This window comes from Peribacillus sp. B65, from assembly GCF_058513295.1.
This window is the reverse complement of sequence record NZ_CP195840.1, coordinates 2,292,789-2,350,459: the sequence shown is the minus strand read 5'-3', so window position 1 is coordinate 2,350,459 and position 57,671 is coordinate 2,292,789. Positions and strand designations below refer to the sequence as shown.

61 protein-coding genes, 1 tRNA gene, 2 pseudogenes and 1 riboswitch (2 of these 65 cut by a window edge) are annotated in these 57,671 nt (G+C 42.7%); of the genes and pseudogenes, 15 read left to right on the top strand and 49 right to left on the bottom strand.

Annotation, left to right across the window (positions count from 1 at the left end; genetic code table 11):
* From argS to speE, 4 genes are all read right to left on the bottom strand, one after another.
* On the bottom strand, positions 1-835 hold the 5' end (the start) of the coding sequence (gene argS, locus ACSR9O_RS11545) for an arginine--tRNA ligase (RefSeq protein ID WP_260358799.1). It extends 836 nt beyond the left edge of the window; 835 of the gene's 1,671 nt are visible here — the first part of the coding sequence; the start codon lies at positions 833-835; its stop codon lies off the left edge, out of view.
* Between the two features lie 3 nt (positions 836-838).
* A complete protein-coding gene (locus ACSR9O_RS11540; protein ID WP_101223864.1) occupies positions 839-1,279 on the bottom strand; it encodes a YwiB family protein in 441 nt (146 codons plus the stop codon).
* A 280-nt stretch (positions 1,280-1,559) separates the two neighbouring features.
* Positions 1,560-2,438, bottom strand: coding sequence for an agmatinase (gene speB / locus ACSR9O_RS11535; RefSeq protein WP_101223865.1), 879 nt, complete (start codon positions 2,436-2,438; stop codon positions 1,560-1,562).
* 14 nt (positions 2,439-2,452) lie between these two features.
* Positions 2,453-3,280, bottom strand: coding sequence for a spermidine synthase (gene speE, locus ACSR9O_RS11530; RefSeq protein WP_101223866.1), 828 nt, complete (start codon positions 3,278-3,280; stop codon positions 2,453-2,455).
* 207 nt (positions 3,281-3,487) lie between these two features.
* On the opposite strand from speE, the gene ACSR9O_RS11525 reads away from it, so the two are divergent.
* Positions 3,488-5,557 (top strand): transglycosylase domain-containing protein, encoded by a 2,070-nt coding sequence (locus ACSR9O_RS11525; RefSeq protein WP_491724425.1) that lies wholly within the window; start codon positions 3,488-3,490, stop codon positions 5,555-5,557.
* A 150-nt stretch (positions 5,558-5,707) separates the two neighbouring features.
* Here ACSR9O_RS11525 and ACSR9O_RS11520 read toward each other — a convergent pair whose 3' ends face one another.
* The gene (locus ACSR9O_RS11520) at positions 5,708-6,217 is read right to left on the bottom strand and encodes a YwhD family protein (protein WP_230176101.1); all 510 of its coding nucleotides are present in this window, start codon (positions 6,215-6,217) and stop codon (positions 5,708-5,710) included.
* 38 nt (positions 6,218-6,255) lie between these two features.
* Positions 6,256-6,930: a site-2 protease family protein gene (locus ACSR9O_RS11515; protein WP_491724424.1), complete on the bottom strand. Its 675-nt coding sequence runs from the start codon at positions 6,928-6,930 to the stop codon at positions 6,256-6,258.
* Between the two features lie 140 nt (positions 6,931-7,070).
* Here ACSR9O_RS11515 and thmT point away from each other — a divergent pair, with 140 nt between their 5' ends.
* Positions 7,071-7,256: a 2-hydroxymuconate tautomerase gene (gene thmT, locus ACSR9O_RS11510; protein ID WP_061465772.1), complete on the top strand. Its 186-nt coding sequence runs from the start codon at positions 7,071-7,073 to the stop codon at positions 7,254-7,256.
* A gap of 29 nt (positions 7,257-7,285) precedes the next feature.
* Here thmT and ACSR9O_RS11505 read toward each other — a convergent pair whose 3' ends face one another.
* From ACSR9O_RS11505 to ACSR9O_RS11495, 3 genes are all read right to left on the bottom strand, one after another.
* A complete protein-coding gene (locus ACSR9O_RS11505) occupies positions 7,286-7,795 on the bottom strand; it encodes a YwgA family protein (RefSeq protein WP_098185024.1) in 510 nt (169 codons plus the stop codon).
* Between the two features lie 32 nt (positions 7,796-7,827).
* Positions 7,828-9,135, bottom strand: coding sequence for an HD domain-containing protein (locus tag ACSR9O_RS11500; RefSeq protein ID WP_101223869.1), 1,308 nt, complete (start codon positions 9,133-9,135; stop codon positions 7,828-7,830).
* A 236-nt stretch (positions 9,136-9,371) separates the two neighbouring features.
* Complete coding sequence (locus ACSR9O_RS11495; protein WP_491724423.1) at positions 9,372-9,593, bottom strand: YuzB family protein; 222 nt, start codon at positions 9,591-9,593, stop codon at positions 9,372-9,374.
* 269 nt (positions 9,594-9,862) lie between these two features.
* Here ACSR9O_RS11495 and ACSR9O_RS11490 point away from each other — a divergent pair.
* Positions 9,863-10,142 (top strand): annotated as a pseudogene (locus ACSR9O_RS11490) (RsfA family transcriptional regulator); the annotation flags it as partial.
* Positions 10,143-10,309: 167 nt separating this feature from the next.
* Positions 10,310-10,609: pseudogene (locus ACSR9O_RS11485) on the top strand (hypothetical protein); the annotation flags it as partial.
* A gap of 62 nt (positions 10,610-10,671) precedes the next feature.
* Here ACSR9O_RS11485 and ACSR9O_RS11480 read toward each other — a convergent pair.
* Genes ACSR9O_RS11480 through pta form a run of 3 tightly spaced genes read right to left on the bottom strand, consistent with a single transcriptional unit; the run spans position 10,672 to position 12,717 of the window.
* On the bottom strand, positions 10,672-10,845 hold the full coding sequence (locus tag ACSR9O_RS11480; protein WP_157831070.1) for a hypothetical protein: 174 nt from the start codon (positions 10,843-10,845) through the stop codon (positions 10,672-10,674).
* A 1-nt stretch (position 10,846) separates the two neighbouring features.
* On the bottom strand, positions 10,847-11,695 hold the full coding sequence (gene lipL / locus ACSR9O_RS11475) for an octanoyl-[GcvH]:protein N-octanoyltransferase (RefSeq protein WP_491724422.1): 849 nt from the start codon (positions 11,693-11,695) through the stop codon (positions 10,847-10,849).
* A gap of 35 nt (positions 11,696-11,730) precedes the next feature.
* The gene (pta, locus tag ACSR9O_RS11470; RefSeq protein ID WP_491724421.1) at positions 11,731-12,717 is read right to left on the bottom strand and encodes a phosphate acetyltransferase; all 987 of its coding nucleotides are present in this window, start codon (positions 12,715-12,717) and stop codon (positions 11,731-11,733) included.
* A 255-nt stretch (positions 12,718-12,972) separates the two neighbouring features.
* Between pta and hemQ the strand changes: the two genes are divergently transcribed.
* Both hemQ and gerQ read left to right on the top strand, forming a co-directional pair.
* Positions 12,973-13,722: a hydrogen peroxide-dependent heme synthase gene (hemQ, locus tag ACSR9O_RS11465; protein WP_491724420.1), complete on the top strand. Its 750-nt coding sequence runs from the start codon at positions 12,973-12,975 to the stop codon at positions 13,720-13,722.
* 411 nt (positions 13,723-14,133) lie between these two features.
* Positions 14,134-14,664 carry a spore coat protein GerQ gene (gene gerQ / locus ACSR9O_RS11460; protein ID WP_230176097.1) on the top strand — a complete coding sequence of 177 codons (531 nt, stop codon included), beginning with the start codon at positions 14,134-14,136 and terminating at the stop codon, positions 14,662-14,664.
* 108 nt (positions 14,665-14,772) lie between these two features.
* Here the strand turns inward: gerQ and ACSR9O_RS11455 are convergent, their stop codons facing one another.
* From ACSR9O_RS11455 to ACSR9O_RS11445, 3 genes are all read right to left on the bottom strand, one after another.
* Complete coding sequence (locus ACSR9O_RS11455) at positions 14,773-15,141, bottom strand: DUF423 domain-containing protein (RefSeq protein WP_054398573.1); 369 nt, start codon at positions 15,139-15,141, stop codon at positions 14,773-14,775.
* Between the two features lie 23 nt (positions 15,142-15,164).
* Complete coding sequence (locus tag ACSR9O_RS11450) at positions 15,165-15,542, bottom strand: YwdI family protein (protein ID WP_260358802.1); 378 nt, start codon at positions 15,540-15,542, stop codon at positions 15,165-15,167.
* 150 nt (positions 15,543-15,692) lie between these two features.
* Positions 15,693-16,373 carry a uracil-DNA glycosylase gene (locus ACSR9O_RS11445; protein WP_101223874.1) on the bottom strand — a complete coding sequence of 227 codons (681 nt, stop codon included), beginning with the start codon at positions 16,371-16,373 and terminating at the stop codon, positions 15,693-15,695.
* Positions 16,374-16,524: 151 nt separating this feature from the next.
* On the opposite strand from ACSR9O_RS11445, the gene ACSR9O_RS11440 reads away from it, so the two are divergent.
* Together ACSR9O_RS11440 and ACSR9O_RS11435 are read left to right on the top strand one after the other, a co-directional pair.
* Positions 16,525-17,958, top strand: coding sequence for a phospholipase D family protein (locus tag ACSR9O_RS11440; protein WP_491724419.1), 1,434 nt, complete (start codon positions 16,525-16,527; stop codon positions 17,956-17,958).
* Positions 17,959-18,093: 135 nt separating this feature from the next.
* Positions 18,094-18,441, top strand: coding sequence for a YflT domain-containing protein (locus ACSR9O_RS11435; protein ID WP_053536921.1), 348 nt, complete (start codon positions 18,094-18,096; stop codon positions 18,439-18,441).
* A gap of 62 nt (positions 18,442-18,503) precedes the next feature.
* Here the strand turns inward: ACSR9O_RS11435 and ACSR9O_RS11430 are convergent, their stop codons facing one another.
* The 4 genes from ACSR9O_RS11430 to mobA are packed head-to-tail and all read right to left on the bottom strand — an operon-like array spanning position 18,504 to position 20,863.
* Positions 18,504-19,523: a MoeB/ThiF family adenylyltransferase gene (locus ACSR9O_RS11430; RefSeq protein ID WP_101223876.1), complete on the bottom strand. Its 1,020-nt coding sequence runs from the start codon at positions 19,521-19,523 to the stop codon at positions 18,504-18,506.
* A gap of 24 nt (positions 19,524-19,547) precedes the next feature.
* Positions 19,548-19,781 (bottom strand): molybdopterin converting factor subunit 1, encoded by a 234-nt coding sequence (gene moaD / locus ACSR9O_RS11425; protein ID WP_101223877.1) that lies wholly within the window; start codon positions 19,779-19,781, stop codon positions 19,548-19,550.
* Complete coding sequence (locus tag ACSR9O_RS11420; RefSeq protein WP_101223878.1) at positions 19,774-20,238, bottom strand: molybdenum cofactor biosynthesis protein MoaE; 465 nt, start codon at positions 20,236-20,238, stop codon at positions 19,774-19,776. The genes moaD and ACSR9O_RS11420 overlap by 8 nt, the downstream gene beginning before the upstream one ends.
* Positions 20,228-20,863, bottom strand: a complete 636-nt coding sequence (gene mobA / locus ACSR9O_RS11415) for a molybdenum cofactor guanylyltransferase (RefSeq protein ID WP_101223879.1) — start codon at positions 20,861-20,863, stop codon at positions 20,228-20,230. Before mobA ends, ACSR9O_RS11420 begins: the two co-directional genes overlap by 11 nt.
* Positions 20,864-21,233: 370 nt before the next feature.
* On the opposite strand from mobA, the gene pdxK reads away from it, so the two are divergent.
* The 3 genes from pdxK to bshB2 all read left to right on the top strand — a co-directional run bounded on the left by pdxK (position 21,234) and on the right by bshB2 (position 23,296).
* On the top strand, positions 21,234-22,061 hold the full coding sequence (gene pdxK / locus ACSR9O_RS11410; RefSeq protein ID WP_230176092.1) for a pyridoxine/pyridoxal/pyridoxamine kinase: 828 nt from the start codon (positions 21,234-21,236) through the stop codon (positions 22,059-22,061).
* A gap of 124 nt (positions 22,062-22,185) precedes the next feature.
* Positions 22,186-22,533: a YojF family protein gene (locus ACSR9O_RS11405; protein ID WP_096339115.1), complete on the top strand. Its 348-nt coding sequence runs from the start codon at positions 22,186-22,188 to the stop codon at positions 22,531-22,533.
* Positions 22,534-22,630: 97 nt separating this feature from the next.
* The gene (gene bshB2 / locus ACSR9O_RS11400) at positions 22,631-23,296 is read left to right on the top strand and encodes a bacillithiol biosynthesis deacetylase BshB2 (protein ID WP_101223880.1); all 666 of its coding nucleotides are present in this window, start codon (positions 22,631-22,633) and stop codon (positions 23,294-23,296) included.
* 148 nt (positions 23,297-23,444) lie between these two features.
* On the opposite strand, the gene ACSR9O_RS11395 is transcribed toward bshB2, so the two are convergent.
* The 22 genes from ACSR9O_RS11395 to ACSR9O_RS11290 all read right to left on the bottom strand — a co-directional run bounded on the left by ACSR9O_RS11395 (position 23,445) and on the right by ACSR9O_RS11290 (position 42,475).
* Positions 23,445-24,650, bottom strand: a complete 1,206-nt coding sequence (locus tag ACSR9O_RS11395; protein WP_101223881.1) for an MFS transporter — start codon at positions 24,648-24,650, stop codon at positions 23,445-23,447.
* An 18-nt stretch (positions 24,651-24,668) separates the two neighbouring features.
* Positions 24,669-25,088 (bottom strand): MarR family winged helix-turn-helix transcriptional regulator, encoded by a 420-nt coding sequence (locus tag ACSR9O_RS11390; RefSeq protein ID WP_053536927.1) that lies wholly within the window; start codon positions 25,086-25,088, stop codon positions 24,669-24,671.
* Between the two features lie 362 nt (positions 25,089-25,450).
* Entirely contained in the window at positions 25,451-26,539 is a 1,089-nt protein-coding gene (locus ACSR9O_RS11385) for a PQQ-dependent sugar dehydrogenase (protein ID WP_491724418.1), read from the bottom strand.
* 27 nt (positions 26,540-26,566) lie between these two features.
* Complete coding sequence (locus tag ACSR9O_RS11380; protein ID WP_101223882.1) at positions 26,567-27,433, bottom strand: Cof-type HAD-IIB family hydrolase; 867 nt, start codon at positions 27,431-27,433, stop codon at positions 26,567-26,569.
* Between the two features lie 166 nt (positions 27,434-27,599).
* The gene (locus ACSR9O_RS11375) at positions 27,600-28,718 is read right to left on the bottom strand and encodes a PRK06851 family protein (protein WP_101223883.1); all 1,119 of its coding nucleotides are present in this window, start codon (positions 28,716-28,718) and stop codon (positions 27,600-27,602) included.
* A gap of 89 nt (positions 28,719-28,807) precedes the next feature.
* The gene (gene ybaK, locus ACSR9O_RS11370) at positions 28,808-29,284 is read right to left on the bottom strand and encodes a Cys-tRNA(Pro) deacylase (protein WP_101223884.1); all 477 of its coding nucleotides are present in this window, start codon (positions 29,282-29,284) and stop codon (positions 28,808-28,810) included.
* A gap of 97 nt (positions 29,285-29,381) precedes the next feature.
* On the bottom strand, positions 29,382-30,926 hold the full coding sequence (gntK, locus tag ACSR9O_RS11365) for a gluconokinase (RefSeq protein WP_230176087.1): 1,545 nt from the start codon (positions 30,924-30,926) through the stop codon (positions 29,382-29,384).
* A gap of 190 nt (positions 30,927-31,116) precedes the next feature.
* Entirely contained in the window at positions 31,117-31,242 is a 126-nt protein-coding gene (locus ACSR9O_RS11360; RefSeq protein WP_397315614.1) for a hypothetical protein, read from the bottom strand.
* On the bottom strand, positions 31,239-31,367 hold the full coding sequence (locus ACSR9O_RS11355) for a hypothetical protein (RefSeq protein WP_260358807.1): 129 nt from the start codon (positions 31,365-31,367) through the stop codon (positions 31,239-31,241). Before ACSR9O_RS11355 ends, ACSR9O_RS11360 begins: the two co-directional genes overlap by 4 nt.
* A gap of 279 nt (positions 31,368-31,646) precedes the next feature.
* On the bottom strand, positions 31,647-32,345 hold the full coding sequence (locus ACSR9O_RS11350) for an ATP-binding protein (protein ID WP_491724417.1): 699 nt from the start codon (positions 32,343-32,345) through the stop codon (positions 31,647-31,649).
* Positions 32,342-32,836: an ECF transporter S component gene (locus tag ACSR9O_RS11345; RefSeq protein WP_101223889.1), complete on the bottom strand. Its 495-nt coding sequence runs from the start codon at positions 32,834-32,836 to the stop codon at positions 32,342-32,344. Before ACSR9O_RS11345 ends, ACSR9O_RS11350 begins: the two co-directional genes overlap by 4 nt.
* A gap of 2 nt (positions 32,837-32,838) precedes the next feature.
* Positions 32,839-33,423, bottom strand: a complete 585-nt coding sequence (locus ACSR9O_RS11340; RefSeq protein WP_101223890.1) for a cob(I)yrinic acid a,c-diamide adenosyltransferase — start codon at positions 33,421-33,423, stop codon at positions 32,839-32,841.
* A 14-nt stretch (positions 33,424-33,437) separates the two neighbouring features.
* A complete protein-coding gene (locus ACSR9O_RS11335; protein ID WP_230176086.1) occupies positions 33,438-33,812 on the bottom strand; it encodes a bifunctional adenosylcobinamide kinase/adenosylcobinamide-phosphate guanylyltransferase in 375 nt (124 codons plus the stop codon).
* Between the two features lie 5 nt (positions 33,813-33,817).
* Positions 33,818-34,423: a histidine phosphatase family protein gene (locus ACSR9O_RS11330; protein ID WP_491724416.1), complete on the bottom strand. Its 606-nt coding sequence runs from the start codon at positions 34,421-34,423 to the stop codon at positions 33,818-33,820.
* Positions 34,393-35,184 (bottom strand): adenosylcobinamide-GDP ribazoletransferase, encoded by a 792-nt coding sequence (cobS, locus tag ACSR9O_RS11325; RefSeq protein WP_491724415.1) that lies wholly within the window; start codon positions 35,182-35,184, stop codon positions 34,393-34,395. The genes ACSR9O_RS11330 and cobS overlap by 31 nt, the downstream gene beginning before the upstream one ends.
* Positions 35,181-35,756, bottom strand: coding sequence for a bifunctional adenosylcobinamide kinase/adenosylcobinamide-phosphate guanylyltransferase (locus tag ACSR9O_RS11320; protein WP_491724414.1), 576 nt, complete (start codon positions 35,754-35,756; stop codon positions 35,181-35,183). The genes cobS and ACSR9O_RS11320 overlap by 4 nt, the downstream gene beginning before the upstream one ends.
* Complete coding sequence (gene cobD / locus ACSR9O_RS11315) at positions 35,729-36,802, bottom strand: threonine-phosphate decarboxylase CobD (RefSeq protein WP_101223894.1); 1,074 nt, start codon at positions 36,800-36,802, stop codon at positions 35,729-35,731. Before cobD ends, ACSR9O_RS11320 begins: the two co-directional genes overlap by 28 nt.
* The gene (gene cbiB, locus ACSR9O_RS11310; protein ID WP_260358809.1) at positions 36,777-37,742 is read right to left on the bottom strand and encodes an adenosylcobinamide-phosphate synthase CbiB; all 966 of its coding nucleotides are present in this window, start codon (positions 37,740-37,742) and stop codon (positions 36,777-36,779) included. The genes cobD and cbiB overlap by 26 nt, the downstream gene beginning before the upstream one ends.
* Complete coding sequence (locus ACSR9O_RS11305; RefSeq protein WP_491724413.1) at positions 37,739-39,211, bottom strand: heme ABC transporter ATP-binding protein; 1,473 nt, start codon at positions 39,209-39,211, stop codon at positions 37,739-37,741. The genes cbiB and ACSR9O_RS11305 overlap by 4 nt, the downstream gene beginning before the upstream one ends.
* A gap of 6 nt (positions 39,212-39,217) precedes the next feature.
* Entirely contained in the window at positions 39,218-40,273 is a 1,056-nt protein-coding gene (locus ACSR9O_RS11300; RefSeq protein ID WP_402943207.1) for a FecCD family ABC transporter permease, read from the bottom strand.
* Positions 40,236-41,201, bottom strand: a complete 966-nt coding sequence (locus tag ACSR9O_RS11295) for an ABC transporter substrate-binding protein (RefSeq protein ID WP_491724412.1) — start codon at positions 41,199-41,201, stop codon at positions 40,236-40,238. Before ACSR9O_RS11295 ends, ACSR9O_RS11300 begins: the two co-directional genes overlap by 38 nt.
* Positions 41,202-41,365: 164 nt before the next feature.
* Positions 41,366-41,540: riboswitch (cobalamin riboswitch) on the bottom strand.
* A gap of 86 nt (positions 41,541-41,626) precedes the next feature.
* On the bottom strand, positions 41,627-42,475 hold the full coding sequence (locus ACSR9O_RS11290) for a polysaccharide deacetylase family protein (protein ID WP_452444719.1): 849 nt from the start codon (positions 42,473-42,475) through the stop codon (positions 41,627-41,629).
* A 229-nt stretch (positions 42,476-42,704) separates the two neighbouring features.
* On the opposite strand from ACSR9O_RS11290, the gene ACSR9O_RS11285 reads away from it, so the two are divergent.
* A tRNA-Arg gene (locus ACSR9O_RS11285) sits at positions 42,705-42,778 on the top strand.
* 178 nt (positions 42,779-42,956) lie between these two features.
* Here ACSR9O_RS11285 and ACSR9O_RS11280 read toward each other — a convergent pair.
* Positions 42,957-44,945 carry an acyltransferase family protein gene (locus tag ACSR9O_RS11280; RefSeq protein WP_101223907.1) on the bottom strand — a complete coding sequence of 663 codons (1,989 nt, stop codon included), beginning with the start codon at positions 44,943-44,945 and terminating at the stop codon, positions 42,957-42,959.
* Between the two features lie 521 nt (positions 44,946-45,466).
* Here ACSR9O_RS11280 and ACSR9O_RS11275 point away from each other — a divergent pair.
* Positions 45,467-45,631 carry a hypothetical protein gene (locus ACSR9O_RS11275; protein WP_156404392.1) on the top strand — a complete coding sequence of 55 codons (165 nt, stop codon included), beginning with the start codon at positions 45,467-45,469 and terminating at the stop codon, positions 45,629-45,631.
* Between the two features lie 214 nt (positions 45,632-45,845).
* On the opposite strand, the gene ACSR9O_RS11270 is transcribed toward ACSR9O_RS11275, so the two are convergent.
* A complete protein-coding gene (locus ACSR9O_RS11270) occupies positions 45,846-48,038 on the bottom strand; it encodes a DNA topoisomerase III (protein ID WP_491724411.1) in 2,193 nt (730 codons plus the stop codon).
* Between the two features lie 233 nt (positions 48,039-48,271).
* Between ACSR9O_RS11270 and ACSR9O_RS11265 the strand changes: the two genes are divergently transcribed.
* The gene (locus ACSR9O_RS11265) at positions 48,272-49,822 is read left to right on the top strand and encodes an ABC-F family ATP-binding cassette domain-containing protein (RefSeq protein ID WP_034316019.1); all 1,551 of its coding nucleotides are present in this window, start codon (positions 48,272-48,274) and stop codon (positions 49,820-49,822) included.
* 106 nt (positions 49,823-49,928) lie between these two features.
* Here ACSR9O_RS11265 and ACSR9O_RS11260 read toward each other — a convergent pair whose 3' ends face one another.
* The 3 genes from ACSR9O_RS11260 to ACSR9O_RS11250 are packed head-to-tail and all read right to left on the bottom strand — an operon-like array spanning position 49,929 to position 53,675.
* The gene (locus tag ACSR9O_RS11260; protein WP_260358814.1) at positions 49,929-51,116 is read right to left on the bottom strand and encodes a class I SAM-dependent methyltransferase; all 1,188 of its coding nucleotides are present in this window, start codon (positions 51,114-51,116) and stop codon (positions 49,929-49,931) included.
* Positions 51,117-51,149: 33 nt separating this feature from the next.
* A complete protein-coding gene (locus ACSR9O_RS11255; RefSeq protein WP_260358815.1) occupies positions 51,150-52,058 on the bottom strand; it encodes a phosphotransferase in 909 nt (302 codons plus the stop codon).
* A 15-nt stretch (positions 52,059-52,073) separates the two neighbouring features.
* Positions 52,074-53,675: a DEAD/DEAH box helicase gene (locus ACSR9O_RS11250; RefSeq protein WP_491724410.1), complete on the bottom strand. Its 1,602-nt coding sequence runs from the start codon at positions 53,673-53,675 to the stop codon at positions 52,074-52,076.
* Positions 53,676-53,970: 295 nt separating this feature from the next.
* Here ACSR9O_RS11250 and ACSR9O_RS11245 point away from each other — a divergent pair, with 295 nt between their 5' ends.
* Positions 53,971-55,263 (top strand): NCS2 family permease, encoded by a 1,293-nt coding sequence (locus tag ACSR9O_RS11245; protein ID WP_101223911.1) that lies wholly within the window; start codon positions 53,971-53,973, stop codon positions 55,261-55,263.
* Positions 55,264-55,347: 84 nt separating this feature from the next.
* Here ACSR9O_RS11245 and ACSR9O_RS11240 read toward each other — a convergent pair whose 3' ends face one another.
* The 3 genes in view from ACSR9O_RS11240 to ACSR9O_RS11230 are tightly spaced (at most 10 nt apart) and all read right to left on the bottom strand, a layout consistent with a single transcriptional unit that may run on beyond the window.
* Positions 55,348-55,884, bottom strand: coding sequence for a serine O-acetyltransferase (locus tag ACSR9O_RS11240; protein WP_402943184.1), 537 nt, complete (start codon positions 55,882-55,884; stop codon positions 55,348-55,350).
* Between the two features lie 10 nt (positions 55,885-55,894).
* On the bottom strand, positions 55,895-57,016 hold the full coding sequence (locus tag ACSR9O_RS11235) for a glycosyltransferase family protein (RefSeq protein ID WP_491724409.1): 1,122 nt from the start codon (positions 57,014-57,016) through the stop codon (positions 55,895-55,897).
* On the bottom strand, positions 57,013-57,671 hold the 3' portion of the coding sequence (locus ACSR9O_RS11230) for a hypothetical protein (RefSeq protein WP_491724408.1). The gene runs 625 nt beyond the window's last position; only the last 659 of its 1,284 coding nucleotides appear in the window; its start codon lies beyond the right edge, outside the window — the gene reads right to left on this strand; the stop codon is at positions 57,013-57,015. Before ACSR9O_RS11230 ends, ACSR9O_RS11235 begins: the two co-directional genes overlap by 4 nt.

Genomic DNA, 57,671 nt, shown 5'->3' with positions numbered 1-57,671 from the left:
ACACTTTAAGTGCTTCATCAATTTTACCGTCTTGATAGAGGGATGTTTCGGAGTACCATACATCAAAACCGACACGGAAATTACCCAAGTCCGTTTTCAGTTTTTCCATTTCATATTTCAAGCCGTACTCACGGAAAAATTCAAAACGTTCCTTCTCATCGGCATTTACATATTTATCGCCATATTCACTTGCAAGCGTCTTACCGATGCCAATGATATCTTCGCCATGATAACCGCCCTCAGGCATATCCTTTTCGAGGCCAAGTGCCTGGAAATAGCGGGCTTCTATGGAAATGGCCAAATTATTGATTTGGTTTCCTGCATCATTGATATAGTATTCACGTGAAACATCGTAACCTGCTTTAGAGAGGATATTACATAGCGTATCACCTACTGCTGCACCACGTGCATGACCAAGATGGAGATCACCGGTTGGATTCGCGGAAACGAACTCCACTTGGATTTTTTCCCCTTTTCCAAAGTCACTTTCCCCATATGCTTCATCCACTTTCAAAATGACCGGAACCAATTCTGTCAAATAGGCATTATTCATGTAGAAGTTGATGAAACCTGGTCCTGCAATTTCAATTTTTTCGATGGATGCTTTTGAGTTGTCAAAGTTTTCGATGATTGCCTCTGCTATCATCTTTGGTGCTTTCCTTGCAATCTTCGTTAATTGCATGGCCATATTCGTGGAATAATCTCCATGTGTCTTATCTCTTGGCAGCTCCAATACAACATTTGGAATCTGCTCTTCCGTTGCTAAACCAGCTTTAATGACTGCCGCTTTAATCTCTTCTTTCAGTTTTTCCTGTACCTCTTTTACTATATTCATTCGCTATGCTTCCTCCTTGTAGGAAATCGTCATCTCATATTGACCGGGTTCGCTTCCCTGCATATGTAACGTATATTTAAGGACGAGTTTCCCTTGTTTGGTCTGCTCATCCCATTGATGATGTATCTTCTTCGCTGTCGTCCGTAACCCTAACCTGCCATATATACTTTCGTAATGTCCATTTGTCGCTTCCTTCAGGCGGAAAAGCTGCCTCATTTTAATGGCACCATTTCTAAGCAGGATCGTTTCATCCAGTTTGTGCTTGATGGTCGTTTGTGTTTGACCGGCTTCATTTTCCTCTTTATATTGCAAATATAAATCTGCACCTTTATACATTTTTGTACCAAATGTGACCAGCTCATACGTTTCCGTTTCTGAGCCGTGCTTGATTTTTGTCTGTAAAGTCACTTTAATCGCTTGCTTATCTATATCATGAAGAGTCAAAGCTACACTTCCTTCATCATGTCGTTCTTAACTTTATAAGTATAAATATTCTTCAAGGAAGTTTCAACTTGGAGCGGAAAATAAAGTGTAAATCAAAAAAAGTGAGGATAAACTGTCGAAATCATGTTGTTGCAATTCATTTGAATTTAACACAATAATGACTCATCGGGGCGGAATTATTCAAATAGAGTCCATCAGATGTAAAATTCTTTCCCTGAATGGATAAAAAAAGACCATTCCCGCCAAAAAACAGGAACAGTCAAGTCAAGTCTTACATCCATTAACCTTTTTGAACCCAACCTAAAATCATTTCGCGAATCAGCTTGCTCGCAGTGTTCGCAGTTTGCTCGGATGGATCATAAATCGGTGCCACTTCTACTAAATCGCAGCCGACTACATTAATTTCAGACCGTGCTATCTCATGAATCGAAGCTAAAAGCTCTTTGGAGGTGATGCCTCCACAATCTACGGTGCCTGTTCCCGGCGCGTGCGCAGGATCAAGAACATCGATGTCGATCGTCACATATACAGGACGGCCAGCTAACTGCGGCAGTACTTCTTTCAGAGGTTCAAGAACTTCAAATTTAGAGATGTGCATGCCATTTTCTTTCGCCCATTGGAATTCTTCCTTCAAACCGGAACGAATGCCGAAAGAGTATACATTTTTCGGGCCGATAAGTTCTGCGGATTTACGGATGATGGACGCATGGGAAAGCGGCTCTCCTTCATAATCCTCACGTAAATCTGTATGGGCATCCATATGGATGATGGCCATATCGGGATACTTTTTGAACATGGCTTTGATGACAGGCCATGTTACAAGATGTTCCCCTCCCATACCTATTGGGAACTTACCTGCATCCAACAAGCTGTCGACATATTTTTCAATCATATCGATACTGCGCTGCGGATTGCCGAATGGTAATGGTATATCCCCGGCATCAAAGAATTTAACTTCTTCTAATTCACGATCTAAATACGGGCTGTACTCTTCCAAACCAATCGAAACTTCACGAATTCGGGTAGGGCCGAAGCGGGAACCCGGACGGAAGCTTACCGTCCAGTCCATCGGCATGCCGTATAGCACAGCTTCCGATTCCTCAAAAACAGGATGGCTTTTAATGAATACATTGCCTGAATAGGCTTCATCGAATTTCATGGTCCATGCCTCCCTTATTTCACTAAATCTTGAACGAATTTAGGCAGAACGAAAGCTGCTTTATGAAGTTCTTTTGTATAATATTTCGTTTCTAATTCATGGAAACGATCTTCAGTCACTTCTAATGGATTATATTTTTTCGATCCGATCGTGAACGCCCAAAGGCCGCTTGGATACGTCGGGATATTCGCTAAATATAGGCTGGTGATTGGGAAAATTTCTTTCACATCACGTTGTACATCGCGAATTAAGTCCGCTTTAAACCAAGGATTGTCGGATTGTGCCACAAAAATCCCGTCTTCTTTCAAAGCCTTGGAAATCCCGGCATAAAAACCTTTAGTGAATAAATTGACAGCAGGTCCGACTGGTTCAGTCGAGTCAACCATGATCACGTCATATTCATTTTCACTTTTGGCGATGTGCATGAAGCCATCCCCAACTTGTACGTCTACACGCGGATCTTCAAGCATGCCTGCGATTTCAGGCAGGAATTTCTTTGAGTATTCGATAACTTTCCCATCGATATCCACCAATGTAGCTTTTTTTACGCTTGGGTGTTTTAGGATTTCACGGATAACTCCTCCGTCCCCTCCTCCTACAACCAAAACGTTTTCTGGATTAGGATGGGTAAATAAAGGAACATGGGCTACCATTTCATGGTAAACGAATTCATCACGCTGTGAAGTCATTACCATGTCATCCAGCAACAGCATATTGCCCCACTCTTCCGTTTCAATCATATCCAGCTTTTGAAACTCAGTTTGCTCCGTATGTAAAGTACGATTCACTTTCATCGTAATACCAAAATTCTCTGTTTGTTTTTCAGTAAACCAAATGCTCATTTATTAACGCTCCTTTTCCATTTCATATTGTCAGTCACCTTATAGGTTCCCCAAAATCGGTATAGTCATTAGCTAGAAAAATTATAGACGAATCTAGCAGAATTGCAAGATAAATTTCTTAAATGCAGTTCTTATGTTTAAAATTTTCTTTTTTTTCCATAATAGTAATAGATACTAGATTCTTACGTGATAAGAGAGGTGAAAGCAATGGAATTGATTCCAAGCGAACGATTTAAAAGGACAACTAAATATGTACGGGCCTTCATTATCCTTGCCACAATCGGGCTCACAATACTCTTTGTATTGCTTCTCTCTTTACTGATTTATGCAAAAATATTAGGTCCGCCTCCTTTGGTCGTGCCGCAGTCCACTCTCTATTATAGCGATAATGGAAATGTGATCGGTGAAACCGATAATGGCCAGAAACGTTATTGGGCCGGAATGGAGTCGATTTCACCAGAGCTCATCAAAGCGACTGTAGCCGTTGAGGACCGTCAATTTTACACACATAATGGATTTGATATAAAGCGGATCGGCGGAGCCATCCTTGCTGATATTAAGGCAATGTCCAAAGTCCAGGGTGCGAGCACCATTACCCAGCAGTATGCCAGGAACCTGTTTCTTGGGCATGACAAAACGTGGTCGCGTAAATTTAATGAGGCCTTTTATACGATACGTTTAGAAATGAACTACTCCAAAAAGGAAATTCTAGAAGGCTATTTAAATACGATTTACTATGGCCATGGTGCCTATGGAGCTCAAGCTGCAAGCCAATATTACTTTGGCAAGGATGCCAAGGATTTGACCCTTCCTGAAGCGAGCATGCTGGCCGGAATACCAAAAGGGCCGTCAAACTATTCTCCATTGGATAACTTTGAAAAAGCCAAATCAAGGCAGAGAATCGTCCTGCAATCCATGAAAAGCAAAAACTACGTTTCAGAAAAGGATATCGCGGAAGCGCTGCGAACATCCCTTACATTAAAAGGGGAACACGGAACGGTCACCAAGAAGACCGCTCCCTATTTCCAGGATGCCGTCAAGCAGGCTTTAAAAACTCAGCTTCATTTAGATGACAGGACGATCGAGCTTGGCGGGCTTAAGGTCTATACAACACTGGACGAAACCCAGCAGGACGCTGCCGAAGAAGTTCTTTCCAATACCATACCCAAGTCATCAGGCATTCAAGCCTCGATAGTGGCAATGGATCCGGAAACCGGGGAGGTCCGTGCACTGGTCGGAGGGAAAGATTACTCCGAGTCGCCATTCAATCGGGCAACACAGGCCGTTCGCCAGCCTGGTTCAACCATGAAGCCCTTGCTATACTATTCAGCTCTGGAGAATGGTTTCACACCGTCCACCACCTTAAAAAGCGAGACAACTACATTTTCTTTCAATGATGGTCACTCATCTTACACACCGCATAATTACAACCATCAATATGCGGAGGGCGAAATCACGATGGCTCAGGCCATTGCTCTTTCCGATAATATCTTCGCCGTAAAAACGCACTTGTTCCTTGGGGAACAGACATTGGTCGATACCGCGCACCGTTTCGGCATCACGGCAAAGATGGATGCGGTTCCTTCCCTGGCACTCGGTACGTCAGGTGTAAGGGCGATTGAAATGGTGAACGCATACAGCATTCTGGCTAACGGCGGCAAGAAGGTTGAACCCGTGTTTATCAAAAAGGTTGAAAATCAAAAAGGTGAAGTGATTTTTGATGAAAATGATAAACCGGAACAGATTTTGGATGAGGATAAGGCATTTGTCATGACCCAGATGCTTACAGGGGTTTTCGATGAAACCTTAAATGGCTATACGAAAGTGACCGGCAGCACCATCAGTTCCCAGCTGTCCCGCCCATATGCCGGCAAATCAGGCTCCACTCCGACTGATAGCTGGATGATCGGTTACACACCGGAGCTTGTAGCAGGGGTATGGACTGGATATGATCAAGGCAAAAAAATCGAGATCCCTGCTGAAAAAGGCTATGCAAAGAAAATCTGGGCTTCCTATATGGAAAGGGGCCTGCAAGGAAAACCGGCAAAATCGTTTAAGGAAACCAAAAACGTAATCGGGGTAAACGTGAACCCCGTTAGCGGAAAATTGGCCACAAAGGACTGTCCTGCATCAAGATTGACTTATTATGTTAAAGGGACCGAACCTGTCGAATACTGTGCCGAGCACTTTAAGGGCGAGAATCCGAAACATGCCCCAAAAGAAGAAGAACATAAAAAGGCCCCATGGTACAAAAAAGTCTTAAAACCTTGGGGATAACGAAAAACCCCCGAAGCCGGCATCGGCTTCGGGGGTTTTTCTGTCCTAGTTCCACAGTGACTAAACTGCTGTCTTTAAGTTTACTGATTTTATCGCTTTCCTACAAGTGCATTTTTCACTAAACTTAACATTTCACCCATTAATCGAGTTTCAAACCGTCAATGACTCCTTCAGCAGATCTGAAGAACGCTCCCACATTCCTGCATCATGATTTTTCAGGAAGTCTGCAAGCACACGCTTCGATTTATCGTCCATGTCCTCGACGATGATTTTTCGCTTTAGCGATTTATCCATCCGGTTAACATGCTCCGGGAGCGATTTGTAACCGCGTCTAATTGACCTGTCAACCATCATTTCACATGCTGTCACACCTGCATAGTGCGGGCCATTTTGAGTGGCTTCAATGGTCACCCAAACAAGCCAGTAAGGTTTGGCATTCGGGACCTCCTCTTTAGTCTTTAAAAACTTGATCCCTTTTTCCACTGCACTTCTAGCATGCATCGCGCCGATATCGACCTCTGCTTCACCTGCATCAACATCGATGATGACCGGGGAAATATTATCGAGCGTTAAAACCCCTGCTCCATATCCGCCATGACCTTCTGTTGGGTCGTTTTTTATAATATTGAAGCCTACCTTTTTCTTTGGTTGTTCATCCATGTTTATATCCCCCTTTATGGTTAGTCATTTCCTATCGTTTAAAAAAGCAAAAGTGTAAAGAACCGACTCAGGACGTCGCCTACCAATGGTACAACATTGTTCAAAATCGGGCCAATTGTATACTTGCTCAGCGGTGTGATGATCAGAATCAAAAAAATCAGTGAGCCATATTGTTCATACTGGGTCATTTTTGCCCGGAAGTCAGCTGAAACAAGATCCTGTACGATCCTATAACCATCGAGCGGCGGCAGCGGTAACAGATTAAATACAAACAAAAGGATATTCAAGTTTATGAGCACCTCGAAGAATGGCTGAACGAATAATGGTAAATCAGGTCCAACGCCTGCTGCAAGCAATCCATAAAATATTAAAAACCCTAAAATTGCAACAATCAAATTACTGAACGGACCGGCAAAAGAGACGAGCACCCCTGCCAATTTTGGATTCTTGAAATGAAAACGATTAACCGGTACAGGTCTCGCCCAACCAAATCCGGCTATCAATATCAACAGAGTTCCGATTGGATCCAAATGCGAAATCGGATTCAATGTGACTCTTCCTTCATTCTTTGCAGTCGGGTCACCGAACTTATAGGCCACATAGGCATGGGAAAATTCATGAACCGTAAATGCGATTAACAGTGACACAATGACATATGGAAGCTGTTCCAAAGGATAAGCCAAAAACCTTCCTATTTGATCAAAGAATTCCATCGATAGCTTCTCCCCCATTGTTTATTACCGTTAGTATACATCAAAAGAGCAAGAAGTGAAAAAACTCTGACTTCCGTGTCTTGCATTTCTTTTTCCATTGTGAAACACTACAAGATAAGAGAGGAAGGGGGGAAAAATAGATGCCATATGTAACAGTCAAAATGCTTGAAGGCCGTACAGACGAACAAAAAAAGGCTTTAGTCGAAAAGGTGACTGCAGCCGTTACGGAAACAACTGGAGCACCAGCTGAAGCCGTGACGATTTTCATTGAAGAAATGTCAAAAAATCATTTAGCAGTAGCCGGTGTCCGTAAAAGCGATCAATAAGTTTTACATAATGGGGAAAAGCTAAGCCATCAATTCGGCTTAGCTTTTGTTTTTAGCTGCTCAATATATTCATATGCCTCATCAATTTCTTCAAGCGTATATTTTTGTTTGCTTTTCAGCGTGAAAATTTTCTCGGTGACTTCCTCTTTTTCAAGCGTGTCGAAGTATAATACCGTTGAAACCAGCTCCAAAAACCTGGCATTCTGTTCGTTCATATCCTGTAAGCATGCCTCAAGCGCCGGCATCTCCACTTCCTGGATGGATAGGAAATCCCGGCCTGCATCCGTTATCGAATAACAATATTGATAATAGCCTGCTTTTTTTTCCCTCACTTCATTCAAGTAGCCCATTTCGCAGAGCTCTTCAATACGTAAGGTCAACTCCTCCGAATACGGTCCATAAAAGTGAAACTGAAACTTTTCATGAAATGGGAAGGACAGCTTCTTCGCGATATAAACGATCTTTTGTAATTTTTTCCGACCCGAGATTTCACCGGCAGTAGAAATTGCATTGATAATGTTTGCATGATCCTTAAACAAGGCTCGTCACTCCTCACCAAAAATGTACCACTTTAATCCGATAGCTCCAGAAGCTTACGAATCTGTTTTTTTATATTTTTCTTCGTAGATTCATCACGCAATAAATCCGCAGGATAATACAACTTATGATCCGTTCTTCTTTTCCCTGAAATTGCATCGACAATTTCGGATTCACGCGATAATTCACGAATTTCGCCATTATTTTTCAGCAAGTGAATCGGCAGTCTCTCCTCTTCCTCACCTGGCCGGTAAAAATCATACGGCAGATCTGATGAAGAATCGACGACGAGATAATAATCCGGATCAATGCCCGCCTTCTTGAATAGCGTCCTTAACTCCATCAACCTGTTCATTTGACTGTTCGATGGATGGAATTCCACATATTTAAATAGTTTACGGTTAACGAAGCGAGTGCATAAATCTTTTAAAATCGCATCGTTTTCGTCTTCCCATGCTTCGAAATAATAGAGCATCACCGATTCATCCATTTTCAAGTAGTCCGTTAAAGTCACTTCTCCCCTGAACAATGAATAAAAATGGTGTGGTTCTTGTGCAAACTCATAACCGGATTCATATAAATGTTTCGCTCTATGTAGAATCTTGGTAAGTATGACCTCCGCACTTCTCGTAACTGGATGGAAATAAACCTGCCAATACATTTGGTATCGGCTCATGATATAATCCTCAACCGCATGCATCCCGCTTTGTTTTATGACGGCATGTTCTTCCCTTGGCCTCATTACACGCAAAAGCCTTTCCATATCGAAATGTCCATAACTCACGCCAGTGAAGTAAGCATCACGCTGTAAATAGTCCATTCTATCAGCATCGATCTGACTTGAAATCAGGCTGACTACTAATTTGCCTTTATAGGTTTTCGCTATGACTTCTGCCACTTTCTTAGGAAAATCACGTCCAACCCTAAGGAGGATCCTATTAACTTCCGTATCGCCGAGGATTATCTGCCTCGTGAATTGCTCATGATCCAGGTCAAACACTTTTTCAAAAGAATGAGAGAAAGGACCATGACCCAAATCATGCAGAAGTGCTGCGCACAAGGATAGTAACCGTTCCTCAGGTTTCCATTCGGGTCTGCCCTCGAAAACATCATCCACGATTCTCCGAACAATCTCGTATACTCCAAGCGAATGGCTAAGCCGACTATGTTCCGCTCCATGAAAGGTTAAATAAGTCGTTCCCAGCTGTTTGATCCTTCGAAGACGCTGAAATTCCTTCGTCCCTATTAAATCCCATATAACCCGGTCGCGAACATGTATATATCGGTGCACCGGGTCCTTGAATACTTTTTCTTCTTGTAATTTTTCACCGGAATATTCCATGAACTACCCTCTTTTTCGTAATCTCGATGCACTCATTATAGCGTGTTTTGACAAAAAACCCTAACTTCCACCTTGCTAGTAAGAGGGGTCATTTTGTAAGAAAACGGAAGTTTCAGTCCGATTTTGTCTTGAAATTAAAGAAATAAAAAATCACCGCAGTGTGTCGAATCTGGGTGATGATTACTTGTTTCATTTATCATAAGCAAACAATCCACTCTAACTATATATCATGGATCCTACTTTAGTTTTTTATTGATTTTATCTAGTAACTCGTCTTCTGTCGGTGCAGCAACTGGACGGTTATTGACAAAGGCAAAAGACTTCTTTCTGCCAGGACCGCAATAGGATTGACAGCCCACTTCAATTTTCGCGTTGGGATCAAGCTTTTCAAGACGCGGGATCAACGTTTTAATGTTTACCGCCAAGCAGTCATCGCACACTCTGAATTCATTGGACATCCTCCGGTCACCATCCTTTCCATGACAAACTATTTTTCATCCATTTATACGACTAAAGGGTATTTTACCGTTTCTACTTATGAATATCAAGAGGGCTGGATGATGTGAAAAGCATGTAAATAATCAAAAAACTAGTATCCTTTTAACCTTTTTGTATAAAAAATCCATATTTTGTCCAAAATGCTAGTAGAACACTCCATAAATCACTGCCACACGATATTTTATATAGTTATTTATTTAAAAAATTACCAGAAAGGGAGTATGTAGAAATGAAGGTTCGTCAAGACGCCTGGACAGAAGAAGATGATTTGCTTTTGGCAGAAACGGTATTGCGCCATGTGCGGGAAGGCAGCACTCAGCTCAATGCTTTTGAAGAGGTAGGAGATAAGTTGAATCGAACCTCTGCAGCATGCGGATTCCGCTGGAATGCAGTTGTCCGCCATAATTATGATAAAGCGCTTTCCCTTGCCAAGAAACAGCGTAAGCAGCGGCAAAGGATCCTTGGAAAAGATCAAGGAGGAAAAAAACGACTTCTTTATACACCGCCGTCACCAACGATTTCCGACATAATGGTTCCCCATGTACAAGAAGAGGAACTAGAGTTGAAATCCGAAGTCGATATTACCAATTATGAAGCAGCAGAGGAATTCGTTGTGGCAGAAGCCCTCGCTCCTAAGACACAGCACACACCAGTAACCTTGGAAACGGCCATGAGCCTCGATACCGTCATCGCCTATTTGGAATCTATGAACGGCCGCATGCTCCAAGTCGAAGTATTAAAAACCGAAAATGAAAGATTGAAGCTTGAAATTAAAGGGCTGAAAAAGCGAAATGAAGAATTGGAGAATAAAATCAGCCACCTAGAGCAAAACAGCGGCTTGATGCAGGAAGATTATGAAACTTTGATGAATATCATGAATCGAGCAAGAAAGCTGGTATTGTTAGAGGAAGAGGAACGTCCGGCAACTAAATTCAAGATGGACCGGAATGGCAATTTGGAAAAAATGGCCGAGTAATAAGATAATGTGGGGATAAGTTACATAGATCAACCACATGATAAAGGCCGTTTCACCCATGTTTATCCGAAAAAGGGAGCCAATAAGGCTCTTTTTTTCATTGTTTCAAGAAAGATGGAATAATATCTCCCTGGACGCCGCTGCCTATCATCCAGTCCTTTTACAGTTTCAGTGAATGCTAAAGTCGTATTAAATGAACGAAGCCGTTCCTGACTTAATGGAACGGCTTCGTTCATTTCAATCCTTTAATGGATCAAATACTTTATCATTGCGTTCCACCACTCTTGTCAAGTATGCCTCATACATCGGCCATTCCTGAACGGAAAGAGTGTCAGAGAATATCCTTTCGCTATGTTCCTTCAATACATGCAGGAATCTGAGCATCACGTCCTGAACACTCAATTGCACACCCAACAATTCAGTTAGGGACGCCATCACCGAAGGGACGATATCAGGATAAACGAATTTGGTTTCTGCATTTCCTTTAGCTGCATCATAAAAACCCTTCACGAGACTGGCACGTTCAGCCCCGCTTCCATTGACACACAAATAGATTTGCACCGCTACGCCATTGCGGATCCTACGTTGGGAAATACCGGCAAATTTTTGCCCATTTATACTTAAATCATAACTTCCAGGACAATAGGAACCGACGATTTCCCTTGCTTCCATCGTGACTGGGAAATCGGAAAACATCAATTGGACAAGCTCCCACATCGCATCATATCCACGATTGATTTCAATTTGTCGCTCGTTTTCAGGAAAAATGAGCGACAAATTAAGGACACCCTCATCCAGCACGACTGCCAGCCCTCCGGAATTCCTCACGATGGCCTGAAAGCCATGTTCTTCTAAATGATCCAAACCCTTTTTAAGAAAAGGCAACTTCGTATCCTGTATACCCATGACGATGGTTCGGTGGTGTACCCACGCTCTGGCTACGGCCGCTGATTCACCTGACCCTACGGAAGCACAAAATGTATCATCCATCGCAAAGGACTCCAGAGCAGGAAACTGAGGTCCGACGGAAGATTGATCAATAATCCTCCACTCTTGCTGCATTAATAATGAATCTATTTCACCCATACGAATCTCCCTCTAACATTTAATCCTCAAGCTGCCTATTGATACTGCGCCACAAACCCCTGTGCCGCTGTAATGACAGCCAGTTTATATACATCCTCTTCACTGCATCCCCTCGAAAGGTCATTCACCGGACGATTCAGGCCCTGAAGGATCGGACCGACCGCTTCGAAGCCGCCCAAGCGCTGTACCATCTTATAGCTGATGTTCCCCGCTTCGAGACTTGGGAAAATAAAAACATTCGCATCCCCCTGAATAAGGGAATCCGGTGCTTTTTTTCTTGCTACCGAAGGAACGAAGGCCGCGTCAAATTGAAATTCCCCATCAAGGATGATTTCAGGGTCCATTTCTTTTGCCAAATCGACAGCATCAACCACTTTTAAGGTCTCGGGGGATGTTGCGGATCCCTTCGTCGAAAAGCTCAGCATCGCCACACGCGGTTCGATATCGAACATTAGTGCAGTCTTCGCACTTTCTATAGCAATTTCAGCCAGGTCCTGGGAATCGGGGTTTATATTAATGGCACAATCCGCGAACACATATTTTTCTTCATCCCGGACCATGATGAATACTCCCGATGTTTTTTGGACGCCTGGCTTTGTTTTAATGATCCTTAGGGCGGGCCGAACCGTATCGGCAGTCGAATGAGTTGCGCCGCTGACCATTCCATGTGCCAGTTTCATTTGGACGAGCATGGTTCCGAAATAGTTCTCATCCATTAAGATTTCACGTGCTTGTACATCGGTCGCTTTACCATCACGGACCTTAACGAATGCTTCTACCATTTCATCCATCATGATATAATTCTTCGGATCATATATTTCGATTGCATCAAGGGAGATCTTTAAATCTTTTGCCTTCTCTTGAATCAACCCGATATCCCCAATCAATACAGGTGTCACCAGTTTAGCTTTGGAAAGCCTGCCTGCCGCTCCCAAAATCCGTTCATCCAACCCTTCTGGAAAAACGATCTTTAAATTATGCCCCATAATTTTCGATTCCAATATTTCAAATAAATCACTCACTGGCTATTCCTCCTTTTTAGATACGTTTCCCCCATTTTTTTTATATTTAACCATTCGATGAAAATCCATTGCCGTCTTCTTTTAAGAATACTCTAGGAGCCAGGTAAATTCCAGCCACTTCGGTCCCTCCCAATCCGCAAATCTGAAATTTGCAGAACGCCGAAAAACAGTGATGGTGTTTGCGGGTTGATATAAATTTCCTTATACTGAAACTATGTTATATTAAAGTTATAATAAGACTTAGGAGTGATCGTAATGAGTGAAGCAGCACAAACACTGGACGGCTGGTATTGTTTACATGATTTCCGTCTAATCGACTGGTCTTCTTGGAAAACGTTATCAAGTGACGAACGCCAATTGGCCATCTCAGAGTTCCAAGGTTTACTGGATAAATGGAATATGACACAAAGCGACAATGAAGGCAGCCATGCCCTATATTCCATCGTTGGTCAGAAAGCGGACTTCATGCTTATGTTTGCCCGCCCAACCATGGAAGAATTGAATGTAATTGAAAACGAATTCAACAAAACGAAGCTTGCCGAATATACAATTCCTGCTTATTCATACGTTTCCGTCGTGGAATTAAGCAATTACTTAGCTGGCGGAGATGATGAGGATCCATACCAGAACCCTCATGTCCGTTCCAGACTTTATCCGATACTTCCAAAAGCGAAACATGTATGCTTCTATCCAATGGACAAGCGTCGTGATGGCGATGATAACTGGTATATGCTTTCCATGGAAGAGCGCAAAGGCTTAATGCGTTCCCACGGCTTGATTGGCCGCAGTTATGCAGGTAAAGTGAAACAAATCATTTCGGGTTCTGTCGGTTTTGACGATTATGAATGGGGCGTAACACTATTCGCAGATGATGTCCTTCAATTTAAAAAATTAATCTATGAAATGCGTTTTGATGAAGTGAGTGCACGTTACGCTGCATTTGGTTCTTTCTTTGTAGGCAATATCCTGCCGGAAGAAAACGTACCTTCATTCCTATACGTATAAGACGATGAGCTTCCGGTTTCCGGAGGCTTTTTTTGCGTCCCCTCCTTATTTTTTCCCGGCCTTGGAATAAATTCAATCCATATCCCATACATTTTCAATAGTGATGAATTCATTTTTTCACAGTCCCATTCAGCTTCAGGAAAATTGATCAAGGCAATTCCTGACTCCAGCGAGGTGAAGGAACGTTACTTCTATTCATTAGCCGACAAGAGGATATGGCTTATATCATGAACGGCAGCCGTTATGTATCGCTTAACATTCATTGTGGTTTTTTAAGCCACCCGGGGATTGTCCAATAAACATATACAATACTACCGGTCGCTATAAATCGCACTGTTTCTTCCAGTCAACTCTCTCGGATTGTCCAAATTCCACTGCATCAACTAAACCTTGAATTTAGGAGGGAATGCAATGTCACAAAATAATCCTTATGGTAATTATCCGTACGGAGGAAGCCCTTATTACCCCTATGAGAATAATGAGCCTGAACTAAGGCAGCAGAATCCTAACCAGCAACAAGGTTACCCGCAACAAGGTTACCAACAGCAAGGATACCAACAGCCATCATACCAGCCACAACAGCCCACTATGGCAGGCACGCCACAACAAGTGCCGATGACGATGGGTCAACCCCCTTCCGGACCACAGATACCTGGCATGCTTCCGGTCGAACAGTCGTACATCGAGAACATCTTGCGTTTGAATAAAGGGAAATTGGCCACTGTTTATACAACGTTTGAAAACAACAAGGAATGGAATGCCAAGATCTTCAAAGGAATCATCGAGGCTGCAGGACGCGATCATTTAATCATAAGCGATCCTCAAACGGGAAAACGATACTTAATCCCGATGGTATACTTAGATTATATAACGTTTGATGAAGAAATCGAATATGAATATCCATTTGGAGGCACTGGGCTTACCACCTATTCGCCAAGGTAAAAAAATCCTATATAGAAGAGCCTCAGAATCTATTTGATTCTGAGGCTCTTCTTATATTGGAATGACTTTTTCCCAAAAAGAGCTGACCCAGAAGGTCAGCTACCTTCATTACAAGTATTTATATGCAGCAATGATCATTAAGACCCAAGCAACCAAGAATGAAACCCCGCCAAGCGGTGTGATGGCCCCTAGGACTTTGATTTGCGTAACGCTTAGAACGAATAGGCTTCCGGAAAACAGGATAATTCCTATTAGCATAAGCCAGCCGGACCAGTTGATCAGCGGACTTGAAATTTTCCCGGCCAATAAACCGAGTACCAATAAACCCACCGCATGGAACATTTGATATTGAACAGCGGTTTGCCAGGTTTCTAAATATTTATCAGGAATTTTCCCTTCCAGCCCGTGTGCACCGAATGCACCTAGTGCCACAGCAATAAACCCATTCAATGCACCTAAAATGATGAACAGTTTCAATTATTTCGCTCCCCTTCCCTAATTTAAAAATCGAACAAGGACTCCCCATTGGCCTCATCCATTTTAACCGGTTCTACATTCGGTGTAGCCGACATAACGGGCTGGGTCAATGTGATTGGCTTCGGCATGCTGATGTTCGCTGCTTTTTCATCCACCATTACTTCACAAAGGGACTTAATGGCAATTACATACCCCTGCACCTTATCCTCTGAATTTGCCTGTTTCGCTTTTAAAACAAGCTCTTCGATTTTATCTAACATTTGTCTTGATGAAATATCCAACTTTACCACCTCGTCTATATACAGGTCAAAACTATCATAACTAGCATAGCAAAAATCAGAGAAGAAAACACCTTGCATATTTCCTACCTTTTCATTGGCTTGGCTTGAAATTTCAAGCATGGCTGTCCTGAAGAATGAAAGACATCAAGAGAAGGCTGGTTTGATGTTTTGAATTGAAAAGCACGGCAGCCCTTTGGAAAACTGGGATCCCAAGTTATATAGAAATGACTGCACGCCATACAATTCACCCGTTTCGTTTTACTGCCCATATCATCGGTTCGTGATTTTCCAATCAATTGGGGATTCCCCCATTTCCAACAGCAATTGATTTGTTTTGGAAAAAGGTTTTGTGCCAAAGAAACCACGGGAAGCCGACAGCGGACTTGGATGTACGGACTTAATGATTTTATGGCGGGTTTCATCAATTAAAGGGATTTTGGTTTGAGCAGGTTTTCCCCACAGGATGAATACAACCGGTTTCGGACGGTCATTCAATAGGCGAATAACTTGATTCGTAAAGATTTCCCATCCTTTTCCGCGGTGTGAGTGCGCCTCTCCCTCACGCACAGTCAAGACGGTATTCAATAGAAGCACTCCCTGTTTTGCCCATTCAACAAGGTAACCATTATCCGGAACCTCATAGCCTAGATCGGTGTTTAACTCTTTAAAGATATTTCTTAAAGAGGGTGGGATGCGAACTTCCGGCTTAACTGAAAAACTAAGGCCATGCGCTTGACCAGGGCCATGGTAAGGGTCCTGTCCAAGGATGACAACCTTTACGTCTTCATAAGGAGTATAGTGAAGCGCATTGAAAATATCGTCCTGATCAGGATGAATGACTTGCTGGCTGTACTCTTGCTTTATAAATTCCCTTAGCTCCTGGTAATATTCTTTTTTGAATTCCTCTTTCAATAGAGGCCACCAATCATTTGTCAATAACTGCTTTTCCATCTGCCACATCCCCTTTCCACTTTTTGAAACTATATTATATCAAACTTAATCGCCTTGCCTTTTCCATAGATTACGATTTATGTTTCTATATACCCCAAAAGTGGGAAAATAGAAAGTTAGCAAGCAATTTAACCATGTTGGAGGATTCCCTATGAAAAAATGGTACAAAAGAAAACGATTTTATCTGCTTGTCAGCATTTTAATCGTCATTGCAATCGTAATCGTCTATAACAGCTACAAGCCTCTCCCCGATGGTATTTCTTATGAAGGAAAAGTTCATCATGTCGAGGATATCGATTTCATCTATGACCTTTCCTATCACGATGAACAAGGGAATCTGCAACATGAGCAGCGAATTTTCCAAACCATAAATCAAGCGATAGAAGAGGCTGATTCTTATATCGTAATCGATATGTTTTTGTTTAATGCTTTTTATGATGAAAAGATAAACTTCCCGAAGTTAACCGAGACTCTGAAGGATAATCTGGTGAAACAGAAGAAAAGGAAACCTGATCTCCAGGTTATATTCATTACAGATGAAGTGAATACTTCCTATAATGCCTACCAATTAGAGGCATTGGAAACGATGAAGAAAAATGGAATTGATGTCATTGTTACCAACTTAGACCGCCTCCGGGATCCGAATCCTCTCTATTCAGGTGTGTATCGGACCTTTTTCCAATGGTTCGGTGAAAGCGGAAAAGGCTGGATTGTGAATCCAATGGCCAAAAGCGCACCAAAGGTCACCTTGCGTTCTTATCTTAGACTGATGAATATCAAAGCCAATCACAGAAAAGTGGTCGCTACTGAAAAAACGGCCATCATCTCATCTGCCAATCCTCATGACGCAAGTGGATTCCATTCCAATATCGCGTTCCAGATGGATGGGAATATCATCGGCGATTTTCTTAAAGCCGAAGAAGCCGCTTCGAAATTCTCGGGAGGACCAAAGTCATTTCCTGAGTTCAAAGGGACATCGGCAGATAAAGGACCGATATCGGTACAACTGCTAACGGAAGGAAAAATCAATAAACATGTCCTTAAGGCAATTAAGGATGCAAAAAAGGGGGACAAGATCCATCTTGCCATGTTCTACATTGCCGATCGCGAGGTTGTCGAGGCATTAACGGATGCAGCTGAACGGGGTGTGAAGATTCAAATGATATTGGATCCGAATCAAAACGCTTTCGGAAGTGAGAAAATCGGGCTTCCCAACCTTCCGGTTGCCGCCGAATTTGAAAAACTGGGGGATGAAAACATCTCGATCCGCTGGTACAAAACAGATAAAGAACAGTTCCATACAAAATTGATGATGATCCAAAAGGCTAATGAAACGGTTATCCTTGGAGGATCGGCTAATTATACCTCCCGCAATCTAGATGACTATAATCTTGAAGCGAATGTTGAAATCCATGCTCCAAATGATGCCGGCGTTTCCAAGGATGTCGATAGCTACTTTCAAAGACTTTGGACAAATCAAAACGGAACTTACACGGTGGATTACAGTGAATACCAAAAGAAACTGCCTGTCTTCAAATACTTGACCTACCGCATTCAAAAGGTATTCCGCTTCACCACTTACTAAATATTCTTCGATAAAAATGTTTATCCGTGCCCAAACAAGGTTATATACTACTATAGCCAATCAGCAACTGTAATAAGCAAGATTCCATTTACCTATTTCCAAGAGAATCTCACTGAAATTCAAGGAGGAGTTTATATGTATCAAGTACATGTAGTAGAAAACGGTTTACAAGCAAAGGAAAAAATCGATGAATTAGTTACATCAGGTTATACGAAAGACGATGTATATTTGTTTGCCCATGATAAAACCCGTTCAAAACACCTTACCGAGAATACAAATACAGAAGGTGTAGGCATGAAGGAACAAGGTTTCCTTGATACCGTCGGAAATCTCTTTAAATCACGCGGAGATGAACTTCGTAATCGAATGAGCAACCTTGGCCTTAGTGATATGGAGGCAGAACGTTACGAGGAAGTTCTTGACGAAGGAAAAGTAGTCATCGTCGCTTCCAAACAAGACAATAAAGACGGGGTTACACACTAAAACCCTATATGAATTCATAAAAAACGAGGCTCCTTAACCGGGGGCCTCGTTTTTTATAATCATTATCCCAGGATGCTTTGGTACGCGGCCTTTGCATGGACCATGTCCTTCGTACCGTGTATCAACGCCCGTCCATCCTTGAAAATGACGATACGCTCCCCAGCTTTTTCACAAGAGAGAAGAAATGGATTGAATTTCACCAAATAGCCGCTGCCGTCCAGATCCTTGGCTAATTTCTCGAGTTGCAGTTTCAAAGGTTTTGGCGGTCTTACCTGTACAGTATCCCTCCCGCAAAGAACAGCCGTTTTCGTTGCATTCTCCATTGTTAAAAAGGGATATGTCCTCTGCTCCCCGCATGAGAGACAATCTTTCTTTTTCGCTTTTGTCAATTTAACGGTTTGGTATTGATTTCTCCACAGATCAAAAGAAACAAGTGCAGGCCGTACAGATTCCCAATCTTCTACAAGGATTTTCAAAGCTTCGGCAGTTTGGTGTGCCACTACCATCGTTACTGCTGGTGATATGATTCCTCCTGTGTCACAGGTCATACCTTGAATGGGGATCGCTTTCAGCAAACAGTGCAAACATGGTGTCTGTCCGGGAAGGATCGTCAAAGTCATCCCCACACTCCCCACACATGCCCCATAAATCCATGGTATATGAAGCTTTTGTGATAAATCATTAATTATCATCCGTGTCTCAAAATTATCGGTTGCATCCATGATCAAATCAACATCACCAAGCAGCTGCTCGAGGTTCTGGGCTGTTGCGTCCATGATGATGGCATTCACTTCAACTTCATGATTGATATCAAATAAATGACGCTTTGCCGCTTCTGCCTTTGGCAGTTTCTCCTCGACATCCCGTTCCGTATACATTTGTTGGCGCTGTAAATTACTGGTCTCGACATAATCCCTGTCGACAATGGTAAGCTTCCCTACTCCTGCACGAGTAAGGGCCTCGGCATTAGCAGATCCCAAAGCCCCTGCACCAAGAAGCAATACATGCTTCTTCATAATTTTCAATTGGCCCCCTTCACCAATGGGGGCGAATAAAGTCTGCCTTGAAAATCGCTCTTTCACCGTGAACCCTCCCTTCCAAATGCTTTAGCCTCCACTTACTGGCGGAATGAAAGCTACAGTATCTCCATCAGATAGAATTGTGTCATCATCGGCAAATTCTTCATTGACCGCTGTCATCACGGTTTCAAGACCTTCCAATTGAAAATCCACCTTCATTTTTCCTTTTAGCTGGGCTACACTCATTCCATTTCCTTCTATAGTAACAGTCTCTTTACCTAGCTCATCTTTCAATTGGGCAAATAAAAGTACATTAATCATCAATATCCTCCTCTTCAGGTTTCCCCGTTGGATATGGAACGGTTTCCAACTGGTTTCCGACCCATGTCTCCCCATCTTCCCAGTGTTCCTTTTTCCAAATCGGGACGATTTCTTTAATTCTTTCAATCGCATACCTGTTTGCCTCATATGCATCATTCCGATGTGGCGTACTAACGGCAATAACCACTGCGATATCCGTGATTTCAAGTTTACCTACACGATGGGTGATAGCCGCTTCTGCATCAGGCCAACGCTCCTTGATCTCTGATCCGATTTGCTCCAATTTCTTGACGGCCATCGGTTCATACGCTTCGTATATTAGGAAGAGAGTCTTTTTTCCTTTCGTCATTTCCCTCACCGTACCAATAAAGGTCGTGACGGCACCCGCATTTCGACTGACTACTTTATCAATCACTTCCTGGATGACAATCGGCTCTTTTGAAATATTATAATTCATGTCTACCATCCTTTATATATAATTCAGTTCGATCAATATAACCTGCCTCTTGATAATCTTCCATCGTATTCATATTAAAAAAAAGGTAGTGAAAATGTTCAGGATTCTCGCGATATAACTTAAATTCGGTTTCTTTCATGATTTTCACCGAAATCTTTTCCAAAAATAGTCTCATTTTCAATTCATGTTTTAATAAACAGTCCGTCAGTACAGGAAGACATCTTTTATGGTAAACAGCAAAAAGCGGCTGGAGCCTGCCATTTATTTCTGGAATGACTGCGTCGAATTCAGGTTCATAATTGGATATGATATCCTTTATGGCATCTGCACTCACAAACGGCATATCACAGGCTGCAAGGAACTGAAGCTCCGTTTCCGATGAGGTCAACCCTGCATGCAATCCGCCAAGAGGTCCTTGATCTTTATGTAAATCCGGAATTAGCGGCAGCTGCAGAAAACGATATTCTTCAACTGTATTCGTAATGACCATAATGTTTTCTGACACCTTTTTCAATTCGGATGCCACTCTTGAAATGTTCACAATGCCACCTATGGACAACAGGGCCTTATTCACGCCCATACGGCTTGATTTCCCACCAGCTAAAAGCAACATTGTCCATTCCATAGAAATCACCCTCCCTTTTTTGGGTTTAATCCAGCATCGAACGGTAAAGCTATACTAAATGTATCCACTATATTTAAATATTTTAAATCAACTTTGAAAATAATGACACCTTCACAAACTTTGCTTTGCATATCAAAAGATGGAAAGTAGGATCAAAAGCTAAAAAGCAGGCCACCCACCCATTTTATTTTCTGAATTCCATGTCCGAAAAAATGACTCATGCGTGGCCATTCCATTACCTTTCTTAAGGTACTCATATTAAGGTGAAAACTAAGTTTTACATAAAAGAAATTTTGGTATATTCTAAAAATAGGATATTAACTGGTATGCTGATAATATCGAAATCTAATTCTCCTGAGGAGGTCACATAATGACTATGAAAAGAGCTATGACAGTTGCCGGATCGGATTCGAGCGGCGGTGCGGGTCTTCAAGCAGATTTAAAGACATTCCAAGAATTCGGCGTTTACGGTATGTCCGCTTTAACGACAATCGTGACGATGGATCCAAAGAATGGCTGGTCCCATAATGTATTCCCTACACCGGTCGAGGTTTTAGAAGCCCAAATCGAAACGATTCTATCAATCGGCATCGATGCCATGAAAACGGGAATGCTTGGATCAGTGGAAATCATTGAACTTGTTGCCCGTAAAATAGACGAGTTGAAGCTGGACAAGGTCGTAATCGATCCAGTTATGGTATGTAAAGGTGAAGATGAAGTATTGCACCCTGAAACGGCTGTAGCTCTGCGCGAACTGCTTGTTCCACGTGCAACTGTAGTCACGCCAAACCTGTTCGAGGCCGCTCAGTTAGCGGGAACTGCGCCTATCAAGACGATTGACGATATGAGGGCTGCAGCCAAAAAGATTCATGAACTTGGTGCAAAATATGTCTTGATCAAAGGCGGTAATAAGCTGGATCATGATAAAGCCATTGACCTTTTATATGACGGAACTGAATTTGAAATCCTTGAATCAGAAAAAATCGAAACGACCAATACACATGGTGCCGGCTGTTCATCTTCAGCAGCCATTGCAGCTCAATTGGCTGAAGGTAAAAGCCCGCGTGAGGCTATCCTCATCGCTAAAGACTTCATCACCGAGGCCGTTCGCCATTCTTGGAAGATGAATGACTATGTTGGACCTGTCAATCATGGTGCATACCATAAATATGGAATCGCTGAAAAAACACAAAAATAAAACATCAAGTTTAATGGCCGCTCAAATTCATCGAGCGGCCTTTTTCGCTTTTTTCGTTTTTATTTAGTAAAATAGAAAGAAGGAAAAGCTTATCTAGCCGCCCAGTTAAGGAGGAAATTATAGTATGAAACCTATAGACCGTACAGAGGTGCAAAATGCCATTGATTCTTTCGCAGGACAAGATGTATATCTTCACCTTGAAACGACAAATGGTGCCTATGCCACTCATGTAGATGAAGCTTTCTTTTCGGCAGGCGCTTATATTCGTAATGCTCTTATACAGTATGAACATGGGAAGATAGTTGGGGATGGACCCTACCGCATCGGCTTGAAGCTCAATATTGGCTGGGTATATGCAGAAGGCGTTAACCACTTCGAAATGGATGAACAAGGAAGATTGCTATTGGCAGGCCTTGATTTTTCCGGAAAGCTTGCTGTCTCCATGCAGCTCAGTCCCACTCCTTTTGAATGATGGCAACTTGCTTGAAATATATCATATAATTCCGATGAAAACTCCCATTTACCGATAACCATACTCACTGTAAGTAGAACGGAAGGAGAAATATACCTTGGAAAAAGAACGCCATGTATTAGTTATATTCCCACATCCCGATGATGAAGCCTTCTCGGTCTCCGGAACGCTTGCCCTTCATAGAGAAGCGGGCACTCCTGTCACCTATTTATGCTTAACTTTAGGAGAAATGGGACGTAATTTAGGAAACCCTCCATTTGCAACAAGGGAATCGCTCCCTAAAATTCGTAAAAAGGAATTAATCGATGCAGCAAATGCGATTGGCATCCAAGATTTACGCATGCTTGGATTGCGTGATAAGACAATTGAATTCGAAGATGATGAAAAGCTGACTTCATTATTTACCGATGCCATCAATGAATTGAATCCTTCATTGATCATTACGTTTTACCCAGGATACAGTGTCCATCCTGACCATGAAGCGACAGCACGGGCTGTGGTGCGGGCCGTTGAAAGAATGGAAGCGAAAGAGAGGCCTAAACTTCATTGTGTCGCCTTCTCGAATAACTGCATTGACGAATTAGGGCAACCTGACATCATTCATGATATCTCTGCCGTCGAAGAAAAAAAGGTAGCCACATTCACTGCCCACCGTTCGCAAACTCAGGCAATGGTGATCGATTGGAAAGAAAAATTCGAAAATCAGGATGCCGATTTTCTAGACTGGATCCGCAAAGAAAGATTATGGACCTATAAGTTTTAAAGAAACCGCCAATGGCGGTTTTCTTTGTTTATGGCATAAAAAAAACGCCTGTGGGATACAGGCGGAGAAAAGGGGGATACTTTTGGAAAATCAATCATAATATAAGCATCCCCAAAATTCTTCATTTTATACAATCATATTCAAAAAATTAAGCAGACAAGCGTTCCTCATGCTGCATTTTCACTCTTGCCGAGGCTTTTTTTCCATGCGCCAAGTAATAAATGCCAATAAGTATGAACGCAAAGATGGACATTCCTATGAATAACCCTTTGAACCCTGTATATGGAATAAGGAATCCCAATAGAAACGGGCCCACACCAATACCGAAGTCATACATTGTAAAAAATGTGGATGTGGCTAATCCCATCCGATTTGAGGGGGCTTCCTTGATGGAAATCGCTTGACTGCTAGATTGGAACGTACCATAACCCACTCCGATAAAGGCGCCGGCAATCAGAAGCGTGATACCATGATGGGATTGGCTCAGGATGACCATACCGATGGCAAATAGCAAGAGCGATGGGTAAATAACTGCATTTTCCCCCTTCACATCAAACATCCGGCCTGTAAACGGACGGGACGCCAAAAGGAATACAGCAAATACGACAAAGAAAAAGCTCGCCGCATCCATTAAATCCATTTCCTTTGCAAAAGACGTTAAATAGGACAAGATGCTCGAATAGGTAAATCCGGCAAATCCGATAAAAACGGCAATGGGAAGTGCCCTTTTTTCAAAGTAATCACTGATTTTAAATCCTTTTTGTGGTGAAGCTCCGACCTTTTCCCCTTCAGGCACATTCATGAATAACGATGCAACTAAAGAAAACGCGGCAAATAAAGAGGCTGCATAGAAAATGATGGAATAACTGAAATGCTGTGTTATCAGCAATCCAATAAACGGACCGAAAGCCATTGCCAAGTTTGTACTCATGGCAAAGTAACCTGTGCCTTCCCCGCGTCTTTCATTCGGAATGATATCTGCAGCAATCGTTCCAGTTGCCGTAGTGGCAAGGCCAAAAGCAAAACCGTGAATAAGCCGATCGATCAATAAGAGGGATAAACCATTCACCAGGAAATAGCCAATGGATGCAATCAGGAATAGCACCAACGAGCCAAGCAACATCTTTCTGCGGCCGATCTTGTCAATTTTTTTCCCTGCAATCGGTCTGACAAGCACAGCACCGAGAACAAAGATACTTGAAGCAAGCCCTGCTTGTGCTTGCGAAGCATGAAAATTATCCATCGTATAAATGGTCAATGTCACCATCAAGACATAAAAAGTTAAAAATAGAAAAAAGTTCGCAGACGAAACAATCAGAAAGTCTTTCGTCCACAATTTCGGTTTTTGATTCATTTCAATCCTTCTTCCTTACTATTGTTTTAATTTTTCCTTCAGGAAAATCAACGTTCGTAACGTTGCCTCCCGGTCTTCTTCAGCCAAACCGCTCATTAATTGAAGTTCAAATTCCTCAACTACCTTTTTGGCCTCTTGATAAGTCCTTAAACCTGACTCCGTTAACTGTATTCTCCGTTCCCGTTTATCTTTTCCTGGAACTTGTTCAATCAACTCAAGTTCTTCCAATCGGTTTACCGTCCTGGTTACCGTCGGTTTCTCCACATCTAAATAAGTGCTTATTTCAACAAGCGTAGAACAGCCGAACTGACTCAGATAATATACAATCGACCATTGGGAATGATAAAGATCAACCTTGGCCAATTGTTCATTTAACTTTTTCGTAAATGACCTTGAAAATTGTAAGTTATGATGAAAAAAACCATTTTGAAAGGACAAAGGTATTCCTCCTGTAAAGTAGTTACCTAGGTAACTATACACCTATTCAGTAAAAATGTCTAGCCTTCGGATGAACGAAAATAATCGTAGACACACTGTTTCCTAAGCTTCTCCATCACTTCCTACACAACAAGAAAAAACCTCTTTTCAGGAGGTTGGGGCTATTATTTGAGAGTTTGGAGGAAATACTCGTGAATTTGGGGCTTTTACTCGTGAATTCCACGCAAATACTCGTGAGTTTGGGGCTTTTACTCATGAGTTTCGCGCTTTTACTCGTGATTTTATAGGACATAAACCAAAAAGGAAACCCCGCTATTAGCGAGGTTTCCTTTTATATGCTTCTTTTCTCCTGATTGATTACATCAAGGCATATTTAACTGAGATAGCGGCAAACGATAAAGCTTATCATCCTTTTCATCAGGATTTCCTCGGCCGTCCGTATTGTTGCTTATGAAATAAAGAAATTTTTCATCAACGAATACATCGCGTATCCTTCCTGAGCCCGTAATGATATTAGTCAGTTTTCCGCTTTTTACATCATAACTTTTAAGCGCTTCGCCCCTTAAGGCTGCAAAATAGAGCTTTCCGTCAAAATAGGCCATGCCAGAAGGAGCCCATGTATTTTCACCGGAATGAATCAATGGTTTTACCATATCAGCTTTTTGCTCATCGCCCTGTATCTCAGGCCAGCCATAGTTCTTACCCGGATCAATTTTATTTAATTCATCGTGAGCCGAATCTCCATGCTCACTTTCATACAACTGTCCTGCTTCATCCCAAGCAAGGCCTTGTGGATTGCGGTGACCGTATGAATAGACGTATGAATTCGCGAAAGGATTATCGTTCGGAATGGTACCATCCAGGTTCATGCGCAGAATTTTCCCGCCTAAAGAATCTGTGTCCTGTGCGATCTCAGCCCTTCTTGCATCACCTGTCGTTGCATATAGCTTATCATCCGGACCAATTTTGATCCTGCCGCCATGGTGGAAGTCCCCGCTTGGTATTCCGTCGATTAAGGTTTCCATCTCCTGCCACTCATCATCATTTTTTTCTAAAATGACGATTCGATTGATGGGATTCCCGCCTTCTTCATACGTATAATAAGCGAAAGCTTTACCGCTCTTAGAGAAATCGGGAGCTAATAAAAATCCAAGCAACCCAGCTTCCGCTTTTGACGACAATGTCTTTTTTAGGTTGACCTTTTGCCGTGTCATCTTACCCTTGTCCCATTCAACGATAGTTCCTGTCCGCTCCGAAACATACATTGTGTCCCCATTCTTCTGAATCGACCATGGGTCATGCAAGTTCGTTACCAGCACATCCGAATCTTCGCCTAAAGTGCCCGTCACTTCCTTGTCAGGATTCGGCTCGGTTTCAGTGTCATCATCATTCATGTTACAACCAGTTAAAATCAATGCAGCCATAAGGAAAAATAAGAGCAATTTTTTCAAAAGTCTTTCTCCCTTCGATTCATGAGTTTAATAGGCTGACTGTTTAAGTACCTTTAAAATGGCCTCCGCTACACCGGATTCATCATTCTTGCCTGTTACTTCATCACACAGTTTTTTTATTTCGAGCGGGGCATTTCCCATTGCGACAGACAAACCTACCCGTTCAAACATGGATACATCATTATAATTATCCCCAATAGCCATCGTTTCCTGCATCGATCCGGATTTTCCATTCACATATGTTTCAAGTGCCGTACCTTTTTGAGCTGTTTCACTCATGATTTCCACATTTTCACGTCCCGATGAAGTGACTGTAACTCCCTGTCCTTCCAATTTCGAAGCAATTTCATTTAATAAATTTAAATCCTTTGAGAAGCTGAGAATTTTATAATATTCCTCATTCGAACGGCTGAATAACTCGGAATAATCGGAAATGGAAGTTACCTGTCCAAGCTGTAAACGCTCCTCCGCATATTTCCGCATATTCTCAGGGTCAATGTCCGGATTGGCTGTAACGAATACATCAACCAAAACAGATATTGCGTTTTCATAGTCTTTAGAATAAATTCCCTGACTCGTATATATTTCGAAATAAATCCCTTGTTCTTCGAGGAATCCAGCGACCATTTTAGCAGTGGCAGCTGACATTGGATTGGAAGCGGCAATATTTCCATCCTCCGTGAAGAGCGCAGCACCATTTACACAAATGACAGGGCATACGATGCCTGCTTCATCTAAAGCGAACCTTGCTTCCACATAAGATCTTCCAGTAGCAATGATCACTTCCACTCCCTCACTTTGCGCCCTCTGGATAGCGTGTTTATTTTCCTCACTGACCTTTTGCATTTTGTTTAACAATGTTCCGTCCATATCAATCGCAATCGTCTTTATCAATTCAACCGGCTCCTTTTTTTCAATATAATCCCTATTTTAACCGAAAGGACGTGGATAAACACGTTTAACAAACCCGTATCTATTCTTGTGTGACTTCCGTCGTTAAAAAATCGTCTTATGTATATAAATAAACTGCACCTAATTAAAATAGGTGCAGTTTGTTTTCTTAATGCAGAATCGTTTGGCTATCGACATCTTGTGCCCGTTCAATGATCTGTTCTTGGATGTCTCTTTGAATGTCATCGATGGCTGTAAAGTCCATTGCTTTTACATAAATCTTTTCAAGTTCGTCATGCAGCTCTTTCGCCTTAGCCAGATTTGCTGTCGCTTCATTCATTTTTGTCCGGTACCTGGTGGAAACATCCTTTATCTGATCGGCATAAATTTCATCTGTTCCAGGCAGGATAGCTGTTTTATATATATCTATGATTTCATCACCTTCACAACTCGGGAAATATTCATGCGGTGATGTGCTGTCAAAAATGGCGATCCCTACCTCCCGGACGATTACCATGTCCAAGCTATGAGGATCGAATCCGCAATGATATACTTCCACATCAAAGCCCCTTTGCTCCGCAGCCTTTGCAATCTTCTTCAGCATCGTTGATTTACCGGAACCTGGACGTCCCTTTAAAAAGTACCGTTTTTGTATTCCCTCAGTAATATTGGGGATGAAATCAACTGCACCCTTTGGTGTAGCTGCCCCTAAGAATCGGTGACGAACATCCGACTTCTTATTAAGAGTTATATCTCTATAAAAGCCTTCTATCAATTTATTGGTCAACCCATTCAATTTAGCGAAATCAATATTTGCTTTATAAATGTCTTCCCATTCATCATGTATCTTCAATGCTTCAGCAAATAGGGCATATGCCTTCTCGAAACTCTTGCTTCTCGCATTCGTCAATCTTATGATGGCCGCTCTTTCAGAAGCCAGCTGCTGGGAATTCCACGCAGCCCCTAGATTGACATATTCCTCAATGGCCCCAGGTGCCTTCGGCTCAATCACATGCGGCGCGGTCCCATCCACGAGTCCGATTTTCAAAGCAGGAATGATCACTCCATCAATGGAATCATTATCGGACGAACAATGTAAATACTCGATGTCATAGTCTTTATCCAGCCATTCTTGGCCGATTTTTTTCATAATGGTCGATTTACCGGAACCAGGTCCGCCTTTTAAAATGAACAATCTTTCCAGACCTGCCAAATTGGAATCATATAAACTATAAAAACCTTTAGCCGTATTGCCTCCTGCGAAATAATGCATCTCTTTTCCTGTCACTTTCACACTCTCCCTCACAATACAGATGTGATCTTCAAGACAGCGTATGCAGAAATGAACTAATAGGTGAATGCCTACAGGTTAACAGTCTATTTTATTAGGGCAGCAGATTCCGCTTGTGTGACCTCCAGGAATTCTGACGGTTTTAACACGATCTGTGTACCGATCTTTCCTCCGCTTACGATGATTTCAGGCAGGTTTGCTGCACTTTCGTCAATAAAGGTCGGGTATTGCTTTTTCATTCCGATCGGGGAACAGCCTCCCCGAATGTACCCTGTGTATTTTTGCAGATCTTTAACCGCAAGCATTTCAATTTTTTTTGCACCTGCGGCCTTCGCTGCTTTTTTCAAGTCCAGTTCGGTGGCTACAGGAATGACAAATACGTAAAGCTGCTGCGGTCCGTTATGGGTAACAAGCGTTTTAAAAACGGTTTCTGGCGCTTTTCCAATTTTGTCCGCAACAGTGATCCCATCGATTTTTCCGTCGCGGGCATCATAACTCATCATGCCATACTCTATACGTTTGTTATCAAGAATTCGCATTGCATTCGTTTTACTGGCTCCCATTGGAAATTCCCCTTATCGTTTTCTTCCATCTTACCATTTTAATTACCAGGCAAAAAGAAAAGCACAGTGCCTGATGCATCTGTGCTTTCACTAAAGATCATTCTAAATGACGTCTTTGGAAATCAGCGATTCTCTTGTAGTCGCCTTCCAATTGCCTGCTCACGGATAAATAAATAGACATTAATTCTTCATATACTTTAACGTTCTCTTCGATCGGGATAAGTTCATTTGTTTCACCAACCATACCTTCAACCTCATCAAGGCTTTGGATTTCGCCTAAAGCATATAATCCAAGAACGGCTGCACCTAAGCTTGAACTCTCGAAGCTTTCAGGAATTGTCACGTTTTGATTGAATATGTCAGCCATAATTTGGCGCCAGAGCTTTGAGCGGACAAATCCGCCGCTTGCATGGATCTTCTCGGGGGCACCCGTCAATTCCTTAACAGCAAGAAGGACACTGTACAAGTTATACATCACACCCTCCAGCACTGCCCGGACCATATGGTCACGAGTGTGATGAAGCGCCAGTCCGAAGAAGGAGCCCCTTGCATCGGCACTCCATAATGGTGCCCGTTCCCCTGCCATATACGGATGGAATATCAACCCATCAGAACCAGGTGCAATATTGGAAGCCATATCCGTCAGAATCTCATAGGAGTCCTGTCCTGAAGCCTTCGCTTTTTCGATTTCCACACGGCCCAATTGATCGCGTGCCCATCGGAAGGTGATTCCCCCATTGTTGACCGGTCCGCCGATTACCCAATGATTCTCAGTAAGGGCATAGCAGAATGTCCTGCCTTTCGGATCGGTAAGCGGTCGGTCACTGACGGTCCTTACCGCACCGCTCGTTCCGATTGTCACTGCCAGAACGCCTGGCTTGATTGCGTTTTGCCCTAAGTTGGCAAGCACACCATCACTCGCGCCAATCACAAACGGGGTACCAGCCTGAATATTCATTTTTGCAGCTAATTCCTCACTTATGCCTGAGAGGATATGCGTTGTAGGGACAAGCATCGGCAGCTTTTCAGCCCCAATTCCAGCAATGGTGAGTGCCTCTTCATCCCACTTCAGGTCATTCATGTTGAACATGCCCGTTGCAGAAGCGAGTGAATAATCCATCACATACTCATTGAAGAATTTATAGATGATGTATTCTTTAATTCCTATAAATTTGTCCGTTTCGTTAAAAATCCCGGGATGCTCATTTTTTAACCACATTATTTTCGTGATTGGGGACATCGGGTGAATGGGTGTTCCGGTCCTGTGATACAATTGCATCCCCTGTTCCGAAGCCTTCAGTTTCTTCGCATAGGCAACACTTCGATTATCAGCCCATGTAATGCTATTTGTCAGCGGTCTGCCGTCTTTACCCATGGCGATCAAGCTATGCATCGCCGAACTGAACGATATCAAGCCCAGTTCTTGCTTTTCTATCCCGCTTGCAATCATAACCTCGCCTATAGCAATGATGACCGCTTTATAAATTTCTTCGGGATCTTGTTCCGCCACGGAAGGGGTTGGACTGTGTAGAGGATATCCCCTCGAACAAGATTGGACAACCTCCCCCCCTTTTGAAAAAAGAACAACCTTCGTACTCGTCGTACCAATATCTATCCCCATCATATAACCTGAATGCCCCATATTTACAACATGCTCCTTTCTCTTAAACAATTGAATTCAATAGTAAGATTAGGATAAGTGAAACGACTGATATAATCGTTTCCATAACCGTACAAGACTTTAACCTTTGTGCGCCTGTCAAATTAAATCTTTAGCGACATGGATCATAAACTGCAACGGCTTCATCCATCCCGCTCGTGATCAATACAATTTAAAATGCACTGCACGCCCCGATAACCAAGATGATGGACGCAGTTGGGACGAGGCAGGCGGTCATGAATTGGATTAGTTCTTCTTTATTAAACCCTCTAGCGCATCCTAATGCCACAGAAATCATGGAGGCGATGATTGCCTTTCCAATGAAGGCATTCCAATCAATTCATATGAATCTTCTGCAAACAAAGCACCAAAAGCCTCGATCAACAATAAAAAGACCGGCATTGCCATCATCTTTCCAAGCATGTTACCTAAACCGAAAATGAGTGCCAACTAACGAAGAGTATTACCTATCCCTATCTGAACAGCATCTGCAACATCCGGAATATCCATACCTGCGATAATCCAAAATGATGGAAGCGAGAAGTAACGCAATAAATGGGGACCATTTCGCCTTGGCTATGATAACGATCAAGAGCAAACCATTGTTATGGCTAACAATCAATAAAAGTAGATCTTAATGAAAAAAGCATCGAACCCGTTCATTGAGAACTAAACTCGATGCCTGATTCAGTCATGAGAACATCATTCTCCATTGAAAAGAGGACCGGATATGTGCTTGATTTCTTTCTCCAGATGTTCAGGATAGGCAATGAGGAAGCAGGTGGATGGTCCTGATGATTTTTCGATATCGACTTTATCACTTATATGCACAGAAACACCTTCACCACTTTGATCCAGGTGCTTCCATTCATATGCTATCCCTTTTGAGCCGACCGGAAGTGCCTGAACGTCTTCCATTTCACATAGGATTTTATATAAAGATAATGGCGCGACCCAATCTTGCTGTTCCATTACTTCTTCTCCAACGAGCGGCCTGCCGATCAAAGCGATTTTCCGTGAAGGATGCTGCTTTTTAACACGTTCGTTCACTCGCTTACCAATCACCATAAGACCAAGTGCTGATTGAAGAAGCGGCATATTACTTTCTGTGCTGCCAGTAATCGGAAGGTCCTCCATTCCCAATTCACCCAGCCCCTTTTTGACACCCCTGGTCAAGTCCCCCCAGGCTTCATCACCGCAGAAATTATTTAGAACGACTGATACGGGTCTTCCGCCAACTCCCAAACACTCCATGACGGCAACCCGAAAGGAATAATAGCCAACGACCTCATAAGGGACATGGACAAGGTCCTTTTCCTTCAGCCCGATACCGCCGCTATTATCACTAGAAACAATCAATGAATCTGATTCTGAAAATGGCAAAATCAACGAATCACTCATTCTACGAATCCATCTTTAAAAAGCATCTTTTTCAAAACAGGCTCCAAGCGTGGCAGTAAAAGGGCAGCCAATACTACATTTACCGCAGTCGCTGCCGTTAATCCCGGAACCAATAACGTGTAAAAACCAGGGCTGATCAGAAATGCGAAAGGCAGGGCTAAAACGAAGGCATTACCGATAAAGAAGAGGAAAAATGCGCCTACTTTTTTTCCGTGTATATATAAAATGCCAAACATCCATACCAGGACTGCCATTTCGACCATGATCAAAAAGTGGAATGGCCCAAGCGGCATGCCGCCGATGAACGCTGAAATGATATGACCAAGCCCAGCTACTATAGCACCCGATACCGGGCCAAGTATGACAGCAGCCAAAAGGGCCGGAAAACTATCCAAAGCGATGCTCCCTATCGGTGAAGGGATTTTAATCATTGCCCCTACTGCCGATAAGGCAATGAATATAGCGGTTGCACTAATTTTTCTTACGTCCATGTTTACTCTTTTTCCTTTCTTTTCCCTCCACGGAACACATTTGCGCTGCGGATATATTCCACATCTTTCACACCAACACGGAAATTGATCACACGTGCAACAGCAAAGAAGTAATCCGACAAACGATTTAAATATTGAAGTGATAATGGTGAAACAGCCGCACCCGACTTGATCAATGAAACGACCAATCGTTCTGCCCTTCTTGTAACGGTTCGGGCAATATGAATGGTTGCAGCCGCTTTTGAGCCACCAGGCAGGATAAACTTTTCCAATTCCGGCGCTTCAAGTATGAAGGCATCTATCCGTTCTTCCAAATAGGTAATGGCCTCATCCGTCAGCTTTTGTGGGGCCTTCTCGGAAACGGTTGCCAAATCACCGCCGCAGTCAAACAACTCATGCTGGATTTTCTCTAGGTCGGCCAGTATATCCTTAAATATCGCTGGATCCAATTCTGTCACCGCTAGACCGATATAGCTATTAACTTCATCAACCGTACCATAAGACTCGACACGGATGTCATCCTTGTCAAGCCGACCTCCGATTACGCTTGTTTGGCCCTTATCCCCTGTACGTGTATAAATTTTCATCCCAATTACCTCCTCTACTTTATTCGCTGGTCAATTCCATACCAGATGATATCAACGCGCCTTGATATGGATGCTACATCTTGAAAGACCCATCCGCAGGCATCGCGCCATCTGCGATCTCTTGCTTCCATCGGCACTATGCCTTTGGTGATATCTGAACCGATCACAATGCAGTTACGGTCATCTCTTTCTTTCTCCCATATTCGCCAATCAGCCATGATTTCCTTCCACTTTTTTCGAATCGAATTAGAATCCATCTTTTCTGCATCTTGTTGAATCCATGCATCCAACCCTTGCAATACAACAGTCTTGCCTTGAAAATCAATCATTTCCGGCTCTTCTTTTCGATAACCGGATAGCCAAAGGACATCATTTTCCAAACCATACAATTGCTTTACCCATTTAGTTTTGCCATTATAGGCGCCTCCTGTAACAAAGTGCAGCGTTCTCCCCTCCTTAAGCTGTTCCGGTCTTCCCATATCAGCTCATATCCCCTGCCATGGGAAATCCTCCAATCAAAAAAAGACTTCTCCTGCGGGGCATAGCGAACCAATAAATCACGGATTACCCCTCCATGCGTCAATATGGCAAACCGGCTCTCCTTACAGGCAATCAATTCGTTCCAGCCCTTATTAACACGCTCGGAAAATGCCGGATAACTTTCACCCCCAGGCACCAGTGCCTCCATGGGACGTTCCAGCCAATTAAGATAATCTCCATCTGCCTTCAACTCATGATACGTCCGTCCTTCCCAATAGCCGAAGTTCATCTCACGGAACGAAGGGTTTTTGATCGGAACTGCATCTGGAAACAGAAGTCGTGCAGTTTCCACACAGCGGGGCAAATCGCTGCTGTGAATTTTTTCATACTGTGGGTAAGAACCCCTTAAGTCCAATATTTCCTTTTCTCCTTCGGTACTTAATGGAGAATCCGTCCAGCCTAAATAGGCCCTTCGCTCATTTGCTACTGTCAGCCCATGGCGAAGTAGTGTAATAGCCACAATATCAACCATAACCAAAGCTCAACCCCTTCCATGGACGCCCCCAGCACATCCCCCGTTATCCCACCGAACCAACTGATGACTTTACGTTTTATATAAACCAGGAAAATCATTGCAGCCAGGCACATGATGAAAAATAAGGTGACAAGCTTAAAATCGATTGTCCAGGCAATCGCCAGACTTACAAGGAGATATAGCCAATAAATGGGCAAACTGCTTTTCGTTACTGCACTTTGAAAAAAAGCGCCGAGCCCCTCTTTTTTAGCCAGCGGCATCCGGATGAGTAAATAACCCATCACACATTTACTTAAGAGCGGAAGGGCTATGATCAAGAAGTATGTCCATTCATTTATCCTTTCGACAATTTCATAGATAAATAGAAACCGGGCGGCCAATAGGACTATGACGGAGATGACACCGAAGGCACCTGTCCTGGAATCCTTCATGATTTCCAAACGCCGCTCTTTATCCTGATAGGAAAAAAAAGCATCACTTGCATCGATCCAGCCATCAAGATGCAAACCACCCGTTAATGCCATCGTCAAAAACCAGAGGAAAAAGGCAATCGCAAGCGATGACAATGGGGTCCATTCCACTAGTGCATACAAAACACCGCCCAATATCAAGCCTAGCAAAAGACCTACTAATGGAAAGGTTTGAATGGCACGGTGAATATATTTCTTCTCCATCGGAAGCTGCTTCTTTATTGGAAAGACCGTAAAGAACTGCAGGTTAATTAAAAATCCGACCACTCCGCTCATTCCTGCATGCCCCCTTTCTTCCGCAATGGAATTCCCGCTTCGACAAGATAGGCTTCATCGGCCTGCCCGACGATCGTTTGATGAAGCAGGCCCAGTGTTTTTCCGTATAAATGGAGGAAATCATCCTGGAAAATCGGCTCCTGCACCAATTCATTGCTCACGACTATTAAACAATTGGATTGTTTTCTAATCTCATTGATTCCGGTTATTATTTTTGAAAAAACGCTATTTAAGAATTCTTCTTCAAGCGGAATGCCAGGGCCGAATAGCTCGTTATCAAGCAGGGTTGTCAGACAATCGAGCAGAATTATGGAATCCTGATCAATATCCGCCCCTATTCTTGTAATATCCGTTGCGTATTCGGAGGTCTTCCACGCAATCGGGCTGCTTTCCCTATCTTTCCGGTGCCTAAGGATGCGTTCACCCATCTCAGCGTCACTGACTCGGCCACAGGCGAGGTAATGCAAGTTCCCATCCATCTGGAGTGCATACTCCAAGGCTTTTCTTTCTGCGAAGCTGCTTTTTCCTGAACGGACACCCCCGGTTATAAAACAGAGCCTTGCTTTCTCCACTGTCTTACCCCCTCCATCAGTGCTTCGTTATCATGTTCACTCTTCACTGCAAACCGAAGCCACACTCCGTCCAAACCCGGAAAATTATTGGTATGGCGCGGTACGATTCCTTTTTTCAGCAAAAAGGGGAAAAGGGATAGAGATTCATCCTTCACCAAATAAAAATTGACTGTGCTAGCAGAGACATTCAACCCTTGCTCCTCATAAAACCGGAATAGTTTTTGCTTTTGCCATGCAATATAGTCTCTTGTTTTTCTCATATAGGCTTCTTCCGCAAGACAGATTTTCCCCACTTCAAGCGCCACGTGGTTGACGCTCCAATGCGGCTTATAGTTTCTTACGCGTTTTATGATGTCAGGCGCCGCAAGCAAGTAGCCTAGTCTTAAACCCGGGATTGCAAAGATTTTAGTCATTGATCTTAGAATGAGTAAATGTGGAAATGCATTGATTAAAGAAGCATAACTAAAGGCATCTTCCGTAAAATCATAAAAAGCCTCATCCAATACAACCAGGCAATCCGCTTTTTGGCATTCCATGATCAATTCCCTGACTGCATCCCGATTAAATGAAACACCCGTCGGATTATTAGGCGTACATAAGAAAATTGCATCATATTCGGGTAATCGGGGAATCAATCGCTCCAAGTCCAATTGCCACTCAGGAGCATCAAGCTGGTGAAAATCGACCTTACATCCTGCTGCCAAACAAGCTTCAGCATATTCCGCAAATGCCGGCTGAATGATCAGCACCCTTTGATTGGCTAATCCGTTGGCTACCAGCATGATTATTTCAGCACCACCGTTCCCCACCAAAACGGATTGCTCAGGAAGAGCTTCTTTTTTTGCAATGGATTTTGTCAGTTCAATGGCATGCGGATCTGGGTATTGAAGGATTCCTTCGAAAAATCCAGCCCACTGTTCCTTTATGCGTAAAGGCGGACCCAATGGGTTGATGTTAGCACTGAAGTCGAGAACCCCTTCAGGCATCTCGATTTTCAGCGCTTCATAAAGATAATGAGGATTAGAGCCATGAGAAGGTAATGTCAAGAATAAGCCCCCCTAGCCATAGCATCAGCAGAAATAGAAAAGATGACCGATGCATGATGGTAATCGTTTTTGGTATATGTTTTGCTTCCAATCGAACAAGCGGAACTCCCATCCTCGCACGGTCGGAAACAATTCCTTTGTACATATTACGGCCTCCAAGCTGTATTCCCAAAATCGCAGCAACGCCTGCTTCACACCACCCGCTATTCGGGCTTGGATGTTTTTTTGCGTCATTGAATAATATCTTCCATCTAGCACCAAATCCATGATAGCGGGACTTTGAGCTCAGTAACATCAGGAAACCGGTGAGGCGGCTGGGAATCCAATTCACGATATCATCGAGCTTGGCTGAAGCCCAGCCGAATTGCCCATATTTATCATTTTTGTACCCTACCATGGAATCGCATGTATTAATCGCCCTATACACCATAGCGAGCGGCGCACCGCCAATAGCTGCCCAAAACATCGGGGCTGTAATCCCATCGCTGGTATTTTCCGCTACAGTTTCCACGGTGCCCCTGACGACTTCGGATTCATCAAGATCAGCCGTATCACGGCCCACGATATAGGAAAGCTTTAGTCTCGCTTCAGGAAAATCGCGTTCATTAAGCGGAAGGCAAACATCCATCCCAGCTTGCTTCAAGCCCTTCTGAGCTATCGTAGTAGAAATGACAGCAGCTTCCCAAAGGATACCTGCAAGCGGATGGATTAGATAAGCCAAATAGACGGTAAGACCCGTAATCAATAACACCGCCGATAAGACGATGATCAACATGAAGAGTCCATTCCGTTTCTTATATGCCCCTTTATTGAATGCCAGATCCAGCTTGCTTATCATCGTTCCTATCCATTTGACTGGATGCGGCCAATTTGGCGGATCACCGATTAATAGATCAAGGAAAAATGCCAGCGTAACCGCAAAAAGATGATGATAGATCATAAATCCTCAATCCGTTTCCGATTATTCTTTAATGCTTCCACTGTACAATCATATACACCGCGACTGATCAGCTTCCCTAACGGAGTAATGGTGCCTGCATATTGAAGCTTTGCCCCTCTTTGCGCAGCCGCAATTAAAATGCTGTCAGTCGACGTTCCTGTTGCACATGTATTTGTCAGCTTATCCAGTACATGCAAATCATGAAGGGCTTTTACTTTTGCCTCGGTAGCAGTAACTATGCTGTGGATGAAAGCCTCTTCTGCCAAATGACCATTTACGAATATCCATGTATTTATCGTTCCCGGAGCGGAACTCCAAGAGTGCCGGTCAGCTAAGGAAGCGTCGATGGCATTTCCTACACCAGCCGTCACGATAATGAAAACAGAGAAATCTTCAGCTCTTAAAAGCTTGAAAGCAACCGTATCGAGAAAGACAGCTGTCATCATCCCTACCGTCTCCTGAGGTTCAAAACCATGAGCCTTTAAATACTCGGCCATTTCAACATGATGATCCTCGCAGTCATAGCCATGATGTACGTGCCTATTCACAAAATATTTATGCCAGCCCGTCCCCGAACCAGTCACTCCGGAAGACATCGTTCTAAGCGGGATCGGCGAATCCAATTGAATCATCTCAGGTCCGACTGTCAGATAGGATTCATCAATTTCCAATGGAATAGTATCATGGCCATGCTTTTCCGGAACGATGAACATCTGCGGTTTCGGAAGGGCGGGATGTGGATGTTTTTCGATCGTCGTATGATATACACCCTGAATCCGTTCCTGTTGAAGCACTTCATTCGGCACATCAACAACCTGAATTTTCCCTTTCTCAAGCAACATCAGCCGATCACAATATAACCCAGCCAAATTCAGGTCATGGAAAATTGAAATAACGGTCAAGTTCTGCTCTTTTGCCATTTTCCTCATTAAATCAAGAAGGTCTTTTTGATAGGAAAGATCCAAGTGATTCGTAGGTTCATCCAAAAAAAGGATTTCGGGTTCTTGGGCAAGTGCCTGTGCCAGCAGGACCCGCTGCCTCTCCCCTCCTGATAATCGTTCAAAATGCAGATCTGGAAAATCGGCTACGCCCGTTTGTTCCATAACCCGTTGGACAATCGCTTCATCATCTGCGGACCAACTATGGAACCAACCTGATTGATGGGCATATCGCCCAAGCGAGACCGTCTCTTTTACTGTATAGGAGAAAGCTAATGAGGAATGTTGAGGGAGCACAGCAATGACCTGTGCAAGTTGTTTGGACGAATAATCCTTCAAATCCCTACCTCTTATCCGTACGCTTCCGCCCTTATAATCGAGCACCCCGCTAAGCATACCTAAGAGCGTCGTTTTTCCGCTGCCATTAGGCCCAAGAATCCCGAATAATTCTCCTTTATGTACATCAAAAGAGACAGAGTCCAAAACAGCTTTGTTGTCATATCCACCTGTTAACCCTTTAACTTCAAGCATTCGTTTTTACCCTTCTCTCCGTCTCTTTAATAAAATCAGCGCAAATGCAGGTGCCCCGATAAGTGAGGTGATAACCCCGATCGGCAGTTCCGATGGGGCAATGACCGTCCGTGCTACAAAGTCTGCCAAAATTAAAAATCCGCTTCCTATCAGCAATGACAGCGGAAGCAAATGTTTATGATCAGGTCCCCATATCTTTCGGACAAAATGAGGAATGACCAATCCTACAAAGCCAATCGCCCCTGAAACGGCTACCGCTGCCCCTGTCAATGTCGAACCGGCTATCAAGATCCACATTTTCCGCCGCTTAACATTCACACCTAAGTGTTTTGCCCGGTCTTCCCCGAAAGTCATCGCATTCAATTCGCTTGTATTCATGATCAAGATCAACGAACCAATGATAAAAAACGGCAAAATGATTGCAATATAATTCCATCCGCGCATTGAAACGCTTCCCATCAGCCAGCCGATGATTTGTCTTAATTCATCACCCGTCAGCGCAATCATCAATGAAATGAAGGCACTTAAAAACGAGCTGAAAATGATTCCCGTTAAAATGATCGTTTCCACTTTCATCGATCGATCCATTTTTTTTGCAAAAGTCAATACGCAGAGCATCGTGAGCACTGAGCATAAAATGCTCAATGCCGGAAGAGTGTATAAACCGATGAACGGCAGTGATATATTCAAGAATATTGTCAATACGGCGCCGACCGATGCTCCTGATGAAATACCTAATGTGTAAGGATCAGCGAGCGGGTTCCGGAGCAGCCCCTGAAATGCCGCACCCGCAATCGCCAGCGATGCCCCGACCAACCCCGCAAGCAACACACGCGGCAAGCGGATGTTCATCACGATATTCGTCAGCATCACATCCGGATCAGCGGAAATCGGCAAATGAAAGATCTCCTTGCCGATTATTTGTAAAAGTACGGGAATCGGTACTGACACCGAACCAAAGGAAATGCCTACCGTCATTGCGAATAACAAAATTAAAAACGCAATCAAATAGGCAAACGTCCATTTAGTTGTTAAATTGGTTCGGATAGACTGATTTGGCAAGTTCCTCTACTCCCTCTATCAAGCGTGGACCGGAACGGGTCACCAAGTCAGAATGGACATCAAAGACTTGGCCATTCTTAACAGCATTTACGTCTTGCCATCCTTTTCGGCCCTTCACTTCATTTGCTGAATCTTTCGTATAATAACCATAAGTTGTAATGATGACATCAGGATTTGCAGCAATCATCGACTCTTCATCAATCTTTGCCCAACCGTCCAAGTCAGCAGCAGCATTATCCGCTGAAATAATAGTAAGCATCTCATTCATGAAAGTATTTTTTCCCGGTGTGTATATTTCCGGTGAAGGCGAAACTTCCACTAAAACGGTCTTCCTATCCTCTTCCTTTACGGATTTGGCTTTTTCCTCGATATCCTTAAGCTTCGTTTTCATATCCGCAACGATTTCGTTTGCCTTGTCATGTTCACCCGTTGCCTGTCCAATCATTTCAATAGACTCATAGACTTGGTCAAAGCTTTGTGCATCATTGACTACGAGGACATCTATTCCAGCATCCTTAAGCTGCTGTAAACCCTCATTCGAATTATGGGCACTTGATGCATGGGCAAGAACAAGGTCAGGCTTCATGGAGACAATCAGCTCCGTGTTCATTTCCATTCCACCAACTTTTTCAATTTCTTTCGTTTCTTCCGGGTAATTATCATTATCGGAAACACCAATGACCTTTTTACCCAAACCAAGTGCAAAGACCACTTCCGTATTACTTGGTATTAACGAAACGATTTTCTTCGGTTTTTCTTCTATCGTTACTTTTTCCCCAGTTGCATCTTTAATCGTAATCGGGAAAGCTTCGTGTTGAGCATGTTTCGTTTGCTGCTTTTCTTTTCCTTCATCAGTAGCTCCACCGCAGCCGACCATCATGCCTGCAGTAAGCAACATCAACAATATCAGACCAAAAATTTTCTTCATTTTCATTCCCCACAATCTTTTTATTTAATTTCTTTCACCCAATAATCCCGGAAGATGCCCCCAAAACAAAAAGCACCTCCCGTTAAACGGAAGGTGCTTGTATGGCAACAATATCACTACGGACTTCTTAGGGTCTGCCACACACCTTCCCATCCGCGTAGGTTACAGGTGTACGAGTTTTGGCAGGTCTCCTGGCTCATGGTCATCGTCGACGGCACCTTCCCATATTTCATACAGTGGTACACAGCCGTCAGCTCCCATATACAGTGGCGGGACCGCGCTGGCATTTCACCAGCTTCCCTTTTAAGTCATTACGACACCAAATCGTTCATATGTATATAATTTTCATTGCCTTCATTATACACCATGTAAGAATCGATTATTATATGATTTTTCTGAACAGGTTCGAAATGACCCTTCCACGCTCAATGATTTGAAGCATTTTCAATCAATGACGCAAACCCATCGACTGATAAACCGGGTGAAATCCGAACTCGATGCAGGGCATGCATCCCTTGTTCCCTTGAAGCTCCCCCAGGTTCGGTAGTGACTGCCATCTTGTATCCGGCTTCATCTGACAGCCTGAGAGTCTCTTCGTTATACCGGCCAACCGGATAGGAAAGCACTGTCGTGTCCTGGTCGAGAATACGGTCGAATAGCTTCTTAGACTGGACCATTTCAGCCTCTTGCTGCTCTGCCGTCATGCGGTTCAGCTCCAAATGGTTGATAGTATGGCTTTCGATCGAAATCCCATTCCTGCTCATCTCCATCATTTGATTTTCAGTCAGGTGATGACCTTTATCAATGGACTTCCCGATCATGAAGACAGTTGCTTTCATATCATTTTCTTTTAATATCGGGAAAGCCTCCGTGAAGTTATCTGTATAGCCATCATCAAAAGTAAGCCAGACACACTTCTCACTTGGCATCCGATTCTCGGTTAAAACGAGGAATGCCTCTTCAGGAGATAATGTATAGTAGCCATTCTCCCGAAGCCAAGCCATCTGTGACCGGAATTCCTCACTTGGAACCCGAAGGCGATTACCTTCAGAAATGCTGTGATACATCAAGATTGGAAGCTGGACGGCGGGCTCGGCCGTTATCCAGTCTCCCGTATCGATCTGGCCCTCCAATTCCTGCCCTGCCCCATTATCCGCCGCTTCGACCACTTCGATGTCATCTTCCGCAATCGGTGCAGCTGTCTTTGTGCCTATACCTTCTAAAATCTCTTGTGAGCATGCAGGTAAAATCAAAATCCCCAGCAATGCAACCATCCTTAATACTCTATATTTCCCCACTATCATTCTCCTAATTTTTTTATAGTAAAATAGTACCAGAAAACTAGTGATTAATAAAGTATTCCATTAAATGAAAAAAAGGGAAAGATGAGAGCTTAGTGACCTGTTAAGCATTTATGAGGATTTTTTTTAATAAGTATGTGCTATTAGCTTGAAAAGTTTGCCTATAAGAAATATAATAAATAAGTCGTCGACTTTTTTATATGTCCCAGTAGCTCAGCAGGATAGAGCGACAGCCTCCTAAGCTGTAGGTCGTAGGTTCGATTCCTATCTGGGACGCTAACTAAAAACCCTGTTACAATGCGGTTCTTCCGCGTAGTAACAGGGTTTTTTCTGTGATTTATGGGGCGGTTAGACAAGTTCATAAAAAAAAAATCCGAGCCCTGTAAAACACAGAACTCAGATTTTTCATATAAAGATAACCAATAGACCCAAACAAAACTCCCTTTAGCTATACTTACTTTCTATCTAAGCCTATCTCGTTGATTTTTTCATCAAAAATAGGTCCGAAACTTTCAGAATAAGTATTCGTTAAATGTCTATTGTCCCGGTAAATTATAACATTACCAATAATGGGCTGAAATTCACCGTTCACTTTAAAGTAATCTGTTAAGTCAATTTTATGCAATGATTTATTCTCTTTTTCAAATTGTCTCCAAAAGCTTTCGTCTTTCTGATTATCTACTGAATTCATTTTTTTTGTTGTTTCTTCTATTCCATGTGTTTCTAATGATTCCAGTACATTAAAACTATATCTTGGATCATCACGAACCGCTAACACTTCAATACCATATTCATCTTTAACATACTGCAGCTGATCAACCATCTGTTGTTGTATTTTATTATTGGGCGTATCAGAAGCTGTGGCGTGAGAAATGACAAGATCTACATCTGCATCCTTTAGATAATCGAGAACATTATTGACCCAGATACCTTTCAAATCATCATCCGTATAACCTGTTGAAAAACGTGTACCTGAACGGGTCATATTCAATACACGATAATTATCATCTTTTGTAGCTTTTAATATGGCACCTAACCAATGCTCTGAATGGGAACTGCCGATCAGGGCAATTGTAGCATCGTAATTTTCAGTTTCGCCATATTCCCCAATTTTCAAGTCACTTTCCTTCAACCCTTGGTTACTGCCGTCCAAATGCGATTGTGGTAAATCATCAAAGACTTCAGAATATGATGGAATTGGTTCCTGATCAGGTATATCATCAGGGTTTTTTACCGCTAACGCTCCTGGATAATTTTTATCGTTTATATTATTTTCCAGCCTATTTTTATCTATATATACTCCAATTAAAAGCGATGCAATCAAGAGTACATTCACACTGCCCATTATCCCGAGTCTCTTGAATGAGAATTTGTTGTCCTTTGAGCTTCGGATTGGTTCTTCTATATATCGAGTCATTAAAAAAGAAAGGGCAATTGATGAAATGATAATAAGAGTTCCGACGATGAATCCTGGAGTTTCTTGGACATTATAACGATAGAACTCCAATAATACCCAATGCCACAAGTAGATACCAAAAGCGATTCCACCTAGCTTCACCATTACAGGTGAACCTAAAAAGCGTTTGACACCATATTTTGTATCGCGTGTACCAGACAAAACAATGAATAATGCGCAGGTCATTGGCCATAAGGCAATATAACCCGGAAACATTTCAGATACATTGAAAACTATTCCCGTTAAAATTAAACCGATTAATCCAAGCCACCCTATCACTGTTGCTATATATTTATTTACCTTAATTGATGATAAATTGATACAGAGCAAACTGCCTAAAGCAAATTCCCACACACGTGTCATCGTTATGAAATAAGCCCATGGCTGATTGACAGAGGTTAAATATATGGAATATATAAAAGAAGAAACAAATAATATTCCTAAAATCGTATTAATTAATGTTTTAACTTTAGTTAATTTATATTTTTTTATTAAAAATAAAATCAAAGTGAATAATAAAAACCAAATTATATAAAATTGTCCCTGTATAGACAAAGCCCAAAAGTGTTCAACAGGTGTTTTCATTTGACTGGAATCTAAATAATCCGTGCTCGAAAAAGCAAGTTGCCAGTTTTGATAGAAAAACATGGAGGCAAATACTTCATGTATAGTTTTATCTAAAATTGATTTAGGTAATAAAAACCAACTTAAAACCAGAACAATTGCAAGAATAAAAAATACAGAAGGAAGTAATCTTTTCATTAATTTGGTGACATATGGAAGAAAACGAAATTCCCCTGTTCGATTAATTGTGGAAACAATTGAAGTAGTAATAAGAAAACCTGAAATTACAAAGAAGACATCAACCCCGCCAGAAACACGATTAAGCCATATATGATAAACCGCCACCAGCAGTGCGGCAACAACACGTAACCCTTCGATTTCGGGTCTGAACTTACTCTCAGTATTAATTAATTTTTGATTCATTTGATTCTATCTCCTACCTTTTGTCATGCATACAATTTAAAATTATATCACTTTACAATAATGATTTGTCAACATAGTAGAAAAGGTTCTTTAATTTTCACAAGTACGGATTTTTTTCCAACTTTTCAACCAAGGCCCCTTACAGAAAATGTCGTTGCCTGGGCACGAAGCCTACAGCAGAACTTTACTTTATGAAAAAACGTCAGTCCACCATGGGGCATTATGGATATTTGGAAGCAGACGCAAACTCGGCATGTTACAACTTGTTATTCAGAAACATAATCATGTTTTTTTAAAAATATATGTTTTATCCTGTCCCATCCGGGTATATGAATACTGTAAGACATTCTCACCAAAGGAGATGATAGTGCATGATGAGTACAATCAGAAGCCAATGGAACAAAGAGAATGACGCAGCGGTGTTTAGTCCCGGTGATCAGCGTTAGAGTCAATTGAAGAGATGGATGATAATCAAATATGGGAATTACTAGTCTTCTCATCCAAAGGAGGAGGATACGATCATGAGTATTTACAGCCTATGGAATCCAGAGAATGATGAAGCAATTTTCAGTCCGGGTGATCAGAAGCCATTCAGTACGCTCATACGAGTAGATTCGGATAAACACACACACACTGACAAAACACTTGAATATGAATTACATGGCACCGTACTGAATGAAATTTAACAGATGCAGGATATATGGAAAGGGATGGAGCGAGCGCTCCATCCCTTTCTGCCGTCTTTTTCTTTTATACCAATTTTGCGTTCATAAAGCTGCAACCTTGTTGTCTGGAAAGACGGGCCTGCCGACAAGGAAATTTCCCCATACCTGCTCCATGCAATTAACTCCATAAAAAAGAGCCCTTCACCTTGGAACTAAAAGTGAAGGACTCTTTCCTTTATTTATCGAATTTCAGTTTTGCCAAGGCATCCGCGAATGCAGTATTGATCGGCTCTTCTTTATTTTGCTTTTTCATATAATTGGATACTTCATTTTTGGATACTTTTTGATTTTTATTTTGCCCTCTTCGTTTATTGTAAGAAGAAAGCTTTTCGTGAAAACCGCATTTACAGGTGAATGTCTGTGCTTCTCCTTGACCGCGCATTTCCATCTTTTTGTGACATTGTGGGCATCTGGCATTTGTTACACGTGAAACACTTTTTTTGTGGCCGCATTCACGATCTTGGCAGACGAGCATTTTACCCTTTTTACTATTCACTTCTAGCATCAGCTTGCCGCAATCAGGGCATTTCGTTCCTGACACGTTATCATGCTTGAATTTTTGGTCACTATTTTTGATTTCAAAAACGATATTTTTGGCATAAGCGCGCATATCGCCGATGAAGGCCTGTTTTGGAAGCTTCCCTTTTGCTATCGCAGTTAACTTTTGCTCCCATTGGGCTGTCAAAGCTGGAGATCGCAAGTCTTCAGGTGCCAATTGAAGAAGTTGTTTTCCTTTCGAGGTAACATGAAGGCCCTTTCCTCTCTTCTCGATCAGGAAGCTATTGAACAATTTTTCAATAACGTCAGCCCGCGTTGCCACAGTTCCAATCCCGCCAGTTTCACCAAGAGTCTTGATGAGCTCTTTGCTTTCCCCTGCCATGAAACGTGCAGGATTCTCCATCGCCGAAAGAAGCGACCCTTCATTGAATGGTTCCGGCGGTTTCGTTTCACCCTCTGTTTGTTTCACAGTCGAAATGGTTAAACTGTCACCTTTTTGAACATTCGGAAGAAGTTGCTCAGCAAGGCCATCCTTAGCTTCTTCCTCATCGAATTGGTGATCATAGACTTCCTTCCATCCTGATTTCAGGACGACCTTCCCTTTTGCCATGAACGTTTCCTGCCCCATTTTTGCGGTGATGGTCGTTTGTTCATATTCAAAAGGAGGCATCAATACAGCAAGGAACCTTTTAACGACCAAATCATAGATTTTCAATTCTTTGTCGCTCAGTTTTCCCGGCAGCGGCGTTTGCTCAGTGGGGATGATTGCATGGTGATCAGAAACCTTGCTATCGTCCACGAACGATTTATTGGTTTTAATCGGGCTGCGCAGAATCCTAGATGCATACTGGGCATATGGTTTAATGCTTACAGCCTGTAATCTTTCTTTTAGCGTATCAACCAAATCCGTTGATAAAAAGCGTGAATCCGTCCTTGGATAAGTCAAGACCTTATGGCTTTCATATAAGCGCTGCATGATCGATAACGTCTCTTTCGCCGAATAGCCGAATTTCTTATTGGCGTCCCGTTGAAGTTCTGTTAGATCATATAATGAAGGGGCAAAACTTTTCTTATGTGCCTTGTTCACTTCAACCACTTCTGCACTTTTCCCCTTAACGGCTGCAAGAACCTCTTCTGCCTTGGTTTTATCGAATGTGCGGATATCTTTTGATTGGGCATCTTGCCAGATCAGGCGCAAATTGGATTCTGCAATTGCCGAAACGCCATAAAATTTATTAGGCTGGAACTGTTTTATTTCTTCTTCTTTTTTTGCAATCATCGCAAGTGTCGGCGTTTGGACCCTCCCGCAGGATAACTGGGCATTATGCTTCGTTGTTAGGGCACGTGTCGCGTTCATCCCAACGATCCAGTCCGCTTCCGCCCTTGCTACAGCAGAGGCAAATAGGTTTTCATACTCCTTGCCATCCTTCAGATTTTTGAATCCATCTTTGATCGCTTTATCCGTTACAGAGGAAATCCAAAGCCGTTTGACCGGCTTCTTCACATTCGCTTTTTCGAGAATCCAGCGTGCAACAAGTTCCCCTTCACGGCCTGCATCCGTTGCAATGATGACATCCTTGACATCATTGCGATTTAATTGTGTTTTAACCGATTGAAATTGTTTGCCTGATTGCTTGATCACGACCAATTTCAAAGCAGGCGGCAGCATGGGCAGGTCCTCAAGGCGCCAAGTTTTATATTTTTCATCATAAGATTCCGGATCTGCATGGGTGACCAAATGACCTAGTGCCCAAGTGACGATATACTGATCGCCTTCAAAAAAGCCATTACCCTTTTTCCCGCAATTCAGTACTTTTGCTATATCTCTGCCGACCGAAGGTTTCTCGGCCAGTACGACTGTTTTACTCATAATAACATCCTTTCGCTTTTAAACTGGTTCCTCTATTATCTCATATAATTTAAGACAGGGCGATAATGCACGGCATGGCATTGGATCCATTGGTTCACATTAAGGATTACCCTTCGAGGGGCTCCCTGTACCCACATATATGTAAATTAATAGATTAGATAGCATTCCCGTGCAGATTTTAGTATGATGAAACGTAGGGATTTTTTCAAATTAATTGGGAGGTTCAATATAAAATGAGCTTACTTTCTATAGATAAATTAGCACACAGCTTTGGCGACCGTACCTTATTCAAGGATGTCTCGTTCCGCCTGATGGCCGGCGAACATGTTGGTCTGGTCGGGGCAAATGGTGTCGGGAAATCAACGATGATGAATATCATTACAGGGCAACTTATCCATGATGATGGCCGGGTCGAATGGACACCTGGTGTCGAATATGGCTATCTTGATCAACATACGATACTTTCAAAGGGTAAATCGATTCGCGACGTCTTACGGGATGCATACCTACCTTTATTCGAGCAGGAAAAAGCACTGAATGAAGTTACAGAGAAAATGGGTACTGCCACTCCGGAGGAACTTGAAGAACTCTTGGAACAAATGGGTGAAATCCAGGACAAGCTGGAAGCCGGCGGTTTTTACAATCTGGATATTAAAATTGAAGAAGCGGCACGCGGTTTAGGGTTGGATGCAATCGGTTTGGACCGTGATGTCTCTGCCCTAAGCGGCGGACAACGGACAAAGGTTTTACTAGCCAAGCTACTTTTGGAACAGCCTGAAGTACTGCTCCTTGATGAACCGACGAACTACTTGGATGTGGAGCATATCCGCTGGCTGAGCAGCTACTTAAAGGAATATCCTAATGCATTCTTATTAATTTCGCATGATACCGAGTTCATGAACGGCGTCGTCGACGTCATCTTCCATCTTGAATTTTCTAAATTGACCCGTTACACGGCAACTTATGAAAAATTCCTTGAGCTGGCTGAATTGAATAAAAACCAACATATTAATGCCTATGAAAAACAGCGCGAATTCATTAAAAAGCAAGAAGATTTCATTGCAAAGAATAAAGCACGCTATTCAACGACCGGACGGGCAAAGAGCCGTCAAAAGCAATTGAATCGCATGGAACGCATCGATCGTCCGGAAACTGCAATGAAACCTACCTTTGACTTTAAAGAGTCACGTGCGAGCAGCCGTTATGTCTTTGAAGGTGAAGATCTGGAAATCGGATATGACCGCCCATTGCTTCCGAAGTTGTCCATGACCATCGAGCGGGGAGAAAAAATTGCCGTGGTCGGCTGTAACGGAGTTGGTAAATCCACTCTATTAAAAACGATTTTGGGTAAAATCGATCCTCTAGGCGGTAAAAGATCACTTGGCGATTTCCTTTTTTCTTCGTATTTTGAACAAGAAGTGAAAGCAGGCGATACGACGCCGATCGATGAAGTATGGAATGCATTTCCGCATCTGGACCAACCGCAGGTACGTGCGATTCTTGCCCGTGTCGGTTTGAAAAATGAGCACATTACACGTCCGATGAGCCATCTAAGCGGTGGAGAACAAGCTAAAGTGCGCCTATGTAAACTCATGCTTACCGAAAGCAATTGGCTGTTATTCGATGAACCGACGAACCATTTGGATGTCGTTGCAAAAGAAGAACTGAAACGTGCATTGAAAGAGTATAAAGGAACGATTGTCCTTGTATGCCATGAACCTGATTTCTATGAAGATTGGGTAACCAAGGTATGGGATGTAGAGGAATGGTCGGCACAAAATTAATTTTTTCGGGGATGTCGCGGAACGCGGCATCCCCTTTATTATGGAATAAATAAAAAGCTGACTGAAAGGGCTCCTTCAGTCAGCTTTCATTTCCTCATCATGCAGCTTAAACACGTTCCGCCACCAAGGTATATGTTTTTGGAAGCCCAATATCATGGATTTTATGATTCGGTTCTTCCTCGAGTACTTTAATAACCAGCCCTGATTGACCTATTGACGTTATAAGTTCCCCGATTGTCCATTTACGCTGTACAACTCTTGAAAGGCTCCCTTTTTCCTCATCCGGCATATGCTTCGAAAAAGCAACCTCATTGTTTTCGATTGCCGGAGCGAAATAGTTGCCTGTGACTTTGTGTTTTTTACCATTTGAAGTAATGAGCTTTGTTGAAATCGGGTGAAATTCATGCAGTACGAATCGGCCTCCAGGTTTCAGCATCATTTTAATTTTTTCAAATAACGGCTGCAGATCTATTAAGTAGTGAAGCACACCGAGCTCCATTAAAACCAAATCCTGATTCCCTGATACATGCTCGGATGATAGTGAAAGGACATCCGAAACGATATACTCGATGGAGGCATTGGCACCACTTGCCAGCTCATTTGCAAACATTGCATTTTCCTGGGAAAAATCAACAACTTTCACTTCAGCTCCCAACATGGCAAGGGCAACTGCTTTGACACCGTTCGATCCCATCAAATGAGTGATTTTTTTGCCGGATATTTCCCCCATATATTTATAAAAAGGGTGCAGTCTCCATTTTGGGTTCTGTTTGATTTTTGATGCCAATTCAACGGGATCTCCATAACGATTGACAAGCGCTAAATAATTATTCTGGTTCCACGCCTGTTCATTTTCCGCTGTGAACCCCTTCTGCTCTGCTGATAAGTAAGCATGAATCTCGGCACTGAACTTTCTCATTTCTTCTTCGTATAAATAACTGTATAACGACCTGCACCAAACCTCCATATCCCCCATCTTTATGGATAAACGATAAGGGTCCGTTTTAATGGTCGTGTTAAACCGGCAGCGAACAGTGACAGAAATCCCCTCGACATCCATTAGAAAGAATGCAGTCTCAGGACTTCTTTCAGGCTTTGTTGGCGCGTATTCGGAAAAAAGATCCAAAGCCTCATTAAAGACATCCCATTGTACATCCATGTCGATTTTCTTATAATCATCGATATCCACTCCTTGTACGAAAAGAGCAGATCGACCTGAATATTGGTAGGGAATATTAGCTTGATCCAATATGTTCGCCATTAATGTGATTGTTTGATAATAACTTGCCTTCATATGTACCTCCTAAACATCAAAAGAGCATGACAATTATTCTTCTATAGCAAATTCCAAACCGGTACTCGTAATGGCAATCAGCTCTTCATCGTGGCGATCTATGCCATAAACGAGTAATGTAACAAGCATATATATGGCTCTGAACCGGGCTAGGCTCTCTGTTTCCTTTTCGATTTCACCATAGATTTCAAAAAAAACCCTGCGCACCTCTTTTGGGAAATAACTGTATAAAAAGGAGAAATCAATGGCTGGATTCCCGATATGAACATCTCCCCAATCAATAACACCTGCGAGAACGCCTTCGTCATCAAGTAAAACATTCCGGATATGAATGTCTCCGTGAACGAGTGAAATCGGATGCTGAACGTCCAATTCACCTAAGGTTTCTACAAAATCCTTAACTGCATGCGCATGTTCAAAGTATCCTAGGTTTATTAGATTCGAGACATTTTCCATAAGTGATTTCTTTCGATAGGGTACATCAAGCCTCATCATCCCATCAGGCTGCACACCCAAACGCATAGCCCTTTCGACAGGGAAACTGTGAAGAACCTTCAAAAAGCGGGCAAATCTTTTTGCCGATTCGACCTTATTTGCTTTTGTTCCTTCTACAGGCAAGTGTCCCTTCACCATTTTATAACCGGTAAAAGGATAAGGATACAAAGTGCTTGGTTTCCCAAAAAAGATTGGTTCAGGGATAGCAAGCGGAAAAGTGCCTGCAATGGAAGGCAAAAGCTGATTTTCCACTTGAATCAACGTAACTGCAATAGGGCGGCGGGGAAAACGGAATACAAATTGCCCATTGATTTGTATGACCGTGTTATCGAAACCCTCCCCAAGTTGCTTGATCTCTTTCAACTCAATTTCCGGAAACTGCAGCATGATCAATTTCCCTGCCAGATCCAGAGAAACTGGATATTCTGCCAACCAAGGCTTGTTCACTCCCGTCTCCCCCTTTTACCGGTTTCTCCCTCTATTGGGGCTGCTGCCAGATCCACCTCTGCGATTACTCGCCCCTTGTGTACTAGTTGATCTACGGCTGTCTCTTTGACCTCCTCGTGGATTGTCACGCTTTTGTCCACGGCTGTCTTCCGAGCGGCCACTCCGCGGATTCTCTCGCCTTGGTCCACGGCTGTTTTCCGAACGGCCTCCCCGTGAATCCTCACGTATAGGTCCGCGGCCGTTTTCCGAACGAACTCCCCGTGAATCCTCACGTATAGGCCCGCGGCTGTTTTCCATCCGGCCTCCACGTGGTTTCTCCCTCTCGGCTTCACGATTGTCCGCTTGATTTACAGAACGGTGACTGCCCCGATTCGGTCCTCTCGTATCTATCCGTTCCCGATGTTTCCTTCCCCCTCCCGAACGCGGGCGGCGGGTACCCTCATCGGAAGAGTCATCATGACGCTTCCTTTTTTGCCTCACCTCATCGGGTTGGAACATTTTCACTCCTTCAATCGTCCTTCTTTCGATTTTCATGGATATCCCTTTTTCAATATCGCTTAAAAGCTGAAGATCCTTCGTTGCTATGAAGGTTACAGCCAAGCCGTTCTCACCCGCTCTGCCCGTCCGGCCAATTCGGTGGATGTAACTTTCTGCATCCTCGGGAACATCATAATTAAACACATGGGTCACGCCTTCTACATCAAGCCCTCGTGCAGCAACGTCCGTTGCCACTAAATATTGAAGCTTTGCGTCTCTGAAGTTTTTCATCACACGTTCCCGCTTTGCCTGTGAAAGGTCACCATGAAGCTCTTCAGAATTGAATCCAGCTGCCTTCAGGGCATCATTCAAAACCGAAACACGCCGTTTTGTACGGCAAAATATGATCGCAAGGTATGGCTGTTCTTCTTTGATCATGTTGATTAATGAAGATTGTTTGGCACGATCGGTCGTCTCGATGACAAGCTGCCTGATTTTCTCGACCGTTACTTGCTCTGCCTTCACAGCGGCAGTTAATGGTTTAGTCATGTAGCGTTTTGCCAATTGATGCACCTGTTCAGGCATCGTTGCTGAAAAGAGCAGCGTTTGGCGCTCATCTGGAAGCTGTCCCATGATCTCTTCCACTTCTGGTAAAAACCCAATATGAAGCATTTGATCAGCTTCATCAAGCACAAGTGTTTGAGTTTGTGAGAGATCAATGGTGCCTCTTCGTAAATGATCTAATAACCTTCCTGGCGTGGCGACCACCACGGAGATGTTTCTTGTCAGCTTTTTCATTTGCTGCTCGACATCCTGTCCGCCATAAACTGCAAGCACTTGAAGTCCCTCGATTTCATCAGCGAATTTTTTCAATTCAGCAGTTATTTGCAAAGCCAATTCCCTGGTTGGCGTGACGATCAATGATTGTATGTGGGATGCGGCGGGATCGACCTTTTCCAAGATTGGCAGCAAAAATGCCAAAGTCTTCCCCGTTCCCGTCTGCGCCTTCGCGATGACATCCCTTCCAGCAAGGATATCTGGTATCGATTTCTCCTGAATCGGGGTAGGGGCGGATATTCCTATTTGCTTTAATATTTTATTAATCGCCGGGCTGACGCCAAGGTCGATGAATTCTGTCATGTATGGGCCTACTTTCTGAATTTCTTCATTTAATTGACTGATAAATCCACTTTAATGGTAACAGCTTCGTTCACTTCATGTCATTATCCTTAGTCTAAGCTATTTGTTAGTATATCATTATCTATTTTCGAGAAAACCTGTACCTTAAAATTTTTCATGCTATTGTACTTTAGTTATTTTTCTAATATAATTTATAAGATTTATTATCATCGAGCTACTTACTTGAAAAAGGGTAAGCATCTCCTCCTTGTAGATTTTTGCAAGGATTTTTTGTATAGAAAAAAGGAGTGACCGCATGTTTAAATTAAAAGAACGGAATTCAAATATTAAGACGGAAGTACTTGCGGGGCTTACAACCTTTTTAACACTGGCTTATATCATCGTTGTAAACCCCATGATCCTTTCTGATGCCGGTGTTCCATTCGACCAGGCATTCACAGCAACCATAATCGCAATAATAGTCGGTACCCTATGCATGGCCCTTTTAGCCAATTACCCAATTGTCATAGCACCGGCAATGGGATTGAATGCTTATTTTGCATACTCGGTATTGGGAACCCATGATATCTCATATACAGTTGCTTTCTCTGCAGTCTTTGTTACGGGCATCATCTTTATCCTTTTATCCCTAACCTCTTTCCGTTCAAAATTGATCGAGGCCATACCAAATAACTTGAAACATGCTATCAGTGCCGGAATCGGGCTTTTCATCACCTTCATCGGACTGCGTTTGTCAGGTGTCGTCACACAGCATGAATCCAACCTGGTTACCCTTGGAAGCTTCAGGGATCCCAGCGTGGCGCTTACATTGGTTGGTTTGGTCATAACGATCGTACTGATCGTTCGCAATGTGCAGGGAGCGATATTCATCGGAATGATCGTGACTGCCATAATCGCTTTCTTTACAGGCCAATTGGAAATTAACGGCCTGGTTTCCACCCCTTCATTACCGGAAGGCATTATAGTCGCCAATCCCATCACATCTATCGCCGATGTCATTAACTACGGGCTATATGGCGTCGTCTTCTCCATTTTGCTTGTAATGCTATTCGATACGACCGGTGCTTTATTAGGAATTGTCCGCCAAGCTGGATTGCTGAAGGAGAACAAGCTTGAAAAATCCGGCAGTGCCTTCTTTGCAGATTCCGTCGGCACTACTGTCGGTGCCATGTTCGGTACAAGCCCGACCGCTGCCTCGGTTGAATCATCAGCTGGTGTAGGAGCGGGCGGCAAGACAGGTTTAACCGCTTTGGTAGTGGCCATCCTTTTCTTGATAACAGCCTTCTTCAGTCCATTGATAGGAGCTGTCTCAAATGTAGCGGCAATCACGGCACCTAGCTTGATCATCGTGGGAAGCATGATGATTAAGAGCATTAATGAAATTGACTGGACACACTTTGATGAATCATTCCCAGCCTTTTTGGTCATTGTCGCCATGCCTTTGACATCAAGCATCGCCAACGGGATAGCACTCGGATTCATCGCCTACCCCATTTTAAAAATGGCAAGAGGCAAATTCCGTGAAGTGCATCCGTTCGTGTACATGTTTGCTGCCCTATTTCTTTATCAACTGATTTTCCTGGCTTGATCATCTCATGAAGGGCACCATGGGATAATAAAAAGGAGTGTTCAATTAGGCTAATTGAACACTCCTTTATTTGTTTACGTGCAATTATTTTATAACGTTTTCTTTCTGCTTACCTTTAATCACACTTGGCACCCCAACCGCCGTGCAATTATCGGGAACGGATGTCAAAACAACTGCATTTGCCCCCACTTTCGAATTCGTGCCAATTCGGATGCCGCCCAATATTTTAGCGCCCACTCCAATATATGCATAATCACAAACCTCAGGAGCTTTTCTGATTTCTTTACTTTGCCCGAACGTTACTTGATGCAATATTGTAACATGATCCCCTATTTTAGTAAACGGATTGATTATAATGCCTTTAGCTCCATGTGGGAGGTGCAATTTTTTTCCTATTTGAGATTGCGCAGGAAATTCACAGTTCATGAAGAGTCTTATAATTAACAAATCAATCATGCGGTACAAAATCCATAATACTTGTTTTAAGATTGGAACGTTCACTTTATAGTAAATTATATTGCCTATCCGGTAAACAAACATGACGATTATTCCGTGGATTCCGCCCAATCTCCCCCAGTTACTAATAAATGCCAATTTATTTATCCATTTAAATAATCCCATAGCAAACCTCCTAGGAGCATGAATTTAATTCATCAAACAGAGATAGTAGTTTTTCCTTTTCATTCTCCCAATTATATTCTTGTCTATATGCAGCTTTTCCTCGTTCCCCCATGTTTGCTGCTTCCTCAGGGGATTCCAGTAAATAAACCGCTTTTTGAACCATATCATCCATGTTTGCTACATCGGCCGATACTCCACAGCTCCATTTATCCATTACATCTTGAATAAGAAAATCAGAAACCATAAATGGAATGCCAGCGGCCATATATTCAAAACACTTTGTTGTTTTACCACCCATGAAATTAGGATCAGGAACTAAAAATGCCATGCCTGCATGTGCTTTCTGGATGGATTCGAATGCTTTATCAAAGGCCATTACACCCTCTAGACTGATATAATCTTCCAAGCTGTTGTCCAGGATGAAGGTTTTCAATTTTTCGATGTAGCCTTCACTGCCCGTTCCAATGATCTTCATATGAAACACTTTCTTTAATTCTACTAATCTTTTTGCAAGAATCAGCATGGTTTCCCCGCCACGTATATCAGAGATGCTTCCTAGGTAGATAAAGGTGAAAACATCTTCTTTTCCTTTGTTTTCCTTCATTTCGGGAATTTTCGGGTAATTGTAAACATCTGTTGTTGGACAAGTTAAGAACTGATAATCCTCTTTATACGTTATTTCTGCAAACACGACCCCGCTGCATGCACTTAGCAATCGTTTCTCCAAATGACGATATATACTCAATGCAATTCCGGGTATTTTTTTTCTCATAAGGACCTTTGGTACATTTTCATGCATGTCATAAACAATGACTGGATGATAACGGGGAATTCTCCTTATGAAGCTCATTAAAATCAGCAGCTCCGGATCATGAAACTGAATCACATCAGGTTTATCCTTCTTAATCTTCCGGTACAGGGCAGTCCAATTCAACATACGCCCTTTCCTGGATTTCTTAGGCAACAGTTCAACTTCGATATTGGCAGGGATGTTTTCAGGGATCAAGTTATTTTCAATCGCTATATGCTTCACCTTGTACATTCCCGTTTCTCCAAAAGAAAAGGCTTGCCGGAAATAAATCCTCGTATCATTCCATGGGTGCACCGAACTAATATTATAAAATAACTTCATCTGTTATCTCCCTTTTGTAAATCTGACCCTAACAATAAATACATGATAACGAAAGTAAAAAACATCCCGCCTGTCACAAACGTTGTGGTAAGCGCAGTATCCGCTAAGCACCATGCAGGTACAACAAACAGGATTATGCCGACACCTTGCCACTTTTCATTTTGCGTCAAGCTATCATAAAACCATAATATCGCTGCCAAGATCACTGTATAAACCAAGAATCCAATATAACCGAAATTAGCAAAAGCATCGGCGAACATATTGGCATTGGCTGCCATTTCTGGTCTGCCAAAGTACTCTGTACCGATAATGTATGGCGGACTCTTGTCATAAACAGGATCTATGAATTTTTCTAAAATATTATACGATAGCAAGGCTTTTGGATGAGTTGAAAAGAAGTCTACATAATAGCTTGTCAGCAAGCCCGGTGTGATGATCATCCTTCTGGCAAATAAATTAGAAAAATATGCCTGATCAAGGATAAAATCAAGAAAAACGCTGATGCCTAACAGCGAACAAAGACTTATACAAAAAAGGATGGAAAAATCCCTTCCCTTCTTCCGAAAAGCAATGAATACAATGATTAATAATCCAGTCGATAAAAGAGTGGACTTCAAGCCATTGACGGTGTACAAAAGGTATTGCAGCCCTAGTC

Bases quoted from the DNA above. Each gene is read 5' to 3' on its own strand.
- speB (WP_101223865.1), bottom strand. From the start codon at position 2,438: ATGAAATTCGATGAAGCCTATTCAGGCAATGTATTCATTAAAAGCCAT.
- speE (WP_101223866.1), bottom strand. From the start codon at position 3,280: ATGAGCATTTGGTTTACTGAAAAACAAACAGAGAATTTTGGTATTACG.
- ACSR9O_RS11525 (WP_491724425.1), top strand. From the start codon at position 3,488: ATGGAATTGATTCCAAGCGAACGATTTAAAAGGACAACTAAATATGTA.
- ACSR9O_RS11520 (WP_230176101.1), bottom strand. From the start codon at position 6,217: ATGGATGAACAACCAAAGAAAAAGGTAGGCTTCAATATTATAAAAAAC.
- ACSR9O_RS11515 (WP_491724424.1), bottom strand. From the start codon at position 6,930: ATGGAATTCTTTGATCAAATAGGAAGGTTTTTGGCTTATCCTTTGGAA.
- thmT (WP_061465772.1), top strand. From the start codon at position 7,071: ATGCCATATGTAACAGTCAAAATGCTTGAAGGCCGTACAGACGAACAA.
- ACSR9O_RS11500 (WP_101223869.1), bottom strand. From the start codon at position 9,135: ATGGAATATTCCGGTGAAAAATTACAAGAAGAAAAAGTATTCAAGGAC.
- ACSR9O_RS11495 (WP_491724423.1), bottom strand. From the start codon at position 9,593: ATGTCCAATGAATTCAGAGTGTGCGATGACTGCTTGGCGGTAAACATT.
- ACSR9O_RS11480 (WP_157831070.1), bottom strand. From the start codon at position 10,845: ATGAACGAAGCCGTTCCATTAAGTCAGGAACGGCTTCGTTCATTTAAT.
- lipL (WP_491724422.1), bottom strand. From the start codon at position 11,695: ATGGGTGAAATAGATTCATTATTAATGCAGCAAGAGTGGAGGATTATT.
- hemQ (WP_491724420.1), top strand. From the start codon at position 12,973: ATGAGTGAAGCAGCACAAACACTGGACGGCTGGTATTGTTTACATGAT.
- gerQ (WP_230176097.1), top strand. From the start codon at position 14,134: ATGTCACAAAATAATCCTTATGGTAATTATCCGTACGGAGGAAGCCCT.
- ACSR9O_RS11450 (WP_260358802.1), bottom strand. From the start codon at position 15,542: ATGCTTGAAATTTCAAGCCAAGCCAATGAAAAGGTAGGAAATATGCAA.
- ACSR9O_RS11445 (WP_101223874.1), bottom strand. From the start codon at position 16,373: ATGGAAAAGCAGTTATTGACAAATGATTGGTGGCCTCTATTGAAAGAG.
- ACSR9O_RS11440 (WP_491724419.1), top strand. From the start codon at position 16,525: ATGAAAAAATGGTACAAAAGAAAACGATTTTATCTGCTTGTCAGCATT.
- ACSR9O_RS11435 (WP_053536921.1), top strand. From the start codon at position 18,094: ATGTATCAAGTACATGTAGTAGAAAACGGTTTACAAGCAAAGGAAAAA.
- moaD (WP_101223877.1), bottom strand. From the start codon at position 19,781: ATGATTAATGTACTTTTATTTGCCCAATTGAAAGATGAGCTAGGTAAA.
- ACSR9O_RS11420 (WP_101223878.1), bottom strand. From the start codon at position 20,238: ATGAATTATAATATTTCAAAAGAGCCGATTGTCATCCAGGAAGTGATT.
- mobA (WP_101223879.1), bottom strand. From the start codon at position 20,863: ATGGAATGGACAATGTTGCTTTTAGCTGGTGGGAAATCAAGCCGTATG.
- pdxK (WP_230176092.1), top strand. From the start codon at position 21,234: ATGACTATGAAAAGAGCTATGACAGTTGCCGGATCGGATTCGAGCGGC.
- ACSR9O_RS11405 (WP_096339115.1), top strand. From the start codon at position 22,186: ATGAAACCTATAGACCGTACAGAGGTGCAAAATGCCATTGATTCTTTC.
- ACSR9O_RS11395 (WP_101223881.1), bottom strand. From the start codon at position 24,650: ATGAATCAAAAACCGAAATTGTGGACGAAAGACTTTCTGATTGTTTCG.
- ybaK (WP_101223884.1), bottom strand. From the start codon at position 29,284: ATGGGAGCCAGTAAAACGAATGCAATGCGAATTCTTGATAACAAACGT.
- gntK (WP_230176087.1), bottom strand. From the start codon at position 30,926: ATGGGGCATTCAGGTTATATGATGGGGATAGATATTGGTACGACGAGT.
- ACSR9O_RS11360 (WP_397315614.1), bottom strand. From the start codon at position 31,242: ATGATTTCTGTGGCATTAGGATGCGCTAGAGGGTTTAATAAAGAAGAA.
- ACSR9O_RS11355 (WP_260358807.1), bottom strand. From the start codon at position 31,367: ATGCTTGGAAAGATGATGGCAATGCCGGTCTTTTTATTGTTGATCGAG.
- ACSR9O_RS11350 (WP_491724417.1), bottom strand. From the start codon at position 32,345: ATGAGTGATTCGTTGATTTTGCCATTTTCAGAATCAGATTCATTGATT.
- ACSR9O_RS11345 (WP_101223889.1), bottom strand. From the start codon at position 32,836: ATGGACGTAAGAAAAATTAGTGCAACCGCTATATTCATTGCCTTATCG.
- ACSR9O_RS11340 (WP_101223890.1), bottom strand. From the start codon at position 33,423: ATGAAAATTTATACACGTACAGGGGATAAGGGCCAAACAAGCGTAATC.
- cobS (WP_491724415.1), bottom strand. From the start codon at position 35,184: ATGAGCGGAGTGGTCGGATTTTTAATTAACCTGCAGTTCTTTACGGTC.
- cbiB (WP_260358809.1), bottom strand. From the start codon at position 37,742: ATGATCTATCATCATCTTTTTGCGGTTACGCTGGCATTTTTCCTTGAT.
- ACSR9O_RS11305 (WP_491724413.1), bottom strand. From the start codon at position 39,211: ATGCTTGAAGTTAAAGGGTTAACAGGTGGATATGACAACAAAGCTGTT.
- ACSR9O_RS11295 (WP_491724412.1), bottom strand. From the start codon at position 41,201: ATGAAGAAAATTTTTGGTCTGATATTGTTGATGTTGCTTACTGCAGGC.
- ACSR9O_RS11290 (WP_452444719.1), bottom strand. From the start codon at position 42,475: ATGGTTGCATTGCTGGGGATTTTGATTTTACCTGCATGCTCACAAGAG.
- ACSR9O_RS11280 (WP_101223907.1), bottom strand. From the start codon at position 44,945: ATGAATCAAAAATTAATTAATACTGAGAGTAAGTTCAGACCCGAAATC.
- ACSR9O_RS11275 (WP_156404392.1), top strand. From the start codon at position 45,467: ATGAGTATTTACAGCCTATGGAATCCAGAGAATGATGAAGCAATTTTC.
- ACSR9O_RS11270 (WP_491724411.1), bottom strand. From the start codon at position 48,038: ATGAGTAAAACAGTCGTACTGGCCGAGAAACCTTCGGTCGGCAGAGAT.
- ACSR9O_RS11265 (WP_034316019.1), top strand. From the start codon at position 48,272: ATGAGCTTACTTTCTATAGATAAATTAGCACACAGCTTTGGCGACCGT.
- ACSR9O_RS11260 (WP_260358814.1), bottom strand. From the start codon at position 51,116: ATGAAGGCAAGTTATTATCAAACAATCACATTAATGGCGAACATATTG.
- ACSR9O_RS11250 (WP_491724410.1), bottom strand. From the start codon at position 53,675: ATGACAGAATTCATCGACCTTGGCGTCAGCCCGGCGATTAATAAAATA.
- ACSR9O_RS11245 (WP_101223911.1), top strand. From the start codon at position 53,971: ATGTTTAAATTAAAAGAACGGAATTCAAATATTAAGACGGAAGTACTT.
- ACSR9O_RS11240 (WP_402943184.1), bottom strand. From the start codon at position 55,884: ATGGGATTATTTAAATGGATAAATAAATTGGCATTTATTAGTAACTGG.
- ACSR9O_RS11235 (WP_491724409.1), bottom strand. From the start codon at position 57,016: ATGAAGTTATTTTATAATATTAGTTCGGTGCACCCATGGAATGATACG.